This window comes from Ureaplasma ceti, assembly GCF_040369755.1.
Lineage (GTDB): Bacteria > Bacillota_I > Bacilli_A > Mycoplasmatales > Mycoplasmoidaceae > Ureaplasma > Ureaplasma ceti.
In genome coordinates this window covers 115343-173013 of the sequence record NZ_BAABQM010000001.1, presented here as the reverse complement: position 1 = coordinate 173013, position 57671 = coordinate 115343, and the positions used below count along the sequence as shown (strand labels likewise).

Here is a 57671-nt window from a genome sequence, read left to right as displayed (position 1 = left end):
TAATACTGGGTCTCAGTTAACTAATTTTTTGTGACGGTAAATTAACCCTTGTTTGTAGTAAGTGACAAACACGTGGTTTACTGCTTCGTTAATGTCTTCGTCCATTGTGAATTTTTCATGGTCGTAAGATAACGCGATACCCATTTTTCTTCATTGACTACGGATGAAGTTCGCTTGGTCTTCTTTTCAAGCTCATAATTTTTCTAAGAATTTTTCACGGCCTAATTCGTGACGACTTAGGTGTTCAGTTTCTTTTAAAATCTTTTCAAACTTAGTTTGAGTAGCAATCCCAGCGTGGTCTGTACCAGGTACTCATAAAGTATCGAAACCTTGTAATTTTTTATATCTGATTAATGTATCTTGTAAGCTTACGTCTCAGGCGTGACCTAAGTGTAATCTACCAGTAACGTTTGGCGGAGGTAAGATGATTGAGAATGGTTCGCCCTTGCCTGTTGGAGCAAACAACTTATGTTCTAACCAGAAATCGTATCTGTTTTTTTCTAGTTCTTGAGGATTAAATTTTTTGTCTAATTCTTTCATATCCAAATTCCTTATGAAGAAATGAGCCCTTAATCTTTATGTCTTAAATTAATTGCTTTACTAATTGCTTTGAGTTTATCGATGTTATGTTTGTTTTTTGTAGATACCGGTAAAATGTTGTCTACTGGAACACCTAAATATTGAGCAATTTTTACTTTGTTATTGTCAAAAAAACTTTTATTGACTCTGTCAGACTTCGTTAAGATGACAAAGTGTTCAATGTTATGTTTTTTAAATTGTTTTAAATATTGCGCCATTTTTTTATCATCTTCAGTGATGACGTCAATATTACATAGTTGGAAGACTCCAACTAGTTTTGTAGATCAAGAGAGATATTCGCCAATCATCGCTTGGATTGTGTCTTTCTTGTCACGACTGGTTTTTGCAAAACCATATCCTGGTAAGTCCACTAACACGTAGTCTTCAAAGTCAAAGAAGTTCACGAGTTGAGTGTGACCTGGAGTTGAAGAAGTTTTCGCAATTTTTGAATTATTTGCTAAGGCATTAATTAAGCTTGATTTACCAACATTTGAACGGCCAACAAAACAAATTTGGTTTCTTTTGTCAGTAAAGTACTGATCAACCAAATTTGCTGATTTTATAAATTTAACCAATTATTTAACCTTAGTTGCTCTACGGTAAATATCGTTTACTTGTTGTTCAGTTGGTTTTCTACCAACTTGTGAGTAAATCATTCTAATTGTGTCTTTAGTAATAGGTGGGTTCTTCTTTAATTGTGATTGGAATACTTTTCTTGAAATGAAGTATCCTGCGATTAAGCCGATGATAAGTCCTAAGATACAGACACCGACTGCTAAACCAGCGATTGCTCCTGCTGACATATAATATTCTCCTTGATTTTAAATATTCAATAATGATTTAAAAGTGATTTGTAATTAAAAGCACATATTTTTTAATTATATACAATTAATTAACCTTATTTTGATTGATTAAGTCTTCTTCGTAAATATAGACTCTTTTAATATCGGTTACGACGTTATTTTCAGTATCTAAATCTAGAATAACGGCGCAGAATTGGAAGTAACCGCCTTGTTCTTCTAAAATGATTCTTTCGTTTATACCTTTAAAACGGTTCACCATTAATTCAGCTTTACCACCGATGATGCCATCGGCAGGTCCAGTAGAACCGACGTCAGTAATAAATGCGGTGTGTTTACGAATCCGGTTATCAGCGGTTTGGATGTGGGTGTGAGTACCTAAAATGGCATCCACTTTTCCTTTAAATTCATAAAATAAAGCAGATTTTTCTGCAGTAGTTTCAGCATGGAAATCGACGATATGGAAGTCTGTTTTCTTTTCGTTTCTAACTAAACTTTGTAAAACGAAGAATGGGTTCGTTTGGATTTCGTTGAAGTGGACTGAACTGCCTAATAAGTTGGTAATCCGAATGGTTTTACCTTGTACTTCCACCACTCTACTACCAATACCGTGTTTGCCAAAATCGTGTAATGTGTTTACGTTAAATGGCCGGATGATATTAGGTTGAGTGTCCAAAATTTCATAAATTTCTTTTCTTGATCACGTATGGTTGCCCATTGTGAAGAAATCGACGCCATAAGACATTAAATCTTTATAGTGTTCAATAGATAGCCCTTTACAGTTGGTTGTGTTTTCTGCGTTCGCAATAACAAAATCAATGTGTTCTGATTTTTTTAAGTTTGGTAAAATTTCTTGCACTGCTCTACGGCCTGTGCTAGCAAAAATGTCACCAATAAATAATATTTTCATATAATACTTTCTTCTTAAACTAGACTAACAGTAGATAGTCAGGTTTAATGGTGTTGGTTAAGTTAGTGATCGTGCCCAATTCACAAAGTGCTTCTTGAAAACCAATACCAATAATAATGGTATTAGAGGTTTCTTTAAGAAATCTAGCGTGTAATAATTTGTGAACTACGATGTTAGTTCCATCAGTTAACTGGATGGGCACAATAAGGATGTCAAAATGTGGAGGTTTACTAACTGTGTCTTCACGATAAATCCGGTGTCCCGATTGGTAAGTGAAATTGTAATGAATATCGTTAACTTTTGACCAATTTAATTCTTTGGTGAGATAAGACAAATAAACCGCTTTAGTTTTAGTTAAATCATCTAAGTTAGCGTAGTAATCGATATCATCAGCTTCTTTATTGAAAAAAGCAATGGTTTCAAAATCTAAGCTTTGTAATAAATTTGTGAGTTTGAGATAGATTTCATAATAGCGTTGATATTTTTCAGGCAAACTAAATTGGTTAATTTTCTGAGCATATTTGGTTAATAATTGAAAAATATGAAAATTCATAACAATTACATAATTTGTCTTTTAATCGCTTTGTGGTTGTAAATAATTTCTTTCACATTGTACGGTGGTTTAAAACCAATGGTTAAGATATCGTTGTTAATCCCGATAACTGTGCCTAAACCAAAGACAGTGTGAACCACTTGATCGCCAATTTTATAGTCATTAACACTCTTCACTTCATAAACATCTTCTTTTTTTAGTTTAGGTTTTGCTTGTGAATCGTACCATTCTAAATCTCATGAACTCTTTTTCACAATCTTTTTATTTAAACGGTTTAAACTATCATACTTCACTTCGTGTAAGAAACGCGATTCCACTTTATTCATTTTCTTTTGGAACATGTATGAAGTGTTAGCAGAGATATATAAGTGTTTTTTAGCTCTAGTAATGGCTACGTAAGCTAACCGTCTTTCTTCTTCGATACCGTGTCTAGATTCTACAGAGTGTACAGAAGGGAAGGAACCATCTACAAAGTTCACTAAGAACACGTATTCAAACTCTAACCCTTTCGCAGCGTGTACCGTCATTAAAGAGACGCTGTTTTCGTGTTTTTTCTTGTCATCTGCCGAAGTAAACAACGCAATTTCTTGTAAGTAGTGTTCTAACGACCAAGCAGCTTTATTTTTTTCTTGGTACACTAACATCCCGTTCTTTAATTCTTGCAAGTTGTCTAACACAGTTTTTTCTTTTTGACTATCTTTATTTGAAACATAGTCAGTGTATTGGGTTTTGTTAACAACATCATCAAATAAAGCGCCAATAGAAGTGTATTCAGTTTGTTTGAATGAGTACATTAAATCGACAAAATTAGCGATAGATTTTTGCTGAATGTTACTTAAACCAGTAATGTGTTCAGCTTGGTTTAAAGCATCTCAGAAACTTAAATTATTAACACCAGCATAATCCATTACGGTTTTTACGGTAGTATCACTAATTTTTCTACGTGGTACGTTAATAATTCTTCTTAAAGAAAGTTCATCGTTATTTTGAATAGCGGTTAAATAAGCGATGATATCTTTAATTTCAGTTCTTTGGTAGAACTTGAAACCACCGTATAAAGTATAACGAATACCTTCAGAAATTAAAGCTTGTTCAAACGGACGTGAAACATAGTTACTTCTATAAAGAACAGCAATATCTTTTAAAGCGACATGGTATTCATCAGTTAGTTCACTGATCTTTCTAGCCACTCAGTTTGCTTCTTCATCATCATTTTCTGCTACATAAAGATTTGGCTTACTACCGTTTACTTTACTACTAAACAAGTTCTTTCTAATTCTTTCAACGTTATGGCCAATCAATTCGTTAGCCACATCGAGAATTTGTTGGGTAGAACGGTAGTTTTCTTCCAATTTAATTACTGGAATTTCTTTGTGGTCATGATGAATGAAATCATGAATAATTCTAGGGTTAGCGCCTCTAAAAGTATAGATGGTTTGGTCTTCATCCCCTACAGCAAACACATTGAAGCGTTCTCCACCTAAGAATTTAATTAAACGGTATTGGATGTCGTTAGTATCTTGGAACTCATCTACTAGAATGTAGCTAAAACGGTTTGATCAGTATTCACGTGCATCAGCAAAGTGAGTTAAGATAGCATCGGTATAAATTAAAATATCATTGAAATCTAAATAGTTATACGCTTCAAACTTGTTTAAGTATTGTTGGTAAACATTGATAACCATAGGGGCTTGGAAACTCATTAAGTTTCACTTTAATAAGATTTCTGGCTTTCTAATATCTTCAATGTCGTACATGTTAGTTTTGATTTGGTCAATGATGTGTAACATGTTTTTATAACTGATATCTGCGTTTTTATAACCATACTGTTCGTAGATATCTTTTAAGATAGTAGTTTGTTCTTCATCATCTACGACTTTGAAGTTATTGTTTCTGTTTAAATGATAAATTTCACGACGTAAAATCCGAATACAAATAGCGTGGAAAGTACCGATCCATTCAATCGGATAACCAATGATTTTTGCAATCCGTTCGTTCATTTCGTTGGCGGCTTTATTGGTAAATGTAATGGCTAAAACTCTACGTGGATCAATATTGTAGTGGTTTACTAGGTATGCGACTCTATTTGTTAAAACTGTGGTTTTACCAGTACCAGCTCCCGCCATTACCATTAACGGTTCGACTGGATAAGTGACCGCTTGTCTTTGGGTTTCGTTCAGTCTATCTAAATTCATTAGAAAATAGCCTTTTCTGACTTCAAGAAGTATTTCATGGTTTTTGTCGCGTACTTCTTGAAGTATTTATTAGTTTTAAAGTCAGGAACGTATTTATCGATAACTTGGGTTACGTGTTTCATGGCTAATTTAATGACTCTGATGTTCTTTTCAATTGACTTTTTGTTAGTCAAGTGGATTGAATAGTTGGCATAAATTTTTGACAAGAATTCGTAGATACAAACGATTGTAATTCAGTAGTCGAATTCTTCTTTGTAAGTTTCATAAATGTTTGATTTAATGGCTAAATCAAACAAATCTTCGACTTGGTATAAGAAGTCATACAAGTTAGAACCGGCAATACATTCTTTTCTAATATCCACTAATGGTTCACCTAAAATGTTTCATCATTTATTGAAGGTTAATAACACTTTTAACATGAAAACATCAGGGTATCACTTGTCTTCTTCAAAGTCTAATTTAGATTCTAATAAATAAGCAGTTCTAAAGATTTTGTCTCTTAAGTTTGATACACCGCAGTTTAAGATTAATTCTTTAGATAAACCACAGTATTCGTTAGATTCTAGTGGGTATCAGCTTTCTCTTAGTGAAGGAATGGAAATGATGTCATAGCCTTGTGTAATTGGGAAATTTAAAGTATCTAATAATTTTAAATCAAAGACATCGTTGTAGTACATGAACATAGTGTAGGGTGCATGCACAATTTTTAAACCTTCATTAAAACAAAAAGATTGGCCTAAAAAGTGTTGGTTCTTAATGTAAGTGATGTTGTGGTTCGGGCAATCTTGAAAGAAGTTGTCTAAAATTTGGTCCACCTCAGATGAACCAGGATCTTGGTGGATAATAATTTCCACGTCTCTTTCGTTAAATTTAGTTAAAGCAGCTAAAGAGTCTGCTAAATTTTCTGTATTTTTATAAACGTATAAAATAAAAGAAATTTTGGGTGTATAGCTCATAGTTAGTACCTCTTGAAATAACTATTCATATTTTACCAATAATATTGGTATCTACAGGGAGTTCATATTATTAGTACAAACGAAAATAACCACCGAAGTGGTTATTTGTTGTTGATAGTTTATAGATTTAATTATATACTTCAATTCTTAGTTTTATAAAGTTGCTTTATATAAACTGAATCATTTAGTTAATAAAAAGTAAATGATTATTAGGAAAAAAAGAAGAAAACAAGCGTGATGTCCGATACGCTTATTTTCTTACAATAAATTTGTACTTTGGAGGTGGAATATGTATTTTTATTGATGTCCACCTTAGTGTTATTGATAATAGTATTAGTATTATTATATTTAATTTTAAGTAAATAAAATTACTTAAATTCGTTAAATTATTAATTTCTAGATTATTACAATTCCACTAAAAAGGTGCACAAAACCAGACATGGCCGTGTCTGGTTTTATTTTGTACTTTGTTAAAGTGTTATATGTATTTTTATCTGCTTTTATTATAAACAAAAATTATCTTTTTTATGTGTATTTTTATAAATTTCGAGTTTATAAAAATACTGAATATAAATAAATTTAATTAATTAGCAATAAAACCAATATGCTTATACTTGATATATTAAAAACTAATAAAATAATGTAAGAAAATGTAATTAAAAAATGTTAATTCCAAGTAGGAAGTAAAGTGTTATGAAATCATTAGAGATTAGTTTTAAAAAGTGTTTTGGAATAAACAAATTAAATTATAATTTTAATTTTTCTAAAAACGTTAATGATAAGGATGACGGCAGCATTAATAATTCCGTAATTATTTACGCTAAAAACGGAATTATGAAAACATCTTTTACAAAAACATTTAAATTGTTATCTGAAAATATACAAAAATTTAATCGATTTCTTACAACAATAAGTAATCTAAATAATGAAAGAGCATTAAAAAACGTTAAAAAATATATAAATATAGGAATTAAAGATAACATATTTTATTTAAATGGTGAGTGTGATTTAAAAGTAGATAATTTAGATTTACAACAATCAGTTCAAAAACTTAATTCTATTTGCGTTATAAAGAGTTTTGATACTGAATATAAAACTAATAGTTTAATTTATTTATTAGTTAATGAAGGTATAAAGGGCAAAATTAATTCATTAGTAAAAAACAAAACAATGGTTTTACAACGATTGTTATATCTTTACGAATATGAACGATTATCTCGGTTTCTTAAATATAAAATAGACAAACATATAGATGAATTGGAAACTAAAATAATTGAAGATTTTAATTTAAATAATTCAAAAGAAATTTTTGCATATTTAGATGTGATTGATAATTACCTAAAATCTGATTTTTTTATTAAAAATAAATTAGATTTTTATGATGCTAAATATAAGGATATTTTTAATTTAAGAGTTATTAAATTTATCGAGGATCCAATATTTAAAGATAATATTTCAGAATTTATTAATGATGTAGATAATATATACAATAAATATCCTTTTTTATGTAAAGGCAAACTTACTTTAAATGCTTTAAAAAAAATTAAAGACAACTTAAAATCAAATTATTTTTTTGAAAAAAATAATAGAATTTGTTTAAATAATTACGTTAAAAAATACAATCTAAATAAATTAGATAACAAAAAATTTAGAAGTAAATATGATGAATTATTTAGTATTAATGAGCTAGAAAATATTATTTCTGAAATTGAAGATGAAATTAAAAAAACAAAATTTATGAGCAAAATAGAAAAGATATCTAGTAGAATTGGCGAAGATATTTTAGAAAAATTTAAAAATATTATTATTCAAAATACAAAAATAATAGATTTTTTAAATAATAATTCTACATCAGAACTTAAAAAAATGTTTTGAGCCTCGCATTTATATGAAAATGACGAATTTAAAAACTTTTTAAGTGAATATAAAAAATTATCTAAAATAATTAAAAATACTAATCATAATATCACGATTTGAGAAGAAGCATTGGATGTATTTAAACAAAGGTTTTCTGTTCCTTTTAATATGGAAATTTCCAATAAGCAAGATATTGTTATAGGAACATCCTCTTTACCTAAAGTTACTTTTAAATTTGAAGAAAAAATTGGTGGTAAATTTCAAAATTTAAGTCATGAAGAAGTTGTTAAAGCCGATACCTTAAGTCAGGGAGAAAAAAAGAGCTTTATATTTACTTCAAATAATTTTTGATATCGAAAAATTAAAAAAAGAAAAAATTAGCAAATGTAAAGAAATCGCAAAAAGAGAAGGAAAAAAACTTGAAGAAGTAATTAAAAATATCGACGCATATGATGAAATAGAAGACACTCTTTTTATCATCGACGATATTGCTGACTCTTTTGATTACAAAAATAAATATGCAATAGTTCAATATCTTTATGATATATCTTATGAACTTCGTTCAAAATTTAAAATGATATTACTAACACATAATTATGATTTTTTTAGAATAGTGTCTAGTAGATTAAATATTTGTAATAATAATAAATTAATTGCTATTAGAACGCATGAAAAAACTGAAAATGAAATAATAGAAATATTTAAAATATCTAAAATAAATGAAAATTACCTTTATAAATCTAACAATTTATTGTTTACAGAAATCTTTTTATTTAAGGAAGAGTGTTCTGTTTTCGTAGAAGAAAATAAGTTAAATATTTTGAATCCTAAATTGTTTAATGATTATGAAAATAAAATAGAAGAAATAAATTCAAGAGCTAATTCGATAGAAGAAAAGTATCGTTCATTCTGCAAAGAAATACATAATTCATATTTATTGGCAAAATATATAAAATTAAATTTTTTAAACAACAATATTGATAAAGAAAATAATATGTTTTTAATTGATAAAGATATTAATAATGCTATTAAAAATTCTATTAATTGTTTTGAAGAAAATAGATGTTGTGAAGGTTACAAACATTTATATTATGCTAAAAGGTTATTAAAACAAAACAATACTGAATATTTGTTGAATGAAGATTATATTTATAATTTGGATAATTTTAATTCAATACAATGATTACAAGATGAACAAAAAATAACAAATCATTGATATTTAAACGAATTAAAAGGTAAAATTGCGTATATTAAAAAAGAAGTTCAAGAATCTCTTCCTTTAGATAAATTTGAAAAAGATATATTTAGAGATGAAGCGGTGGGAATCATTAACAAACTGAATGATTTTACTGAGAATTCATCTAAAGTATTAGCTTTAGATGATAACGAAAAAAATGATTTAAATAGTGATGTTGAAATTCAGATAGAAAAAATTATAAATATTTTTGAGAAAGAACAATCTAACGATTCTTGAAAATTAATTTTTAAAAAAATATTAAATGTTATTGGCATTTATAAAGCGTCTGAAAAATGATTAAAACATAGCAAATCTGATAATTCAAATAATAATGCAAATAATCTATATGATGATCAAAAAGGAATATTCATGTTTTGAAAACAAAACATGAATTATAAAAATATGATTTCAATGGTTCCATTTGTAAGAAATATTATAGAATATACTACTTGAAAAAAAGAAAATACTGATTTAGACGCTTTAACAAATCTGTTACACGAAAATTTGGACAATATTATTAACAATAATGACAACTACGTTAATAAAAACTTTAACGATTTAGAAGAAATTTATAAAAAATACATAAAAGGATTAAAACTTCCCAATAATTTATATAAAAGTTTAAATGTGTTAGATGAACTATATGAACAATCAGAATATATAGTTAACAACTATGAACAATCAGAATATATTTTTGTGGATGATTTACAAAATAAACTTATATTAGCAATGGCTATAAGACATAAAGCTGAAATTTATATGATTAACAAAATAAAAGAACAAAATAAACCAGACAAGTGAACAGAAATATTAAATAAAATAAAAAAAGAGGCTAATAATCAAACTAGAAAATTATATGAAAAAGTAAAGATGTTAGTCGACAAAGATACTCTTAAAACGTTAGATGCTGTTAATATAATGACGGCTGAAAATATACACTTTAATTCCTTTATGTATGAACCTTTAATTGATATGGATATATGCAACTTAGTTAGTTTATATAAAAGAATAGATAATTTATTGAAATAAAAATATCAATTTCTAAATAAATGTTTAAGAAAATATATAAAAGGATTTTATTTTTAGTAAACATTATTATTAATTAAAATAACAACTGCAACACTTACAATAAGGGCGTTGTGTTGTTATTTTTATTTCTGATGCAAAGGTTATGTACCATCAATTATTCAAAGAAGAACGATACACTATTTATAGGTTATTTAAGATAGTAGTCAAAAATTTCTATAAAATGATCTTCTCATGTAAAATGACAAAACCTATTTTAGGTTTCTTCTCATTTTTGTTAATTGAATTATAAAATATTAATGGAAATACATTAATACAATTTGTGACGGTTTCATTTCCTTGTGATGCGTAGACCAGCTACATTAATAGTCGCATTGAAAGTTCATTCGTTCGGGAATGAGCTTTCTTTTTTACGTATTTTCTTAAAGCACTGTTAAAGTTTTCTGAAATATTATTTGTATAAATGAATCTTCTAACTTCCATCGGAAGTGTTAAGAACAATAATATTTCTTCAAGCGATCTTTCAATAATCCTTACAGCAGATGGCAGTTGTTTACCAAACACTTCTTTTAAAGAATTAAAAGCAAAATCGGCCTCTGCTCTAGTGTCTGAACAATAGATTTTTCTTAGTTGTCTTAAGAAAATTTTACGGTATTTGGCTGGCACACTAGTCATGGCATTTCTGACTTTATGAATTACGCATTTTTGGATTTTAGCATCTTCATATACGGCGTGAATTACATTGTTAATTCCAGAGAAATCATCACAAATAATTACTGATGGATTAGACAATCCTCTATCTTTTAAACTTGTTAAAAAATGTGTTCAAGTGTTAGCATCTTCACACCCTAATGTTTCTAATCCTAAAAGTTTTTTGTAACCATTTTTATCAATACCAATAGCAGTAAACACTGCTTTATCAAAGGATTTCTTTTTAAATAGAGTTCCATTTTCTCCTTCAGGTTTGTAACTTAAAACCTCTCCAGTTTCATCATTATATCATTGTTTAACTTTGTAATAACATGCGTCTACAAAAACGTATTGGTATTCATCGGTAATTGGAAATTGGAATTTATCTAAATACTCAGATTTAACTTTCTTGTTAATTCTATCGATTGTAGAATGACCGATAGAAATTCCTGTATGTTGATGAACAATTTCGATGATACTATCTCATGAAATAAAATTCAAAATTAATAACGCAATGAACTGTTCAAAATCGTCGCAGTATTTTTGTCACTTATCTAACATGTAGTTGATTTGTTTAACTCCACGAATTTGTGGAACTTTCAACTTTAGCATTCCGTTTAATGTATAAAGAATTCTTTCTTTGTAACTATTCTTTGAGTAAGTTGCTCCTTTAAGTTTTTGTATGTTCAAAAACTCTTCTTGTACATAAACTAGATGTTGATTTAAGAATCGTTCCAAGTCTTCAATAGGGTTTGTAATTTCATTTAACATTTTGTTAGTTTCCCTTTCTAAAAGTTGAGATTCTAATAATAATGTGTTCATTAATTTAATCATAAAATAAAAGGACCTTTCTCAAATGAGAAGATCCTTTTACAGACATTTGGGACTACTACCGTCTAATGAATGTGAAAAATCAAGAAAGTAAGATTTAGCAATCAATGACAAAATAAAAGTTGAATTCTATTATTAGAATTCAACTCAATAAAAACAAATATGATTTTATTATTTAAAATCAATTATTTTCTTTAACTGTTCATATAGTCTTACAATTCTATTTATATCTAAATCTATAATAGGTTCATACATAAATGAATTTAAATGTATAACTTCTGGAGTTACTAAATTTATAGAATTTAAAATTTTAACAATTTTTTCTTTAGTTTGAATTAAATTATATTCATTCATAGTATTTTCGTTTTTGAAAGAATTAGAATCAATTTTATTTATTAATCTTAATAAGACTTTAAATTGATTTGATTCTTTTTCTAAAAAATTTATTAATGCACATTCCTTATCTTTTATTTGATTCATATCTGAATAAATTTTATTTTTTTCAAAAAAAGATTCATCTTGTTCTAATATTTTATAAAAAATATATTTTTCTGACATTATTCTTAATCATATAGAAACTATAATTTTATTTTTTAAATCTTCTAAAAAATAATTATCTAAATTAAATTCGTTAAATAAAATATCTCAATTGTATTTTTCAACAATAAGTTTAGTTTGTAATTCTAATTCATCTATATATAACAAACTATTGTCTAATTCATCTTTTGATGGATTGGTGTCATGGTTATCTGATGAATTTTTAAAAAAATTAGGTAATTCTTTTTTATAAATTTCTTTTAAATCTAATAATTTAATTTGATTTAAATTATTAGAATAATGCAGCGCTTTGGTTAGTGATAAATAATTATTGTCATTTCCATAATTAGATGTTTTATACTCGATAATATTTCTTAAAAAAGGTATTAAAGAAACAATACATCTACTATCACATTCATTATTTAATGATGAAAAAAAATTGAATTTATTTACATTAGTATCTTTTGGAATCTGTTTAAGATATGCTTTGTCTTTGGATAAAATATTTCCTTTGTTAGATAGGATAGTATATCATTTGTTATTTATTGAAATATTAAATATTTTTTTAAATAATTTAAGTTTTTCTTCAGAATAATATAAATATTTTTTTGCTTTTGATAAACTATTAACTTCTCTTAAAAAATTATGACTTTTAAGAATAAAATCTTCTTCACATTTTCTTACTTCTTCTTCAATTACGTTTAGTTTTTGTTTTTCGACATCAAACTCATTTAAATTAATGTTTAAAAGATGTGTCCACAAATTACTAATTATATTAGAAATAGATTTTATTTTATCTTTTAAATCAATGTTTATATTTTCTAATTGTTTTTGTTCATTTAAATTTTTTATTTCATTTTTTATATCTTTTACGTTTAAATCAATGAAATGACAAAAATTATAATTTTTTATTGTGTTAATTTTTGTTTTCATAAAATCAAAATCAATTATTTTTGAAACAATCTCTTTAAAACAAAGTATTTCTTTTTCTAAGGTGTTTTTTCAACAATTATTTAATTTAATTAAATAATCGTCTAAATATTCAAAATTATAATCTTCATAAAATTGAATTATTTTTTTATAAAATTTGTTCTTACTAGTTATTTTTGAAATATTTTTAATTATTTTATTTTCCACTATTTTGTTACATACACATTTATCGTATATGTATTTTGTTTCTTCAGAAAATATAATTTTGTTATTTTTTTGAATATTTTCTAATTTATTTTTAATAAACTTAATTTTATTTATTTTGTTAATTAAAGATAATTTTTTATTTAATAATTCATAATCTTCTAAAGTGTGTAAATATTTATTTAAATAAAATTTAATTTTTTCTTTTAAATATAACATTGAATTTATAAGTTTTTTATTTTCGTATACACTATTAAAATCTCATGTTTTAAAGTCTGTTATTTTTATAAATTTTATTTTTTTAGTGTTATTTCAATATTGTTTTAAACATTTTTTTATAATAAATATTTCGTCATTTTCAACGTGATTAAAAGGCTTAATTGTATGTATAAGTTGTATTAATCAATTTATAGATTTTATTTCTAAATCGATATTTTCTTTTAAATTTATTATAGTTTTAATTTCTTCTATTAATTTTTGATAGTAATCAATTATAGAATCTTTAATTAATTTAAAGCTTTTATCCATAAAATTGATAACATAATTGCTTAAATCGTTTATTTCTTTATCTATTTCACATATTGTTTTAGTTTTAGATGTTATCTGATTATCTTTAGTTTTAGATGTTATCTGATTATCTGAAGTTATATTTTTATTTAATGTTGGTTTAATATAATCTTTTATTTGTATTAAGTTGTTAGTTATTTTTTTTCTATTTTCACCAAAATTATTAAAAAGAACTAAATTATTTAATTTATTTTTATTAAACCTTTCGTTTAAATTACAGTCATCATATGCTATTAATTTATGAAACATATCGTCTTTATTTTTGTGTATTATGTATCTGTTTTCTTCTTGTATCCCAGTTCTAGAACAAATTAATCTATAAAAATCATAATTATGTGTAAGAATTATGATTTTCATTTTTTCAGAAATTTCTAAAATGTATTCTAAAAAAGCGTGTTTATTTTTATAATCAAAAGAATCAACAGGATCATCCATAATTAAAAGACAATCTTTAATATCTTTGTTTTCGATATCATTTTTTATTTTTTCTATAGTAAAAAGTTCATTGAAAAATCACAGACTTCTTACTTCTCCTTTACTTAATATGTCGCCATCAATTAAATTACCAAAATCATAAGAATTATTTTTTTTATCAAAATTAAAATGATACTTAGTATTTGCGTAAGTTGTATTTCCTATAATTAAATCTTTAATATTTGTTATTTCCATTTTAATAGGTAAATCAAATCTATCTTGAAACACTTTTGTAAATTCATTAAATTTAAATAATTTATCCTCAATATTTATTTTTTCTAGTTTAGGAAAAACATTTTTATAATCATCAAAACATCTATTAAATAATTCTTCAATTTCAGGATTCTCTTTTATGTATTTAATTAAAATTAATTTTTCTAATTCTTTTAATCCGTGTTTAAATATAAAATCAACAATATTTGTATTATTTACAATAAAGTTTTTACAAATTTCCCATTTCATTAAATGTTTTTTGAATGTCATCAATTCGTTTATACTTTTTAATGAATTTATATTATTAATAGAATTTTCTATTTCATTTATAACTTTATTTAATTCTTCTATATTTTGAATTTTCGTTTCTGAAATTGAGTTTTCTTCATAAGCGTTTACATGTGTACCTAAAAATAAAAAATTATTATTTACAAAAAAATTATTATCTTCTAATGAATTTTTTATTTTTTTTAACGAAAATAGTGTAAAAGAATTTTCCTTCGATAAAAACTTAAATTTTTGAAATATTTTATCAACATCATTTAAAAAAAATTTTATTTGATCTACAGTAAATATTAATTCTCCATCTTTAGTTAATTTTTTTTTCATATCATCATTGAATAAATCGATGTAATTGATTTTTTCAAATTTAATAATTTCACTATCACTTCAAAGCAATAATTTACTTTTTATTTCATCCAAATAAGATAGAAAATTCTCTGATTTATTTTGACCAAAAATATTTTTTATTTTTTCTTCTAATTCATAAATAACAATGTCATAATTTTTAGGTAATTTGTTGTATTGCTTAAAATCTGCTCCAGTTAAACATATACATAATTTTTCTATTAATTGTTTTTTATTGGAGATAAATTGTTCTAAGTCCTTCTGTATATCTTTATCTGTAAAAAGGGAATTTATATATACAGATTCGTTATTGTCTATAAAATTTTCTATGACATGTATTGTGTTTTTTAGAGATTTAATATCGTCTGTTTTATTTATTTCTTTATCATCTATTCTTAATTTTATTTGTTTTGAATCGTCTTGAGAATAAATGTTTTGTTTTATATAATAAGCACCAATACTACGATTATTTTTATTATTCATATTCTTTTCTATTGCTTTAAAAACGTTAGAAAAAGATGTTTTCATTACGCCGTTTTTAGCGTATATTGCAACAATATTTCCAAAATCTTTAAAGTTAAGTGTTAAATTAAGATTATTTATACCAAAGCAGTTTTTTATACTAATATCTATTTTTTCCATATAAATCCTTTTAATTTAAATATTTTATTTACTAATTTATTAAAAAATAACTATTACAATTATTTTGTTTTTTTTGTGTAAATAATAATTAAATTTATGTATATCTAGTTCTAAACTAATGTTAATATATTTTTTAAATATATTTTTAATACACACGAGAAATTATGTGTAATTTGAAAATAATTGTAAATAAAAAAACAAAATGATACTCTTAAATTTCATATTTAAAAAGAGTTGATAATTGATTGGTATAATATGGAATTTAAAAGCGTCACGCTGCCTCTTTATTTATAAATGATTATAAAATTAACAATATAATTTAAACGTTATTATAGTTTTGCTATATTTAAGTTCATAGATAGCATAACTATTTTTTTACTTTAAGGAGATTTTAAAATGAACAAGCAACAATTAGCGAGCAAAATTTGAGAATCAGCCAATAAAATGCGTTCTAAAATCGAAGCTAATGATTACAAAGACTATATCTTAGGTTTTATTTTCTATAAATTTTTATCTGAAAACTTTACTAAAAAAGTTGTTGAAGAACTTGGTATTTCTGAAAAAGAATTTGAAGAACAATTAAATGAAGAAAATGTAGATTTAAAAGAATATGCCATTGATCAAATTGGCTATTTTATTGGATATAACAATCTTTTTTCTACTTGAATTAATAAGGGCAATGATTTTGAAATTAATGATGTGAGGGTTTCAATTTCCGCCTTTAACCGTAACTATAATCAAAATTTAAAAAGACTTTACGAAAATATCTTTAATGTTTTAGATACCGGTTTAAGTAAGTTAGGCGAAAATGCAACTAAACAAACTAAAGCAGCAAGAGATTTAATCTATTTAATTAAAGATATTCCAATGAACGATAAACAAGACTATGATGTGCTTGGTTTTATTTATGAATACTTAATTTCTCAATTTGCAGCAAATGCTGGTAAAAAAGCTGGTGAATTTTATACGCCACACGAAGTATCAAAATTAATGAGTGAAATTGTTGCTCAACATTTACAAAATAATAAAGAAATTAAAATTTACGACCCCACATCCGGTTCTGGAAGTTTACTAATTAATATTGGTGAAGCTGTAGAAAAACATGCACTAGATACAACTAACATTCAATACTATGCTCAAGAATTAAAACAAAATACATACAACTTGACTAGAATGAACTTGATCATGAGAGGAATTAATGCTCAAGATATTAAAGTAAGAAATGGTGATACTTTAGAATCTGATTGACCATTCTTTGATAATGATATTAATGATGGTAGTTATGAATTGGTTAGAGTAGATGCGGTCGTATCTAACCCCCCATATTCTCAAACCTGAGATCCAGAAAACAAAAATACAGATGAAAGATTTGCAAACTATGGTTTAGCGCCGCAATCTAAAGCTGATTATGCTTTCTTGTTACATGACTTATACCACATTAAACCTGACGGGATTGTTACTATCGTTTTACCTCATGGAGTTTTATTTAGGGGTGGTGAAGAAGGTAAAATTCGTAAGAATTTAATCGAAAATAATAATATTGATGCAATTATTGGTTTACCTGCTAACATTTTCTTTGGAACGGGTATTCCAACTATTGTTATGGTACTGAAGAAAAATCGTGATAACAAAGATGTGTTAATTATCGATGCTTCTAAAGGATTTATTAAAGACGGTAAACAAAATCGTTTACAAGAATCAGATATTAAGAGAATTGTCGATACTGTAGTCTACCGTAAAGAAGTAGAAAAGTTTAGTCGTAAAGTTTCTCAAGATGAAATTAGAGAAAATGATTACAACTTAAATATTCCAAGATACGTAGATTCATCAGAAGCCCCAGAAAGTTATGACATTTATTCTTCAATGTTCGGTGGTTCACCAAACGTTGAAATCAACGAATTAAAAGAATATTGATTAGAAATGCCTAACTTAAAAAATGATTTATTTACTCCAATTAGTGAAACTCATTCAGTGATTGTACCAGATGATATTAAGTCATTCATTACACAACACAACGACGTTAAGAAATTTATCAATGTTTTTGAAACTAAATTTAATGATTTTGATAAAGTAATGAAGAAATATTTAATTAATTCATTGAATAATTTAGATGAACCATCAAATATTGAACAAGTTTTATCAAACGAAATTTTTAATAGATTAGAAGATTGTGGTTTAATTGATCCGTATAACGTTTACCAACTTTTTAATAATCAATGATTGAAAATTGCTCAAGATTTAGAAGTTATCAAAACCGAAGGTCGAGAAGTGATTACTAAAGTAGTGCCAAACATGGTCTTCAAAAAGAATAAAAAAGACGGTTTAGAATACGAATCACAAGAAGGATGAGTGGGTAAAATTATTCCGTTTGAATTGGCCCAATCAATTATCTTAAAAGAAAAATGAAATTTAATTAATGGACTAGATAACAGATTAGAAGAAATTTCTAGTGAAAAGAATGAAATTTTTGAATCCTTTACTGAAGAAGATAAAGAAGAATTATCTGATGTGTTAAATGAAGAAAACACTGACTTCGTTTCAAAGAAATTCTCAGAGTTGGTGAAAAAATTAGTAAAACTTCAAAAAGAACAAACATTTGAAGAAGATTCTGTAGAATACAGAATTCTTCAATTAGATAAATTAGACAATGAAACTAAAACAATAAACAAGGATTTAAAATCTTTAAAAGAAACTTTAATCTCTGACACTAAAGATATCATTGAACAATTAACGGAAGAACAAATTCATGAATTGTTATACAAAAAATGAATTTCGCCAATTATTGAAGCGTTCATGAAAATTCCGCACGAAATTATTGATAATTTTATCGCTCAAGTAAAAGCTTTACAAGATAAATATGCTGAAACTTTCTCAGATATCGAAAAACAAATCGAAGATACTGAACAAGAATTAATTGGTTGTTTAGATCAATTAACCGGATCAGAAGCTGATATGCAAGGCTTAGCCGAATTTAAGAAATTACTTCAAGGTAAATAGTTTTTAAGTAAAGGATAAAAATATGAGTGAGTTAATACAAAATTCAGTAACTTTTAGTAATGAACGAGAATTTGAAGATGCTTTAATCTCTGTTTTAAGAAAAAACGGTTGAGAAGAAGTGATTGACTATCCTACTGAAGAAGATTTGATTGCTAATTGAGCTAAGATTTTGTTCAATAATAATCAAGGCATCGACCAATTAAATGGTGTTCCTTTAACAAGAACTGAGATGCAACAAATTATTGAACAAATCAATTCTTTAAATTGCCCGAAAGATTTAAATAATTTTATTAACGGTAGCACAGTATCTATTAAACGTGATAACGAAGACGATAAACTTCACTTTGGTAAAGAAGTAAGTTTAAAAATTTACAATCGTAAAGAAATTGCTGCTGGTAAAAGCCGCTACCAAATTGTACGTCAACCAAGATTTATTAACACAAATCCTATTAAACAAGATCGTCGTGGAGATTTAATGTTATTAATCAACGGAATGCCAGTGTTTCATTTAGAATTGAAAAAAACTGGGATTCCAGTAAATGAAGCAACGAACCAAATTGAAAAATATTTAAAAGAATCATTGTTTCGCGGGCTTTACTCGTTAGTTCAAATTTTTGTCTCAATGACTCCGAATGAAACCTATTATTTTACTAATCCTGGTAATAATAAAAACATTGACAGACGTTTTTGTTTTCACTGAGAAGACGATAATAATGTAGTTATGAGTGATTGGAGTAAAATTGCTTCTAGCTTGTTATCTATTCCAATGGCACACAAAATGATTGGTTTTTATACAATTCCTGATGATAGTGATGGAAAATTAAAGGTCTTAAGATCTTACCAATATTATGCTGCTCATAAAATTGCTGATAAAGTAGCTAAACATAATTGGGATGAAAAAGATCCTCGTGGTGGGTATATTTGACATACCACTGGTTCAGGTAAAACCATGACCAGCTTTAAAGCTGCAGAATTAATATCAAGATCTAATGACGCTGATAAAGTGGTGTTTTTGACTGACAGAATTGAATTGGGGACTCAGTCTTTATACGAATATCGTAACTTTGCTGACGATAAGGATTCTGTTCAATCAACAGAAGACACTTATACATTAATTAATAAATTGGTAAGTAAAGACCCCAAAAATTCTTTAATTGTGACATCAATTCAAAAAATGTCAAATATTACTGAAGATAACGCTATTCTACAAGAAAATGAAATTATTAAGATTAACAGCAAAAGATTAGTGTTTATTGTTGATGAAGCCCATCGTTCAACTTTTGGTCAAATGTTATGAAACATTAAACACACATTCCCTAAGGCCTTATTCTTTGGCTTTACTGGAACACCAATTTATGATGAAAACGCTAAACAAGATTTAACTACTGCCAATATTTTTGGTGATGAATTAGATAGATATACTATTGCTGATGGCATTAAAGATAAAAATGTTTTAGGATTTGACACTTATAAAGTAGAAACGTTTGCTAAGCAAGATTTAAGAGATGCTTTAGCTAAACAAAAATTACATATTGGCAATATAAGCGAAATTTATGCTGATGATAAAAAACTAGACATTTACGAAAAACAGTATAAAAATATGGATATTTTAGAGGTAGAAAAAGAACTACCTTCAGTCCAATATAACATTGATGAACACAGAATTGCTGTTGTAGACAATATTAATAAAAATTGACAAAATATCAGTGAGAATAGTGTTTTTCATGCAATTTTAGCTACATCTAGTATTCCTGAAGCCATTAAGTATTATCGTTTATTTAAAGAACGGACTGAATTAAAAGTAACTGCTTTATTTGACAAAAACATTGATAATAAAGGCAATGATGGTGAACAAGGTGCAATCTTTAAAGAAGATGGTTTAGTTGAAATTATTGAAGATTACAACGCTCAGTTCCAACAACAATTCACAATTTCGACTCACGATAAATTTAAAAAAGATGTAGCGGCTAGATTAGCTCACAAAAAGCCATATGAACAAACTAATTTTACGGTGAACAAACAATTAAATCTTTTGATTGTAGTAGACCAAATGTTAACTGGGTTTGACTCTAAGTGAGTAAACGCTTTATATTTAGATAAAGTTCTAGAATATGAAGGATTAATTCAAGCTTTTTCTAGAACTAACAGAATTTTTTCTGGAGCGAAAAATAAACCATTTGGAGTTATTAAGTATTATCGTAGACCAAATACAATGGAAGAAAATGTTAAAGAAGCAATTTCGTTCTATTCTGGAGATAGACCAATTGATTTATTGGTAGATAAACTGCCGATTAATATTGATAAAATCAATGACACTTTTAAAGAAATCGAAACTTTATTTAGATCATCAGGTGTAGATAACTTTGAAAAATTACCAGAAGATGAACCAGATAAAGGTAAGTTTGCCTCTCTGTTTAAAAAATTAAAAGAATACATAGATTCTGCCAAAATTCAAGGATTTGAATGAGATAGTGATAACACCATAGAATTAGAAGATGGTACTATAGAACTTAAATCTTGTAATTTAAATGAAGACACATATTTTGCGTTAATTCAAAGATACCAAGAGATTGCGTGTGACATCAGTAATAATGAAAAATCTGATGAAGAAAAAGAACAACTATTACCATATGACATTGATATTCATTTAGTAGAATATGAACTTGGTCAAATTGATAATAAATACATGGAAAGTCGTTTCCAAAAATATTTAAAAGATTTACGTTCTGAAAAAGATTTTAGTGAAACCAAAGAACTATTGCATAAAACTTTTTCTACATTATCTCAAGAAGACCAAAAAATTGCAGAAATCTTCATTCATGATATTGAAACTGGAGAAGCTAAAATCGTGGAAAATTGAACGTTTATAGATTATATTAACGACTATAAAGTAAAAAAACAAAACACTTATCTTAATCAATTGTTCGATGCGTTTGGTTGTGATATTAAACAAGTGGATCATTTAATTAAATTAGGAGTTAATGAATCTAACATCAATGAATTCCAATGATTCGACAAAATTAAAGAAACTATTGATATTGAAAAAGCTTGTATTTATTTTGAAAAAAGTAAATACGAAAAAATATCAAACTGAAAAGCTAAAATTGAAGCAGTAAAAACAATCAAAGAATTTATTTTAAGAAGAGGATTTAAACTTTATTAATTATTAATAAATGTAAAATATTGCAAAAGCTTATAAAATTCCTTGCTTTAGTCAAGTTCTTTATTCAATTTAAATAATAATTGCAACACTTAATATATAAAACTGCCTTCATAATTGCATAGTCAATTATGAAGGCTTTTTACCTGTAAAAACACATTAACTTATTAATAAAAATTAAAATTATTGATAGTAGTTCAAAATGTTTGTAAAACAGCAAAACCTGTTTTAGGTTTCTTCTCATTTTTGTTAATTGAATTATAAAATATTAATGGAAATATATTAATACAATTTGCGATGGTTTCATTTCCTTGTGATGCGTAGACCCGCCACATTAATAGTCGCATTGAAAGTTCATTCGTTCGGGAATGAGCTTTCTTTTTTACGTATTTTCTTAGAGCACTGTTAAAGTTTTTTGAAATATTGTTGATATAAATGAATCTTCTAAATTCTATTGGAATTGTTAATAATAATATTTCTTCAAGCGATCTTTCAATAGTCATGGCAGCAGATGGCAGTTGTTTGCCAAACATTTCTTTTAAAGAATTAAAAGCAAAATCGGCCTCAGCTATAGTATCTGAGCAACAGATTTTTCTTAGTTGTTTTAAGAAAATTTTGCGGTATTTGGCTAGCACGCTAGTCATAGCATTTCTAACTTTATGAATTACACATTTTTGAATTTTAGCATCTTCATAAACAGTGTGAATTATATTGTTAATTCCAGAGAAATCATCACAGATAATTACTGATGGATTAGACAATCCTCTATCTTTTAAACTGGTTAAAAATGTGTTCAAGCGTTAGTATCTTCACACCCTAACGCTTTTAATCCTAAAAGTTTTTGTAGCCATTGTTATCGACACCAATATCAGTAAATACCGCTTTATCAAAGGATTTCTTCTTAAATAGACGTACACTTTCTCCTTCAGGTCTGCAACTTAAAACCCCTCTTGTTTCATCGCTATATCATTGTTTGACTTGTAATAACAGGCATCTACAAAAACATATTGGTATTCATCGGTAATTGGAAATCTGAACTTATATAAATATTCAGATTTAACTTTCTTGTTAATTCTATCAATCGTAGAATGACCGATAGAAATTCTTGTATGTTGATGGACAATTTCTATGATACCATCTCATGAAATAAAATTCAAAATTAATAACGCAACTAACTGCTCAAAATCATCGCAGTATGTTTGTCATTTATCTAACATGTAATTGATTTGTTTAACTCCACGAATTTGTGGAATTTTCAATTTTAACATTCCATTCAATGTATAAAGAATTCTTTCTTTGTAACCATTGTTTGAGTAAGTTACTTCTTTAAGTTTTGTATATTCAAAAACTCTTCTTGCACATCAATTAGATGTTGATTTAAGAATTGTCCCAAATCTGTAATGGGATTTGTAATTTTTTTAACATTTTGTTAGTTTCCCTTTATAAAAATTGAGATTCTAATAATGTGTTCGTTAATTTAATCATAAAATAAAAGAACCTTTCTCAAATGAGAAGATCTCTTTACAGACATTTTGGACTACTACCAAAGTTTTAGACTACATAAAAATGATACTAGAGCAAAATTCAATTGTCTTTTTAAATAATGATGGCATTGTTTTAGACTACATAAAAATGATACTAGAGCAAAATATAAGTAAAGTATTTTTATATATTTTATTTGTTTTAGACTACATAAAAATGATACTAGAGCAAAATGCTCTCTAATAATGTTATGATAAGCCCCAGGTTTTAGACTACATAAAAATGATACTAGAGCAAAATACTTTTCTTAACAGAAAAGAGAAATAATATGTTTTAGACTACATAAAAATGATACTAGAGCAAAATTAGCGAGTGGAGATGGTTTTTTCAATAAGTGTTTTAGACTACATAAAAATGATACTAGAGCAAAATAGATACCTTGGGAATTAAATGTACCGTCATGTTTTAGACTACATAAAAATGATACTAGAGCAAAATGTCAAATGAAGAAAAAAATCGTTATTTTTTAGAAAAATCGGCAATTTTCTTCATTTCACTAATAAATTTTAATGATTCTAATGATCATAAATCCTTTTTATATTCATAAATTTTATTATTAGTTAAAACTATTGAAGACTTTAATTCTCAATAATCAATTAATGAATCTTTATCAGAAAATTCGAAACATTCTTGTTCATTAATTATAGTAATTAACTCTAGTTCATCAATTGATTTAATAATTTTTAAAAAGTTATCAGTTATAAAAATAAAATTATTTTTATTGAGATTATTTATAACATCTTGTACTTCTAAATCTAAAAAATTATCAATGATAAATAATTTTTTAGTTATATAAAAGTCGTGCTCTAGAATGAACAAAAAATCATATTTATTAATAAATCCGGTATTTTTAGTTTCAAACAATAATGACACTATTTTATAAACATCACCTTCGTTAGTTTCTAATATCTCTTTTTGATATTTGTTGTTAATAACATTGCATATCAATTCTTGATTATTCGTGTCGATTAATGGATATTCATCTAATAATTGGATAATATCATTCATTAATTTTGAATTTTTAGAAAAAACTAAAAGTTCTGATCAAGTTGTTAAGTTATTAATATAAATTATGTCTTGTTTCTTTCATTCATGGTTATCTATAATGAAACTAGTTTCATTGTTTAATAACTCTCTTGTTAATTCTGGATAAGCATTAAAGAACACCTTAATACCATCGAATTCCATTTCATAAATTTTATGCTGGGTTTTAATTTTTAACATTATATTTTTACGTACCTTCTTTGATCATTATAGATTTCATCATTTGTTTTAGAACCTAATAGAAATTTCATATTATCGTATTGTTTTTCTGTAATTGCAAACATTCTTACATTACCAGTAGTTGGCAAAAACTTTTTTATTTTATTTACTTCTTGTTCGTATTTTGATTGAGAATTAATACATTTTACGTAAACAGAAAATTGCATCATGGTGTAACCATTTTTCATAATATTTTTTCTGAATTTGTCGTACTCACGTTTTTCTTCATTAGTTTCCATTGATAAATCAAAGCACAAAATAATTCTCATATGTTTATACACACTCATATAATTGATCAAAATTTAATTCAGGAAATTCGGTTTGATTAATTAATGCATCAATAAATTTGTCAATCGCATTATTGATGTAATGCTCTAATCCGTTTAATTTAATTTTAGAATTAAAAAATTCAATAATTTCTTGTTTATCTAAATAGAAATTTTCTGTATTTTTTAAAAATAGTTTGTAAACAATAATATCAACAATAATTCTAAACGGTTCCATTAGATCGCTAGCTAACGCAAAGAAATTATCAAACGATTTATGAAATAACGAAATACGCGGATCTAAACCTTTTTTAATAATAGAACGTGTAAAGTAACCACGTAATACTGTATATCCATAATTTAGTAAAGAGTTTACATAATCTTCTTCATGTCTTTTGAAATTAATTCCATAAACATTATGTCAATATATTTTGGCAGCATGTCCTTCACGGTTGGTTACATCGAATTCTGTGACATTATTCATTAAATTAACTAATTCTCAAAATGCTTCTTCTTTATTCAAAACGTTTCTAAGAAAATTGGCTTGATTATTAATTTTTGCTTTAATTATTTGTTTTCATCAATATCCTTTATAATTAGAACGCCAATTTAATTGTTCTTGAAAAATTTTCAATGAATTATAATTTCCCGAAATAGGAAGACAAATACTGGCGGGCTCATAAGAATTATTACAAAAGATGATTAAAATATTATTTTCAGTAAGTTTATTAATTAATTGTGACGTAATTGTACATTTGTAATTATTGACTAATAAAACATCAATATCACTAATTGGAATTCTGATTTTATTAGTTTCTGTTTTAATTAAAAGATTGTTTAAAAAAAAGATGCAAACTTTCACCATTTTCTATTTCAACAATTTTTCAACCCATATTTACCTCGTTTATTTAATGGCGTAAAAAATCCTCATCGCTATGCAATGAGGCATTTTAGGCATAAAGCCTTTTTTTGACCTAGTATCATTTTTATGTAGTCTAGATATGAAGGTCAAAGTTCATATCCACATATATTATACAATAATATTTTTCAATATTATTAGTTATCATTTAAAAAATCTATTAACTTAGTTTCTTTATAAATATTTCCCAATGTATCCATTTCTACTAGTGCATAATTTTTTATAATTGTAGAAATAGATATTTGGATTTGATCTCTGTATCCGTAAGATTTATTAGATTTATCCAAACATTTTAATTCTAATGATTGTTTAGTACCGCCAGAAACGTAAAATAAAATATTATTTTCTAAATTTCTTAGTTTAAAACCTTTATTTAAAACAATGAATTTATTTTTATTTATAACTTTAAATTTATCTAATAACTCGTTTAGTTTGGAAATATCAATAGATAATTTACCTTTATCATTTTTTAATAAGTAAATGTTGATTGGTACTAAAACAATCTTTGAATTGTTATCTTGATAAACGCGATAGTTCAATGCAGTTAATGATGCTCTGCAAGACTTTTGGTTCCCATTATTTAGGAACAAAATTTCATGTTTAGGTTTCTTTTTAGTGTCTATATTTTTTAATTTAGAAATTCTTGTTCCACTAGGAAGAATAATAAATTTTGGATTATATTTTTTTTCTGAATCTAACTTAAATTTTTCGCTAAAATGTTCTCTCATGTATTGAATGAAACAATTAGTTGTTTTATCTAAATCATAATAAAAATTAAAAATTTCTCTTAATTCATTAAATGTATTATTGTTTCCGTTTTGATAAATTGATAATTTTTCTAATTTTTTTATATCTTTATCTGATGAAGGTCTAAAGAACGGCAGCAACTGATTATTTTTGGCTTGCAGTAAGTTAATTCGTTTTGCATAAACCGTATAGTATTCATCGTCTGTATTTTTGCTCACTGAATAAATTGTTTCATCAGAAAATGTCATATTATCTTTTAATGTTATAGGTCTAGAAAATTTTATCTCTTTTGATGTAATTTTATTTGTTAGACTATCCTTAAATTGTTTTAAGTTTTCAAACTTAGAAAAGTTTACTAGCATTTCTAATATATTATCTTTTTCAGAAATATCATTTTCTTCTGAATTTATATTTGTGTATTTTGTTTTATTGATTTTTTCTGAGAATAATTTTTTAGATAGAATTCTTTGAATATTATGATTAGAACCCAAAAAAGCGATTATAGCAGCGTCGATAGCGTGATGTTGATATTCATCACGATCTTTGATAAAATTATTCGATTTATCAATTTTATTTAAAATATTACATCTTGTATAATTGGTCAATTGCCCCTTAATAACATTTACAACGACATTAGGATAAAACTCTTTATGTTCTTTCACATTAAAGAATTCTTGTAAAGTATTTAACACTAAGGTTGTAGCATATCTAGTATCAGATAAATTTCTACCAATAAATCCTAACGTATTTATAGGCTCTGTATTTAATAAACGTTTTTTCTTTTCTTCAGAAATTGTAGATTTTTTTTCTTTGTTTTTACGGTTTGATAAATCTTCAACTCTAGATTTAAATTCTAATCATTGTTCTCCTGTTAATCAGTCATAAGGCATTCGATCACCTTTTATTGAGTTATTTTCTTTACTAGTTAGAGCTTTATTATTAAATGAATCATCCCCCGATTTAGATAAGGGTAATATATGATCTACATCATATGCTGCTCTGTCTCCTACGAGGACATCATAATCAATATATTCACCTGTATAAATGTCACGTCTGTCTTGATCGTATCACAATTTAATTTTTAATTTATCTTTACTATTTAAACGATTAAATTCTTCTTCAAGCTCATTGTTTGATATTTTTTTGTTATTTTTGATTATGTCTTCTAATTTACTTTTATTACTATTTGTAATTTGTGTTTCTTCGTAAGAGTTTCTTCCTCTAGCCATTTCTATAGTAATGTGTGATAAATTATATTCTTTTCCATATTTTTTTATAATTGTATTTAATACTTTTAATGATTGAATTAATGCTCTTTTAGCTGTTGGTGATATTATTTCATTACTAAATAAATTTTCTGGTAAATATTTAGAATTTTTATGTAATTCAGGGTTATTTGTTAAGTTTGTTTTATTTTTAGTATAAAAATATTCAGAAGAATTAATGTTATTACGAATACCGGAATTATCAATAAATTCATTCATAGCTTTAATTGATAATCCGTGTGTTTTATTTATTTCGTTTTTTAATTGTTTAATTAAAGTGTCTAAACTTTTTTCTGTTACTTCTGTTTTTATAAATTTTTTTATTTCTTTTTTACAATTTTCTTTATCAAAATATTCAAATCTTACAATTTCGTAAATATTAGAAACATGTTGTCTTAAAACAGGATTAAAATAATCAGAATTATCGATATCTTTATATAAATTATTATCTTTAATAAAGCTAAGGATAGCGTTGAAGTTATCTAATTTAGTAAATAAAAATTCATCATTATCAAAATTAACTCTACCACCTGAAATATCTTGTTCATTGACTTGTAATACATTAGCTATTTTTTTTAAGTCAATGTTTTTTTCATCATCTTTACCTTTGAAATTTTTAAAAGCTTCATTTAACAAATAACGTTTGTCTTTTTCTGATAATTTATTTTTTTCTGGATATTCAGAAGAGCGAATGGTTAAATTATTCAAATCATTAATTAAATTGAATAGTTCTGCAACTGGTGATTTTTGACCAGCTCTATATTCATTAGAATAAACAGAACATTTACCAATTGTTTTTTCTCAAACAGTTTTAGGAAATTCGCCTTGTTCGTTTTTGAACAAAGGATCAAATCTCCCTCACTTAGTAGGCGTTTGTTCATTTCCTGGACCATCTTTAAACGATCTTATTCTATTAAATAGCATTAGATATTCTTTTTTAAAATTATCGTTCAAATGGTTTTTTTCTAAAAAGTGTTCAACTTCTTTTAATCACTGCTTATGCGAAAAACTTTTAGTTTTTTCTGAATTTTTATAAAATTCATATTTATTATTAAATTCTTGTAATTGGATAGATGGAAATCTTTCGTCTGTATTTGGTTTTATTTTTTTATTAGGTTCGATATTTTCATAGAAATAACCTCTATTGTGTAAATAGTGGTATAAACATCTTGCAATTTCCATATTGCTTAGATTGCCTTCAATTAAGCCTCTAATTTTTACATCCAAAATGTGTTCTTGTTCGCGACCAATATAAGCGGTGTTAATTAGTTGAATAAAATCCTCTTTTTTATCCGATGCTAAAATTCTGTATTTTTTCATCAGTTTTAGAGTGTCAGCTTTTCTTAATTGCTGTCTTCAAATAAGTCTTCTGTGCGCCCTGTGTTCTCTTCTGTTACCAGAAGCTAATTTACCATCGCTAGGATTGGCAATATCATCAAATAATCTTGAGCCTAAGTCTAATGTGTAACCATCTTCGTCTACGATGGCTCAACCAACAGAAGTGGTTCCAATATCTAAACCAATATTAATGTTAGGTTTCATCATATTTACTCCTTTTTTAAAATTGACACCTATATTTTAATTCCATTTTAATAAAATCCTGTAATTACTAATTTTAAAAATTAGTTAACTAAATTTATCTAATCTGTTACGTAATATTAGCTATTTAAAGATAAAAAATTAGATATTTCTTAAAAAATGTTTATTAGAAAGTATGAACAGTTTTAGAATAATATATGATTATTTTTATTTCTTCTCATTAGGACATTTTCGCGATGAAACAATTAAGCAAAAATTTAAAAATTAGTTTTGCTGCGCTTGGTGTAGCGTTAACAGCTACAGCGATTGTAGTACCATCTGTAGTTTGTACACAAACTAACCACGTACAAGCTAAAGTACAACAAGACAGTAACTGATTAAGAATGGCTCAACCAGCTGATTTCTTCTCATTTGGCGGTTTCTTTAATCATGTAAAGAGTGAATGACACCACTTTACTAGTGAAGTGCACCATGATTTTGATAAAACTGCAACAACAATGAAACAACACTTCCATAAATTACAACAAGAAATTGCTATTAAAAGTGTTGCTTTAAAAAACTCATTTAATCATGTAGAACATGAATTCCAACAATGATTCAAACAAGCACCGACTGAATTTGAACACGCTAAAACAAGTATGGCCCATGAATTAAATAGAATGAGTCAACAAACAGCTGAATTATTAAAATCTGCTGAAGCTGCAACTGTAAACTTTGCACAACACGCTCCAGCTGATGCACACAAAACAATTGAACAATTAAGAACTTCAGTAAACAGTATTTTAACGAATTTAGGTTTAAACAGTGTTGCTGGTTTAAAACACGATGGTCACGTTATTGCTCGAGCAACAAAAGCTGAAGCACAACATCTTGTAAACCAATTAAAGAGTTTAGTAACTTTCTTTAAAGATTTACAAAAATCAGTTCAAAACGCTTCATACGATCGAACAAGTCAAGTATGAACTTTACCATGACAAGTAAACCACGACAACAAAACCATTATTATTCCGTTAAAATTCTTTAGCTTAACTAATCACGTGTTAAGTCAACAACAAAAGAACCAATATTTATTAAATGATTTTGCTAGTGTAATTAATAGATTAGACTTACTAAATGTTTCTCATACAAAATTAGCAGATTTAGGTACTGTATTAACTTTAATTAAAGAATTTGATAACAAAGAAGTTGTGAAGAACAACTACTTTGTTGAAGACATGGGTAAAGTATTAGAATACTACGATTACATGACTGGACCCAAATCTCCGTTAAATAATACATTTGTAAAAACCGCTGTTAAAGCGTTATTAACAGCTTATCCTGAAGCAGGCGCAATGTTAAGTTTCATGAATTTAGCGATGAATGGTATTAGTCACGGTTTACACTACTATTCTGAAGCAAGCAACGAATTTAATACAATTATGCAAGCTTTAAACCATGATGCAGTGATTAATACTAAAACTGGAACAGTAACTTTCCCAATTAGTTTAGGTTCAGGTGAAACTGCTGCACACGCAACCATTACAATGGATGGTTTCAACAAAGTTAGTGTAAAAGAAGCTAACCAACAATTAGCAAACTGCATTACAGCTATGTTTGATGTATTGCATTTAAGCGTTAAGGGTACTAAATACGTAAACATTCCTCACGAAATTCAAGCTAAAGAAGCTTGAGTACAAAGTTTTAGCACTTACTTAAACCAAAAATTAGTGCAATACGAAAACGGTAATATGTTTGAAGCTTGAATGGCCAATAAAGAATTAAAACCAGTTGTGACACAAATCACTAAAATGGTAAACCAAACAATTAGCGCCATCGACAACGAAATTAATTTTGATCCACAACAAGGCAAAATTGGCTTAACGTTCCAAGTGGGTGAAGGAGTAAACGTTGCTTACGCTCACTTAGACATTTACGGTTTTAATAAATAATTCGTTTAACCTTTTTTAAATAAACAAAAACCTTTGCAGTCTAGATGTGATTGCGAAGGTTTTTATACAGTCTAATGAAAATAACCAGAAACTACTGGTTAATAATAGATGAGAGTTTATGGTTACCAATCGACTTTGTCATACACATAGTTTCACCTGGTATAACTTTAGAAAAATATTTATTACTCTCTTCTACTTTCTTCAAGAAATTTTGTAAAAAATTCAATAAAATAACAATACTGATTACGCTGAGAGTCTTGTTTTTTCTAACCCTCATACGAAAGCACAAGGAGATATCACGGTTAGTGATCAGGTTGGTTATTTCATAACCAACAAATATATGAAAAATTAAAGGAACCGCATGAAGAAAAAACTAAAATGAACGCTAGTATCAGTTTTTGGACTGTTAGGTTTAGCGACTGTAGTGACGCCAATTTTAACGTCATGTAGCAGTGCTACTCAGAGTGATAGTAAAAAAACTCACACTCCAACTGACACTCACCAACCCTCAACAGTAACTCCTGAAACGCACCCAGGCGACAATTCACCTAAAGCACACCCGTCTGAGAAGCAAATTCCAGTAGTTACTAATGGTCATTTATTGAGTGGTTTACAATTAACTGACGGTATTGCAGAATTACCATCAGAATTACCACATACAACCACTTTCTATAATTTAGACCACGACAACCCTGTTTCCATTAATCCTCAAACGCATACTACAACTTGAACTACTGCAGAAGCTCTAAATTATTGAACACAACAAGTAAAAAAATACACGTTGAACGATTATAAACAAGATTTAGAAGCTAACATTCACTACCAGTACCAATTAGAAAACCAATACGGGATTACTTCACAGTGAACTCATTGAAACATTGATACTGATCCTCACCAATTATCTCAAGATTACTTCAGACAGTTTGTAGTTTCTAATATCAGCAATGTTCAAGAAACTCAAGGTAAATTGAGTTATGACTGAGATACTAGTTTAGTGTTCCAAATTGCTGATGCTAATAAAAAAGTGATTGCTCAACAAGTGTTAAACAACCACTACCACATTTATGATTTAGTGTTCACTCCTAGTTTATTGGTCTCTAATAATGAAGTTCATCCGTTCTTAACTCCTAATGCTTTTAAAGCGACTAACGAATTGACTTATTCTAATTTAATAAATGAGCAATTATTAGTACAAAAATCTAACCACATTAATAACTCGTACAAGATTAAATTAATGCCAAGCTTCTTGCAAAATAAAACCAATGATAGCTTCCTTAATTTAGAAAAAACTTTTCCTAAAACTCACGTTATTCAAAGTGATCAAAATATCACTTATTCTACCGCTTTAACTCAACAAATTCAGGTTACTAAACCGGGTTCAGACAAAAAAACTGAACTACAATTACCAAATAATGTTTGGGGTCAACTAACGGTAGCTAACCATAATTTACACGCAGTACCATTACACGTTTATGGTGCATCTGTACAAAACTGAGGTAATCGCAACGACCAAAGTAACATTACTAGTTTCTTAACTAATAACTTTAGCATTTTATATGGTGCTGATATCGCCTTAAATAGTGCTGGTAGCACTTTATTAGATGCTAACGCTTTAGCTGGTATACCAATCCAACCTACGGGTAAAAATAGTTATAATTTTGGTAACATTACACAACTAACTAGTTTAATGACTCCTCAAAAATAATTCAATAAAACATAAAAATCCTGCTAGATTGAATCTAGTAGGATTTTTCCTGCTAATCTTTAAAATAATTTTTTAGATTATTATCTAGTTGTGTTTTGATTACATCATATTCGTATCATTCATCGTCGTTATCGTAATATTTAGATTGGCTTATTAACTCCGCTCATTTTTGTTCTGCTTTAGGAATATTAATTTTTACTAAATAATTAATCATTAACGGATAATCACTGTAATTATGTGCTCAATAATTTTTATTTTCAAAGTCTAATAACTCGTAGCTCAATACACCTGAACCATAATCATGTTTAAAATCTTGAACAGTAAAAAGAATTTGAAAAGATTCTAAATCTTTTCAACCATCTTGTAAATTACTTAAATATGTGTTCAAAACGACCAAGTTTTCTAAAATATCAGAAATTTTATCTTTAGTATCTAAATTATTTCACGATAATAAATGAATTATTTTAGAATTTTCTTCATCAACAAACATGGTTTGTTGGTCTGAAGTATTTAATAAATCTTCGAAATATTTTGGATACAAAAAATCTTCTTTGTTGTTTTTTAAAGAATACGTAATTCTGCACGCTCCACACCATCTGTTTTTATTGTTACTTTTATCAGTATTGTAGATACTTAGCATTTTTTTAATAGATTTTGTGGGTTGAAAATAGTTTCATTCTTCTCAATTAATTTCAGAAGAGTTTTGTTTAATTATTTTGTATTGTCCATTACTATTTACGATTTGTCAGTTAGAATCATTGGCCACAAAATTTGGATAACTATCACCCTTTTCTGCATTAGTTTCAATGTGGCAAATGATTAGGTTGCCTTTTTTATTAGTGCCGCCATGAGCTTTAGGTAAGATGTGGTCAATATTTCAACCATATTTTGATCCTGTTTGTCCGTATGAACCTTTAAGAATAGTTCGACCACTAAAGTCCTTAATTTCTTTTTTATCGCCATATCTTTCTTTTCAAAGATCCATGGCTTTTTCACGATTAATTTCCATATTATGTTTTTCCTTTTCTTTTTGTCAATAATTATATGGCAAAAAGAAAAAGATTATTATGAGTTAAATATAGGTTAGAAGTTTGAATGTAAATTTTAATGAAAAAGAAAAATGACATTATATATAGTTTGACTAAGTTGATTTAATGTGTGACACACTGTTTTCGGAGTTATGTTATGATGACTTTATTTCTTGATAAAATATAAGTAGAAGTTTGAAGTAACTCCAAACACTGTCAATTTATGACTTAAAAAAACTTCTAGAAATATTTCTTATTTACATCCACTAAGAACTTAAAATGGATTTTCTTAGCTTTTCTGATTTTAGAGGTCTAAGATTGAATTTTAAGTTCTATTTTATTAGAATAAATTACTATGTCAAAAGAACAAACAAACAAAAAACAGTCTATTTTGAAATGAATAATGTTAGGGTTAGGAGTATCTATTCTAACTACTTTAGTTGTGGCTCCGATTGCTGCCAAATTTGCAATCCAAAACCGTAACCGAATTTTACATGTACCAAATGTTGCGACTGACAAAATTACTAATCCGGTTCAAGAGTATGCCAACGCTAACTCTGTTTCATTGTTATTAAGCGCAAAATTAAATGCTCAATACTACCAAAATTTTTGTTTACACATGGATAACAATTTAAGAGATTATTTAAATTCGATGAATTTAAGTCTTACACCGCCCCATTACTATATTTCTGAATATCCATCAGATAATATTCAACTATATGAAGCGGATACCGGCACTGCTTGATTGGTAGATTATCAAACTCATACAGATAGTTTAAGAAACTTAGTCACTTATTATTTGGCCACAAATATTCACGTTGTTAATTTAACTGTGACAGTCAAATACCCATTATTCGAAAATTACATTTCGCACGGTGTAATTGGTGAACGCCCATCTGGAAAAACATTAAGTCTACAACTGCCAGTTAACAAAGATACTGTTAAAAGTTTTACAGCCTACATTTCTAATCCATTAGGAGAAAGAACTAGTACTAATACAAAACTACCAATTTCTACTACGCAAATTTTAAGTAGTTATGCAAATGATTTGATGTTACCATCAGAATATTGATTTGAACTACCAAATGTAAATGTAACTAATAAGGCTGATAAAATTGTACCCCTAGGTATTTATAACTATAATGGCACTCCGCCACAATTTAATAAAGCACCCTTTAAATACGCTAACTTTTCAATTACTAGTGGTGCAGAAGTTATTAGACAAGGGTATATTAATCAAAATTACCAATTAGAAACGCAAACACATGCTGAGTATAATGCTGATACTCGTGGTGAAGATTTTGCAATTTTAAAATCTACTTTTAATCCAATAAAATTATTAAAATGAGTGGAATTTAATAAAAGCCGTTTAAATGCTAATATTTCTAATCCTGCATTATCATTAATTGCAGCAGACGACAATTTAAAAAATAGTTTATATTACTCTTGAATTCACTTACTAGAAATGTTTTGAGTCACACCGTTAGATTCAAAACAAGTTCAAGACCGCCCTAAAACTTATATTCAAAGGGTGCAGGCATTAATTGCATATTTAGAAAACATTAAAACGAAACGGTTATCTTTACAAGAAGAACACTACTTCTGAAACCATTTTATTTTTTCTGACCAAATTAACAGTAAAGAACAATTATATGTATCCGGCTATCCTGGGGTTTCTATCGGTATGATGAACTATGTTACTTTTAAAACAGCTAAATTTAGTGATGCACAACCTTCGTACGGGAACATTCAAAGACATACAATTGATTACACTTGACACGGACAAATGTTTACAAACCCTTATAATGATGAAGAAAACTACTTAGCACCAGGATCCAACTTAGGTTCCGGTTCATCTGGATCTATGGTCTTGAATGACCGTGGCCAAATTGTCGGTATTTACTGAGGTGCTTATGTTTCTGGTAACGTGGGAATTTTCACACCTATTTTTACAAGAGCATCTAGCGATAATTTAATTGCTCGGTTATTGAAATATGAACAAAATAATTTTCAACCTAACCAAGATAATGTTAGTGGACTAACTCAGCTCTTTTTATTAATGAAACAATTTGATTTAATTCGTTAAGAAGTCTCACCAAAAAGGTGAGATTTTTTTATATATCAAATTACACAAAAATTAGTCTATTTTTATGAAATCGAACCAAGAAATATCAGTCTTTTAAAATTTAAAATGACATCTTTTGGTTAGTCATTAATTCATTCACATTATAAATTTATTTTATATATATTAATATATATAAAATAGTTTTTAAATTGGTTTAAATTAATATGGACATTTTCCTATTTTATTCTGTTTCTGCTTTTTGACTCAGTTTTTAAATAAAGCTATAATGAAAGATATAGGGTGATTTTTTTTACTCCAAAATTACACAAAAATTCACCCAAATATTGATGAAAAATTAAGAAAGTGAATTTGCAAAATTATGAAAAAAACAACCCAAAAAGTTTTATCTGTAGCTGCAGCTACAGTAATTACTACTGGTGTTGTGGCACCAATTGTTTATTATTCCGTCAGAGGAAAAGATACCCAAAAAATCCAAACCATCACTGACTCTAAAAATGACATTATTAAAGAATTAAAAAGTGCCATAGGTGATAAAAATGGTCAAATTGTCATTTTACATAATAAACTAACCGACAAAATTAACGAAATTAATCATTTATTAAAAATCATTGAAGAACAAAAGAACGAAATCAATGGTTTAAACCACGACCAAAACGTTTTAAAAATTATTATTCAAAAAAACGACAACCAAATCAAACAATTAGAAGATAAAGTTAGGCAATTAAAACAAGAGCTATCTGACTCACAAAGTCAAATTCCTGGTTTAAAAGCCCAAATTAAAAAATTACAAGAAGAATTAACAAATAAGATTAATCAATTAAAGCAACAGGCCGCTAAGATTGAATCTTTAAACAACGACTTAAAAGACTTAAAAAGAACTCGGGCAACAGCAGATAAAGCGACTGCTGATGTTAACGCGAATACTGCGTTAAGTGACGCTGCACAAACTCAAGCTTTAAGTCAAACAGCTAATATTCAGGCTTCAGCAGCTCGTGTGTTAGCTGACAGCACTCAAACGATTCAAGAAGCAGCACAAACATTACAGCATCAAATGGAAACTGCTGCAGAACACGCAACTGATCAAACGACACAAACGCAAAATCAGTTAATTGCTCAAAATGCTCAAAACGTTGCAACTGCTGCACAAAAATTACATGCAGCTTATAAAAATAAAGAAGATGCATTGACTAATTTAAAAGAGAAAGCTCACAATTTAAGCGAGGCTCAAAAAACTTTAGCTCAAGCGTACCAAACTAAAGCTAGCGCCGAACAACAGATGTTAAATGCAACTTCTGCTGATGCTCAAACCCAAGCTCAATCTGCAATCGATACAGCAAATCAAGCTATTCAACAAGATGTTGATGCGGTTAATTCTGCTAACGAACAAGTAATTGCGGCTCAACAGAAAGTAAATACCGTAACACAAATTATTCAAGGTTTATCAGATAACTTAAACCAAGCTCAAACAGAATTGAAAAATAACCAAAACAAGGTTCAAAATCAAAAAAATGCTGAGCAACAAAGTGGGTTTAACTCTAGTTTAGCTCAAACTGCTACAGCTAATTCTGTTGCCAGTCAAGCTAACGCTGATGAAAATACAGCACAACAAACACAAGCTCAAGCTAACGTTCAAAGTTTAGAAAACACAATTAGTAATAACCAAGGATTAGTTGACCAATTAATTAATCCTTCAAATGTTTCTAAAAATACAGCTGTAGCTAGTGCACAAAATAGTGTTAAAGACAAAGCTCAAGCAGTCATTAACCAAGCTCAAGCTGTGAAAGCTTTAGAAAACACTAAAGCACAACAATTAGGTGAGTTAAGTGAAGCCAATAAACAATTAAGCGACGCTCAAAAAGCATTAGGTAAAGCTTATGAAGCTAAAGCTGAAGCTCAAAAAGTCTTAGCAAATCCGGCTTCAAGTCAAGAAGCAATCTCGAAAGCACAAGAAACAATTAAGACTGCTGATAGTAATATCGCAAAACAACAAGCTGCTGTTTCTCAAGCTGCTCACAATGTTAAAGAAAAACAAGCTGCTGTTGATCAAACAAATGAACAATTAAAAACTGCACAAAATAGTTTAAATGATTCTCAAACTCAATTACAAAACGCTCAAAAAGCGTTAAACAAAGTTATTACAGCTCAAACTCAAGCTTCAAGTGACCAAATTAAACACTTAGAACAACAAACAGCACAAAACAACAAAGCTCAAGCCGAAAGTAATGCCAACTCAGCTTTAAGTGATAAAGCTCAAGCTGAAGCTTTAAGTCAATCGGCTCAAGCTCAAGCTAACGCTGCACAAAATTCAAGTGCTAGTATGAGTCAAATTAAACAAGCTGCTGATGCATTAAATAAAACAATGACTCAAGCATCAAGCAGTGAAACAAATAAACAAATTAAAACTCAAGAACAAGCTGTTGCCACAAAAGCGCAAGATGTTTCTCATACAGCTCAAAAATTACAAGAAGCTTATACTAATAAACAACAAGCTTTAAACACTTTAAAATCTGATGCAGATACATTAAGTTCAGCTCAACAAACTTTAGCTGATGCTTATAAAGCAAAAGCTCAAGCTGAACAACAAATGTTAGATGCAAACAGTCCTGAAACAAAACAAGCTGCTCAACAAGCTCTTGATAAAGCAAACCAAGACATTAATAGTGCTGTAACAGCGGTAGATAATGCAAACAAAGCAGTAGTACAAGCTCAAAATCAAGTAAAAGCAACTACTGATGCCATTGCTCCATTAGTTCAAAGTTTACAATCGGCTCAAAGTGGTTTAACTGATGCGCAAAATACTTTAAAACAAGTCCAAGCTAATGCTCAAGGCCAAGATAATAATAAAGCCCAAGCTGAAGTAAACTCTGGTTTAGCAAATACTGCTAAAGCTAACTCACAAGCAAGTCAAGCCAATGCTGATGAAAATAAAGCACAACAAGCTCAAGCTCAAGCCGAAGTTCAAAGCTTAGAAAACACAATTAGTAACAATCAAGGATTGGTTGCTCAATTAAGTAATCCTGCAAACGTTTCTAAAAATGCTGATGTAGCTAGTGCACAAAATACTGTTAAAGAAAAAGCTCAAACAGTCATTAACCAAGCTCAAGCCGTTAAAGATTTAGAAAATACTAAAGAACAACAATTGGGTAGTTTAAGTGAAGCTAATAAACAATTAAGCTATGCTCAAAATGCATTAGGAGAAGCTTATGAAGCTAAAGCTGAAGCTCAAAAAGTCTTAGCAAATCCTGCTTCAAGTCAAGACGAAATTAGTAAAGCACAGCAAACTATTAAAACTGCTGATAGTAATATCGAAAAACAACAAGCTGCTGTTAAAACAGCTGCTCAAAATGTTAAAGAAAAACAAGCTGCTGTTGATCAAACAAATAAACAATTACAAACTGAACAAAATAGCTTAAATGATTCTCAAACTCAATTACAAGACTCTCAAAAAGAGCTAAACAAAGTTATTACAGCTCAAACACAAGCTTCAAGTGACCAAATTAAACACTTAGAACAACAAACAGCACAAAACAATAAAGCCCAAGCTGAAAGTAATGCAAACTCAGCTTTAAGTGATAAATCTCAAGCTGAAGCCTTAAGTCAAGCGGCTCAAGCTCAAGCTAACGCTGCACAAAATTCAAGTGCTAGTATGGGTCAAGTTAAACAAGCTGCTGATACATTAAATCAAACAATGACTCAATCAGCAAGTGGCGAAACAAATAAACAAATTAAAACTCAAGAACAAGTTGTTGCCACAAAAGCTCAAGATGTTTCTACTGCTGCTCAAAAATTACAAGAAGCTTATACTAATAAACAACAGGCTTTAAACACGTTAAAAACTGATGCAGACACATTAAGTTCGGCACAACAAACTTTAGCTGATGCTTATAAAGCGAAAGCTCAAGCTGAACAACAAATGTTAGACGCAAACAGTACTGAAACAAAACAAGCTGCTCAACAAGCTCTTGATAAAACAAACCAAGACATTAATAGTGCTGTAACAGCGGTAGATAATGCAAACAAAGCAGTAGTACAAGCTCAAAATCAAGTAAAAGCAACTACTGATGCCATCGCACCATTAGTTCAAAGTTTACAATCAGCTCAAACTGGTTTAACTGATGCACAAAATACTTTAAAACAAGTCCAAGATAATGCTCAAGGACAAGATAATAATAAAGCTCAAGCCGAAGTGAACTCTGGTTTAGCAAATACTTCTAAAGCTAACGCGCAAGCAAGTCAAGCCAATGCTGATGAAAATAAAGCTCAACAAACACAAGCCCAAGCTGACGCTCAAAGTTTAGAAAACACAATTAGTAACAACCAAGGATTAGTTGACCAATTAAGTAATCCTGCAAACGTTTCTAAAAATGCTGATGTAGCTAGTGCACAAAACACTGTTAAAGAAAAAGCTCAAGCAGTCATTAACCAAGCTCAAGCTGTTAAAGATTTAGAAAATACTAAAGCACAACAATTAGGCGAGTTGAGTGATGCTAATAAACAATTAAGTGCTGCTCAAAAAGCATTAGGAGAAGCTTATCAAGCTAAAGCTGACGCTCAAAAGGTCTTAGCAAATCCTGCTTCAAGTCAAGATGCAATCTCGAAAGCACAAGAAGCAATTAAAACTGCTGATAGTGATATTGCAAAACAACAAGCTGATGTTTCTCAAGCTGCTCACAATGTTAAAGAAAAACAAGCTGCTGTTGATCAAACTAATGAACAATTACAAACAGCAAAAGACGGTTTAAACAATTCTCAAACTCAATTACAAGACGCTCAAAAAGCGTTAAACAAAGTTATTACAGCTCAAACACAAGCTTCAAGCGACCAAATTAAGCACTTAGAACAACAAACCGCACAAAACAATAAAGCCCAAGCTGAAAGCAATGCAAACTCAGCTTTAAGTGATAAAGCTCAAGCTGATGCATTAAACTCATCAGCAACAGTTCAAGCAACTGCTGCACAAAATGCAAGCGACAGCATGGCTCAAGTACAACAAGCTGCTAATGCTTTAAAAGACAGCATGACTCAAGCCACAAGTACTGAACAAAACGCTAAAGTTCAAATTCAAGAACAAACTGTGGCTACAAAAGCTGGTGAAGTTGCAACTGCTGCTCAAAAATTACAAGCAGCTTACAATGATAAGAAGAATGCTTTAGATAACTTAGCTAATGCTGCACATACTTTAAGTTCGGCTCAACAAACGTTAGCTAACGCTTATACAGATAAAGCTAACGCTGAAAAACAATTATTAGATGCAACATCTACTGAACAAAAATCTAGTGCTGAACAAGCTATTGCTGGTGCTAATGAAAAGATTAAACAAGCTGTAAATGAAGTTAATAATGCTAATAATGATGTTGTTCAAGCTCAAGATAGAGTTAAACAAACAACTGCAGCCATTGCTCCATTAGTTCAAAGTTTACAATCGGCTCAAACTGGTTTAACTGATGCACAAAATACTTTAAAACAAGTCCAAGCTAATGCTCAAGGTCAAGATAATAATAAATCTCAAGCTGAAGTGAACTCTGGTTTAGCAAATACTGCTAAAGCTAACGCTCAAGCAAGTCAAGCTAACGCTGATGAAAATAAAGCACAACAAACACAAGCTCAAGCCGAAGTTCAAAGTTTAGAAAACACAATTAGTAATAACCAAGGATTAGTTACTCAATTAAGTAATCCTGACAATATTTCTAATGATTCAAAAGTAGCTAGTGCTCAAAACACTGTGAAAACAGCAGCTCAAACTGTAGTGAGTCAAGCTCAAACAGTTCAAGGTTTAGAAAACACTAAAGCTGAAAAATTAGGCAGTTTAAGTGATGCTAATAAACAATTAAGCGCCGCTCAAAAATCATTGGGTCAAGCTTATGAAGCTAAAGCTGAAGCTCAAAAAGTTTTAGCAAATCCTGATTCAAGTCAAGAATAAATTCAACAAGCTCAACAAGCAATTAAAACTGCTGATAGTAATATTGCAAAACAACAAGCTGCTGTTTCTCAAGCTGCTCAAAATGTTAAAGAAAAACAAGCAGCCGTTGATCAAACAAATGAACAATTAAAAACTGCACAAAATAGTTTAAATAATTCTCAAACGCAATTACAAAACGCTCAAAAAGAGTTAAACAAAGTTATTACAGCTCAAACACAAGCTTCAAGTGACCAAATTAAACACTTAGAGCAACAAACAGCACAAAACAATAAAGCCCAAGCTGAAGTAAACTCTGGTTTAGCAAATACTGCTAAAGCTAACGCGCAAGCAAGTCAAGCTAACGCTGATGAAAATAAAGCTCAACAAGATCAAACTCAAGCTAACGCTGCACAAAATTCAAGTGCTAGTATGGGTCAAGTTAAACAAACGGCTAACTCTTTAGTACAAAGTATGACAGAATCAACACAACATGAAAATGATTCTGGTATTAAGGCTCAAGAAAATGACATTATCCAAAAAGCTAAAAAGGTTTCTAATGTAGCTAATCAATTACAAGAGGCTTATAATAACAAACAACAAGCTTTAAACACTTTAAAAACTGATGCAGACACATTAAGTTCAGCTCAACAAACATTAGCTAATGCATATAAAGCAAAAGCTCAGGCTGAACAACAAATGTTAGACGCAAATAGTCCTGAAACAAAACAAGCTGCTCAACAAGCAATTGATAATGCTAATAAACAAATTACTAGTGCTGTTGCTACAGTAGATAAAGCGAACCAAGCAGTAGTACAAGCTCAAAATCAAGTAAAAGCAACTACTGACGCTATCGCACCATTAGTTCAACAATTACAAGCTGCACAAAACAATTTAAATCAAGCTCAAGTTAGACTACAAAATACCGAAGGTTCTGCAAATAATACTAACGCTTCTGTAACGAGTCAAGCGAATGCACAAGCAAGTCAAGCGAATGCGGCAGCAAATTCTTCTGAACAAAAAGTGACTCAACAAGTAGTACAAAATTTAACTAATGCAATTAACAATACTCAAGGTCTGGTAGATAAATTATCTAATCAAGACAATATTTCTCAAAATATAACAATTGCTAATGCTCAACGAGGTGTCAAATCAGCTGCCGAACAAGTTGTACAACAAACCCAGGTAGTAAAAAATTTAGTCAATACCAAAGCTCAACAATTAGGCGAGTTAAGTGAAGCTAATAAACAATTGAGTCAAGCTCAAAACGCATTAGGTCAAGCTTACCAAACTAAAGCTGAAGCTCAAAAAACATTGTCTAGTCCTGCTTCAAGCCCAGAGCAAATTCAACAAGCTAAAACTAAATTACAACAAGCTAATCAAGCTATTACTCAAGCTCAAGCACAAATCCAAAATGTTTCTCAAAAAATACATCAAGTTCAAACCGCTTTAAACAATACTGATAGCCAATTAGAGTCTGCACAAAACAACTTAAATAGTGCAAAACAAGCCTTAAGAGAAAAGCAAAAAACTTTAAACGATGATATCGATCAAGTGTATAACCAAAACACAAACACTTTAAAACATGAATTAAGTAGTGCTCAACAAACTATCGGTCAATTAACACAAGATAAAAATGACTTACAAAATCAAGTGGATTCATTAAAAAAACAGGCCGATAAAGTGCCTGAATTAAACAATCAAATCAACCAAAAACAACAGCAAATTGATTCATTAACTGATCAAAAGAAGAGTTTAGGTGATGTCATTAAAAACTTACAATCTAATGTAAGTGATAAAGAACAAACCATTCAAGGCTTAAACAAAAAAGTATCCGATTTACAAAACGAAAAAGATAAATTAAATAAAACGATTGAAGAACAAAACAAAGTTTTAGAAAAAGATAAGAAAGTCTTGGATAAAACTAACAATTATATTCAGTCTGAAATTAATATTATTAATGCCTTGAAAAAGATTAGTGATGATGGATATGCAGAGTTCCAAAATGCAACAGCAAATTCATCTACTAATACTCAAACTTTAACAATGTTTACTGGCTTTAACTTATTCTCTTATATGTTTGCAAGTTTAAACGGATACACTAATAATCAAGGAATGTTATCAGCTCCACTAGCTAATTTCTTAACCAATTATGGTGTACAAAGTTCATTATTACAATCAAGTTACTTATTGAATAACGTTTCTGAATTAATTTCTCGTTTTAATGCTTTCCCTGGATATACAACATGAAGTACTGGAACCAGTGAATTATCGTTATTCGTTAAATTATTTTACTTGTTAGCAAACATTAATTTATACAAAACCATTAATATTGCTGGACAAGAAGTTCAGATGTCTTGATTGACTTATGGACTATACTTGTACATGGAAAAAAATAAGAATAATTTAAATTTATCTGATGATGATATTATTTTCTTTGCTCAACATTCAACGTATAGGTTGTTAACATATAACAACATTCAAGGGGTAAATGGTAATTTTATTGGTATGAATACTTTAAAATACATCAACGGCACCAATTATTATATGGTTCCAACAATTCAAGATGCAATTTTAAACTTAACCTTTAATGCTACCGTTGAATGACAAGGCAAAAAATATGTTGTAAACCCTAAAATTTGTAAAATTACTAATTTCGTTAGTGATAACGAAAAATATAATTCTAATAACAGCAGTAACATAAATTACATCAACATCAATAAGTCATTTAATATTAATAACCAAATGATTAGAGATGACATTTTAGGTAAATCAAATAGTGATGAAGCTGGACAATATACAGGATTAATTTTTGACATAAACTTTAATGGTTTAGTTCCAGTAGCTTTAAACCCTAATAATCTTATTTATAATGGTTATGGCGATTATCCTAACTGTTATCAAATGTATAAATTTAACCAAAGTAGATATAACAATTTATTACAAACGTACGGACAATTTATTTATGGAAATAATTATAGTTTTAGTGGTTCTCCGCAATCATTAATTAATTTATCTGTTGGGTGATATTATTTAGCAAATAACCGTGGCTGATATAATAACTCAATCATCGGTAATGGTTATCCGGACGGAAATACAGAAATTTCAGAAATTTATAGCGGAGCTGTAAATAAATAGTTATTAAACTGCATATTTATAAAAAGTATTTATTTTAAAAAATACTTTTCTTGAATCGAAATAACAACTACAACACTTGTACAAAGTGTTGCGTTGTTATTTTTTTTAACTAAATTATGCATTATCAATTTAAAGATGTAATGATGCACTATTCATAATTTATTCGTGCAAAGTACTTTTCATAAAAACAAAGTTTGATTTAAAAAACAATTATTTTAAAATTTCATAAATAAAAACTATCAAGTTTATCGAACAAAAAACTTTCATAACATTATCCAGTTTGTTGTTATTTGTTTGTTTATAAAATTAGATTTTCAAATCTAATTATTTTGTTTCTTCTTGTGATAAGTCATATTGATTGATGCAAAACCTTTTTGTAATTTATTAAGATAAACAACAAAAAATCCACCTAAGTAATTAGGTGGATATGAAGTATAAGTTATAAGCCGCGTTCTGTACCTTTGCAGGCGTCAATTATTTATCTATGATGAAATCATCTCTGAAATAGCTTCGGTTCGCTTTTCATGAGTTCCCCTACCAAATTTGGGTTTCTAGCTTACAGGGTTTACCAACGTTTCACTTTTATTGTTACCAATAAACTTCGTCACTGTGGCACTTTTATAGAACTTTGTTAACGATTGAAACAATCGCCCGAAAAGTTCAGCCGTTAGTTTTCAACTACCTAATGTTCTTAGCATTAGTGCAAACACTACAACCATCACAGGTTGTGCTAGCGCGGACTTTCCTCTATTAAAAAATAGCAATTGACCACTTACTTTAACAATTTTAACAAATATTTTTAAGAATGCAAATGTTAAATACGTAGACCCAATAATTAGTCTTATTTTCGTGTAGTTCCTGTCGTTTTTTTGCCAAATTTGAAAATTTTTCTTTATATAATTTGTACATAGTTACAAGGTAGAAATTGGTTGAATCATTTAAATTTCACTTAACCATTTATTGAACATGGTACACCTGATCCTAAGGTGCTACCGACCTTAACCCATTCTCGTTGTGCTTAAAAAATATCTCGCAAGAAAGACATTATTTTAAACATGCAAAAAAGAAAAATTTGAACCATCAGTCTATCGCTATTAGGTTTAGCGACAGTGGCTACTGCTTTACCAGTTGCCCTAACTTCATGTAGTAGTTCAAATTCTCAGAACATAACAGCATCACAACCTGATGCTAATCAAGAAATGACACTTTTAAGTCAAATCAATATCTTAAAAAATTCAGTCAATAATTCAATTTTTGAATTAGACGAAATAATTAAAATTAAAGTTAGTCAAATTGCTCAGAGAGCGCAAGCTTTATTGGACCAAGCTCATAATTTAACTGAAGAATTAAATAAAATTACAGCAAATATTTCATCTAAACAATTGTTAACAGCGCAAGCTTCATTAAAGAAAGTAGAGTCTCAAGTTGCTACTTTAAAACAAAACATTCACACTTTATCTCAAGATCAAGTTGTTCTAAGTGAAAAAGCGAAAGAAGTACCACAAATCACCCAACAAATTCAAGATTTAAAGAAAAATGCAGAAGGCATTTTAACAAGTTTAGAACAGTTTAAAGGGGACGTGAACCCAATGATTACAGGCAGCGCTGCTGCAATTCACGCTAACGCTAAAAATGCCATTAAAAACGCTGATCAAGCATTAACAGAAATTAATGCTAAAAATTTTGTAGAATCTAAAACTTCATTATTAGCTGGTCAAAATTTATTATTTAACGCTCAAAGACAATTAGTTCATTTACAAGAACAAAAAGTAAAACTAGCTTTACAAGATAGTCAAACATTGACTAATAAAATTGCTAATATCAGTTTACGTTTAACTACAATAGCTGATACGAAAGATGATAAATTAATTACATTAACTAAAAAAATCAACGAACAATTAACTACATTAAAAACTAAAAATAAAACAGCTCAAGATGCTATCACTCAAGAAAAGTTTGCAGCCGCTACTCAGTTATTAAATGAAATTAATCAAGAATTATCAAGCATTAATCAAAGTTTAGATGCTATTGTAGTAAAAGCACCCGCTTTACTTAAAAATAATCCAGAATTTTATAATTTAAATTCTGAGAACAACGATGTAATGCAAAATCCAAGTTCCAAAAATCAAAGTTGAACTTATGATGCTGCTAAAAAAATGGTGGATGATAAATTACAAACTTATACATTAGCTGATTTTCAAACTGATTTAACGGCTAACATTAATTACCAAAACCAATTATTAACAAGACAATCTGATTTTTTAACTTGACATGAAATTACCCCTAGCGAACAAAAGGTGTTAGGAGATAATGCTAATTATTGAAGACAGTTTGCTCAATCAGAGATTAGCGATATTCATTTTTCTCAAACCAACACTAAATTATTAAACTTTACAATTATTACTCATACTGTAACTCAAATTGCAGATTATAGTAAAAATATTATTGCCCAAATGGACATCAAAGCAGTTTATAAATATCAAGATGTACATATGGTTTCAGCATTATTGTTTAATTCACACAGTGTGCAAGGTGCTTACGTTCCTGACACTTATAACATCAGTTTAGAATACAACTTAGAAAACACTTTTGGCGATGCGATGTTGAGTAAACTTTATACATTACATCCACACCAATGAGTTTCACCAATTTCTTCTATTTCAGCAGAACATAATTGAAAATATCAAGGTTTACAGTTCTTCCAAGAACACAAAGATTACAGCTTAGAAAGACTACATGTTTCAGTTGGAGACAACTCAATGTTATTGAATTATGGTGACCCTGAAAGATACTTTAAGCAAAATCCCGATGACCATAAGCAAACTAATATTTTTAATTCTTACGCTAAAGAATACGGAATGAGATTCCAGCCAGCTTACTCAGATATTTATGGCCAACAAGTGTTAGCTATTTACTCAGATAATTTAAGTCAATCTGATAAAGCGTTGCCCGAATTACTGCCAGTACAAATGACAGGCAAAAATACAGCTAATTTTGGTAACATTCACTCAATTACACAAGTCTTTAACAAATTAAAAGAATCTAATTCGCGTTATTAAAAGTTGCAGATTTTCTTTTGAATCACTATAATTAATTAAATTTAACAATTCGAAGAAAGTCTTAATTTAAGTGAATAATAATTTTGATGATATTGTCTTAAACAGACATTCAGTAAGATCATTTGATAAAAATGTCAAAATTTCTCGTGCAGAAATGACACAAATTTTACAAGAAGCAATGACAGCTCCTTCATCTATCAACATGCAACCTTGAAGATTAGTAGTCGTAGATTCAGAAGAAGGTAAAGAAAAACTACGTCCTTTAGTAAAATTCAATTCTAGACAAAACGATACATCCGCAGCGATGATTTTAGTCTTTGGTGATTTACAATGCTATAAAAAGGCTGATTTAATTTATAGTAAAGCAGTAGAAGAAGGTTTAATGAGCTTAGAAAATAAAGAACTTTTCATGCAAAGATACATGCCATTTTATGAAAGTTTACCTAGAGATAAAATGAACGACATCGTAAAAATTGATGCTTCATTAATGTCTATGCAACTTATGTTAGTAGCTAGAAAATACGGTTATGACACTAACCCGATTGGTGGGTTTGAACACGAAGGTTTAGCTGAAACCTTTGGGTTAGATAAAGAACGTCATGTTCCAGTTATGATTATTGCTATCGGCAAAGCTGATTACGAAACTCACAAAACCATTAGATTGGCTGTTGATGACGTAACTAAATTTATTTAATATAAGTAAACGAAGCACATAAATAGTGTTTCGTTTTTTTCTGTGAAAAGATATTTTTAGAAAAAAGGCGACTGTCTAATTTTCTAGAATAAACTTGGTAAAATAAAGGTATTAGGCAAATAAATTTGATATACAGCTTAATAATAACGACGATTAAAGTAGAGACTCTGAGTATGAAAATTTCTCAAATTTTATGAAAACCAATTTTTCATCCCGAAAAAAACATTTTGTTAGATGGCACTGCTACTTTTCAAAATGGTTTTCCGATGGTTATTGGTGGTTATAACAAACTAGTCTTTTTTGTAAACGTTTGACCTTATTTTACTCATCCGAAAAAACACGAAGTAAGTGAACCCTTACCTCATTTTTTCCACTATAAAAAAGTGGGTAAACAAAAGTTTAAAAACAAACAATACGCTAGTTTACTAGATCATGATTTAAAAATTGATATCACACATATTTATGTGATGCCAACCAACCAGTTTCAAGCTGCTTTTTTAACTAATCAAGAAGAAGTTTTAGCAGAAACTAGAAGCATTCATCAATTAAATCAGGTCAAAATTTTAGAACAAATTATTATGAATATCAAGCAAAGAAATTTTTGCTTGATGGACACTAATTATGAAAATGAAGTAAGTCATTTTCACACACATTATATTTCCCAAAAATTATGAACGTGACTGTATGAACGTAACAAAAAGCAATACGCTGACAGTCAAGTACAACTGGTAGCACGCATGAATGATTGTTGACGTGATTACAAACAATTTCGTAAACAACACAGCAAGAGCATTGACGCCTTTATTAAGTGGCTCATAGCAGTCTTAAGACAAACACAAAAAAGTATTTTAAAACTTAACCAAGAGTTTGAACAATACGTCTTTAAAAAATATTTAAAAACTTCTAAGGTAAATGTAAAACAGTTGCATGAAACCTTACCACCCGATGTTTTAACATCTATTACCCAATTGTTTGTAACAAACATTTTTCGTTTATCTTACTCAGAAAACGAACGTGCAATCTTTTTTGCTCAACAAAAATTAGAGCAAGCTAAAGCTAACAAAAATAGAAAGCAACACGTGAAAACATGAAAGAGTTAACACAACCCGATTCTAAACCAGTAGAAACCACTGAATCTTCTGTAAAGCAAGACGAACAAACAGAGCAAGAGCAAGAAGAATGAGAGTCAGATGATTCTGATTCTGAGTGAGAAGAAGCAGAAAACGAAGAACTATCTGAGATGTTCAAAAAACTATACCAGTATATAATGGAATAAGTAAAACAAAAACAACCCTGTCTACCTATTAAGGAGATGGGTTGTTTTTTGTTTATATCTTTTAGAAGAAGTCTTGCATGAAGAAACCTCTGTGCACATTGCCGATATCATTAATATCTAATTTACCGGTTTGAAGATCTTGTACATAGCTTTCTAATAATTGTTGCATTCTTTCGTAATCTTTTTTAGGGTTTAAGATAACGCCTAAAATTGTTAAGATTAACGCTGCAATAATACAAGCATAAATAACAAATTGTAAGTTTCTTCAAGTTTGCACTAAATGTAAAGCGTGTAACACGCTTGGTTTTAGTGGTTGACTAAGGTCATTATTAATGTGATTGTGAACATCAGCATTAATGATGTTTTCAAAATTTTTAAAGTCAAACATTAAGTTGTTTTGGGTACCAGAAGTTAAGAAAGTCACCATTAAAATCATTGCTATATAAAAGAGTGCTCAGGCTCATAAATAACGGTATTTGACATTGTCACTATGTTGTTTGCGAATCATTGCATATAATAGCAAGATGGCAATCGCCATGATTACTAAAGCCTGGAAAGGAAATGGTAACTTAATTAATAGTGGTTGGGACACTTCTTGACCTGAGTGTAAATGCTGTGTCGCCATAATTGAGATTTTATAGTTAGATAACATTACCACAATAAATGCTGCAATAGAAATCACTAACATGAACAAAGTGATAGCAACAGTACTTCATTTTAATACCGGGATAATTAGTGGTTTAGTTTTAAAAGCGTAAACTGAACCATTAGCTAACCGTCTATTTAAAATAATAACCGCTTGTTGTTGAATTAAACGCTCTGCAAATTCGTCAGACATCATCTGAGGAGAACGGTCAGAAAAAGTCGCTTCTAGATTATGAGGACTTTTTTCTACCGCAGGATGTTCGGACAATTTAAATTGAACAGGTCCTGATGTGTGTGGTTCTAGACTGTGATGTTGTAGTTTGGCGTTCATTTCTTGAACATTGGTATTTAAACGGTCGTTAAGGTACATTTCGTTTAAGTGATGTTGTTCTTGAATTTGTTCGTCAGTAAATTCGTAATTTTCTGATCAATTCAGATCTTGACGTTCCGTAATTACACTAAAGATTTGCGTTAATTGGGCAAGACGCAAGGTTTCTAGTTCGTAATGTTGTTCGTAGTAAGCGACAATTTTTAATTGTTGAAGAATTAAAGCTTGGAACTGCAAGTCAGTTTTTAATAAAGCAACAGTATCTTGGTATAAGAAGATAATGTCTAAGTAACGCACAGTTTGGTCGTATTGTGCTTTTTGGTTATAGTTTAATGGTTGCATATCATATTATGTTTTAACTTAAAATCTCAGAACAGTAGATTAATTTTTACTTAAATCACTAATTAGTTTTACTTTAGTAGATTGTAAGTAAGTTTGTAAAGAATCTAAATAATTTTTATTAGAACTGTTAACAATTACAGTTCCAGCAACAGGGTTATTTGGGTTGGTTGATTCAAAACTCTTGATGCCACCGATCAGATCATTTAAGCTTCCTTTATAAGTGTCTGGTAAGTATCAATAAACTCATCTTGATAAGAACGCACGAACGTATCATTTGTTCTTATAAGTTGGACTAATATTAATTTGTCCGTAAATTCAGTTATTAGGAATACAGTCTAACGGAGTAATGCTAGAACTATCTTTTGTAATTCCTTTACTTGATAATGGTAAAGCTAGAATATAAAACGGTACCGGAATGTTAGTTGTACCACCGGCGCCAATGTAGTAACGAGTGGTGTTAGGGTAGTATAATCCGTTGGCTGTAGTGAAGTTGGCAGAATTAATTAAGTAAGAGCCGTCTTTAGTTACCGCAAAGTTTTGGTCAATGTTAGCATAGCCAAAGTGACGGTAAGAAACCGCACAATATACATAAGTACCGTTATCAGTTGTGTATAACACGGCGTATTTACCAAAAGTTTCTACAGCTGATGGGTAATATTCGCCTTTGAATGGTCTCATGTTTGTTACTACTAACGGTTTTTGAGGTGAACCGTGGTGAGTAAATCTAGTTTTTACATCAATATCTAAATGATAGATTTGTTCTCTAGACGCATAAGTAATATTTACTGGTGCAAATAGGGTAGGTTGAGCTTGAGTGCCACTGGTGTCCACAAAGTGGTCTGGCATTTTAAAGTAAAAACCAGAGGCCTTTTCAATGGGGTGACCACCGAAAATTTCCACACTTAGTTGGTTGTTTTCACCATGAACTAATTTGTAGTAAGTGATTTCGTAAGCTTGTTGAGCATCATTGTAACTATACATGCATAATAAATTGTTTGGTGAATCATGGATCAACATTACTGTTTGGTGGCTGAATCCTTGAGTAATTTGCTCTGAAACAGTGTAGTTCGTTAATTGACCATAATAATCAGCTACTGCAACTTTAGGAAAACTATTCTTACTAATTGAAGTTAGTGAATCTGGTAAAGATAAGTATTTAATTTTGGTAGTAACTGGTTGGGCTAAATCAATAGCAGTAACTTTATGATTATTTAAATACTTAGGAATAATCAAGCTAGAACTAATTTTATTACCTAATGAAGTAATTGTGACAGAATTGTCCTTTACTGTAAATTTAAAATTAGTTTTCACGCTTTGTACTTCTTTGGTAGTTAAGAAACCTTGAATTGCTAAATCAGGCAAAGTCATAGTTTCTTTACTGTTAGTTTTTGAAGTGACAGTCACATTGACAATTAAGACACCGCTATCATCGTGTGGTCTTAAATTACTAAAAGTATAGTTGAAGTATTGGGTATATAAATCGGGTTTTAAGTTTAAATTTTGAATAACAGTGGTTGCAGTAACTTCAGAAGGTAACACAGTTTTATTACCGGCTCAAGCAACACTGTTAAGTTGGGGAATTAAAGCGTCGTATGCTGTTTTTAATTGAGGCTTATAAGATTCTTGGGTAATATCACCAGATTTTTCGTCACGGTTAGAACAAGCAGTACAAGAAACGGCAATGGTGCCTAACGTTGCAACAGAAAGGGCGGCAAATCCAATACCTAAACCTAATTTTTTCTTATTTAATTTTATTTTCATAATTATTTTTCAAATTTGTGATCATCAATTAATTTGTATTGGTGTTTTGTATATAAGGCTCTAAATTCAGCATAAGCTAATACGAACATGTTGACTAATTCCACACACGCTCCGGCAGCAATCGCAGTGAAAACCCACGGATAGTTGCCGTCGATACCTGGTCAACCCATACCCACAATTTGGCTATCACTCGTTGCTGAGAAGACCATAGCGAAGTAGTTCAAGTACCCAACGGAAATGGCAATAACGAATGACAACATGAAGTTTGAACGTTCTGTCCCCCTCTTGTGTAATTCATCTTCAAATTGAATGTCATCGTATAATTCGTTTCAAATCTTATTGAAGTTAGCAGTTTCACTTAGAGAGTTCACAATATTACTGATATTTGTAACCCCGTAGAAGTGGTTTTGGTCATCATAATAAATATCTTGCATGTCTCTTAAGATTTTTCTGTACATTACGTTCTTTCACAAGATTTTGGAATTAGTAATTTCGGTGTTGATTTCTCTAATTAACTTCATTTCAAAAATCCGTGATTGAATAAAGACTTCTGATCATAAGTAGTAAGGCACAGAACTCTTAATAGTTTTATTTTCTACTGCGGACGGACAGTTGAAAATCACAATCATATTTTCTTTAACGAAAGAATGTGTGTACAAGTCATTTTCACAACAGAATTTCATAATTTGATCAATGTAATATGTCTTGTCTAAATTTACTAATTTTAAATAATTCATTTTTACATCAAATAAGCTTACCATATTTTCCACGCTATCTAACATTGATTTATCTGGGAATAACATAGTGAATAACATGTAGAACAAGAAATCATTATCTTGTAAATAAGTTTTTAAAGCACTTGGGTTAATCCTGTGGTCGATATCTGTTTTATAAAGTACTACTGGATCACAGAAGTAATAGTAGTCATAGGTTTTTGAGAGCCTTGACAAGTGTTTTTCTTTAATTTTTTTCTTTTTAACAGACTTTTGGTTTTCGTCTTTAATGTTCATAACCAATTTTACAACCGCTAAGAAATCACCCGATAAATCTCTTTCAATACTACTATTTTTGTGTGTTTCAGTGGCTAAGATTGCTAATAATTCTTCAGGGTTTTCAGAAGTTAAGAAGTTTTTAATTTCTTCGATGCTGACGCACATAATTAACATCATCATCATAACTTCATAAAATAAATCTTTTTTGAAGTAGTTGACTTCGTTGTCACCTAAATCGGTTGCATGATTTAAGAAGTTTTTTTCAATTAGACATTCTCAACTTTGTTGTAAGTGGTTAATTGTGATTGCGCTAAAATCCACTACCTTTGCGGGCATAATGTGATCATTAACGTATTTTTTAGAATTTTTGGCCGTTTTGAACAAGTTTAAGAAAGACTCTAGTGATAATGGGAAGAATTGGTCTCTGATAAAAGTATAAATAAAGTTAACAAAGTAGTATCTTTCAATACTTTGAACAGAGTTTAATAATTCGTTGTTATCACTTTCTCAAATAATCGCACCATCAATTTTATTTAGAGTTTCATCAAAATAAAAGTTAAATTTCATAGCTTGGATAAAGTCTGCTAAATAAGATTTTTTATTTACTTGAACCTTATACGAAAATCTTTTATCTTCGTGAAAATCGCCTAAAATATCTGTTCTTAAATTATTACTATCGTCAGCAATAACAAAGAATGGTTTATCGTTTTCTGTTTGTAAAACGTCAAATAATTCTATTTCTTTAGTACCAGTGTCACCAACAATCTTAGAAAAGATTTGGTTTAACACGTATAAAATACCTTGTTCAGCAGAGTTTTTGTGAATGTCGTTTCAACGTGCTCTTAGATTTTTGTTAATTTTGTTATCTTTATGAAAGTTAAAGAAAGATGGTTTTGGTTCTGGTTTAAAAACACTGAAAAATTCGTGTTTAACGTTATTAATAAAGAACGGGAAAACGTAGAACTTTTCAAAATTTTTAAAACCATTAATTAGCTGCATATTAGTTTCAGCTGCAGGTTTTAAATCAAACATATTACAGTGTCACCCTTTCTTTTTTACCCATTTTCTTGAATTTTCTTCAAGCGTAAACTAAGTATGAACATGCCATGATCAAGATGACCCCATTGAAGGCCATTAACATAACTAATAAGCCAATACATGAGTTGGCTGCATCTGGATTGATAGCACTTTGTGCCCCACCAGGTAAGTTCATACCCAAGTCAGTTTGTGAACATGATAAAACGGTTCATGTTGTGTTCCCGAAGTCAACAAAGGCAATCAAGGTCGCAACAAAGATCCCAAAAATAATCACGTCTCTTTGGAATTCTCTCTTATAGAATTCATCACTGAATTTAATATCATCAGTTAAATCTAATAATTGGTGGTTTAAATCTAAGTTATCGTAGAATCTAGCTACAGTTTTTCTTGTTCATTCACTACTATACACTTCTTGCATATTAGTTAAAGAAATCACGTGTACATCATCTACAGCTTCTCTATAGAAGAAGAATTTCTTTTTGATGTATCTTTGTTTCAAGTAAGCGGTTTGTCTTTGTAAAACATTTTTTTGTAAATTAATTGAAGCCACAAAGCCTTGAACTCACTTAAATGAAGATAATGCTTCCACGTTTTGTTGTGTACTTTCATTAATGATTAACACGTTTAGTTTATTGATTAACGCTAAGTAATTAAAGTTAGTTTCAAAAATCAATTCGTTAAATTTCTTAGTCGTAAATTCGTTGTCAGAAGTTTGTGAATTTTTCACAAACGCTAAGAATGATTGTTTAACGTGATCTAGTGAGGCGAAGATACAAGAATCATCGTATAACCCAAATAACCCAGGGTTAATTAAGTACATTAAGAAGAAGAATTGTAAAGGGTTATTCTTTACAAAATATGGTTTTAAGATTTCTTTAACTTCTTGCGTATTAAAGTGTAAGTTATTCACTGGTGCAGCCAAGTAAACGTCTTTAAATCCTAAGTTAAAGAAGTATTTTTCTTCGTATTTTTGACTGTGATTACGTTTTTGAAATTCTTTCGTAAAGTCAAAGTACATTAAGTATGTCACTAAAGAAGATAATTCATGTAACTCTTTAAAGTTATTAAGCGTTTTCGTCTTCACGTTTTTGTTGTAGTCTTTAGTTTTGAAATAGTTACTTAAAGATTGCACTAAAGAACATTGGTACAAATATAAAGTCACTAATTCTTTAAACAAATCATTCACATCTAAATCATGTAAACTTGCTTCTAAGTTGTGTGCGCCAATTGAAGTAGTGAAATTTGTGATAAAGATGTTTTTGATATAGTTGTAATAATTTTGTTTGTCTTTATTGAACTTTGTTAATAAATGGAAGTAACTAAATGGTGATAAATAAGTTTCAATAAAGTTGTTGATGAAATAGTAAATGTATTGGCTATCAATGTAACCAAAGTAGCTTTTATTAGCTGTATAGTTTGTTCAAATGAATGAGCCATACAATTGTTTTACTTCATCGTTGTAATTTACTGTAATTTCTACAGTTTTAAATAATTTTTTTAAAGTATTGCTTTGAGACAGATCTAATTCCAAGTTGTATCTAGATTTATCAGCAGTGTTTGCTTTGTTATAAAGGTTGTTGTTAATATCAAGAACTTTGATATCAGGAGTAAAGAGAATATTATTATTTTGAAGGTTAGAAGAGTTATGAGCTTTAGAATTAAATTCAGTTAAAGCTTGTTGAACAACTTCTTGAATTTCTTCGTTGTTTCTGTCAAATGCAAAACGACGCATTTGAACTTTTTTAATATAAAAGCTGAAGTTACAGCTCGTCTTTAAAGATGTATCTTGTAAGACTTGATTACAAGCTTGCATTAAAGTTTGTAATTCTAAATTGTGGTTGGTTTGTAGTTCTAACATTATCAGAAGTTTTGGATACCTTTTTCTTTTTCAACTTTTCTTTGCTTCAATAATTTCGTCAATGTATAAATCAACAAGATGGTAATAATAAATAAAATTCCCGTTACAAAGGCAACGAACCCATACAAAGTACCTTCACTAACAACTCATGGGGCCGGACTGTTTCCAGAACCCATACTTTGATAAATCGCAAACGTTGTATCGGTAAATCACATTAAAGAAACGAATAAGGCAACGATGAACCCAGTAGCAATTGAGTTTCTTTCAGCAATTAATTTACCAACTTCGTCTTCTGTTCTTACTTTTTTGATTAAGGCGTTTAAAGAAGTTGTGTACTTTAATTCAGTATCAACTTGGGTCATGACCGCTTT

The 57671-nt window shown here is 28.9% G+C and carries 34 protein-coding genes, 1 other RNA gene and 1 CRISPR repeat array (2 of these 36 running past the window's edge); of the genes, 13 read left to right on the top strand and 22 right to left on the bottom strand.

All coding sequences use genetic code 4. The annotated features are described in order from the left end of the window. From ABWU82_RS00555 to ABWU82_RS00525, 7 genes are all read right to left on the bottom strand, one after another. A protein-coding gene (locus tag ABWU82_RS00555; protein ID WP_353289565.1) for a valine--tRNA ligase crosses the window boundary here: on the bottom strand, nt 1-540 show its start. 2067 nt of this gene lie to the left of the window's left edge; only the first 540 of its 2607 coding nucleotides appear in the window; its start codon is at nt 538-540; the stop codon falls past the left edge of the window. Between the two features lie 29 nt (nt 541-569). Beyond that, a complete protein-coding gene (yihA, locus tag ABWU82_RS00550; RefSeq protein WP_353289564.1) occupies nt 570-1154 on the bottom strand; it encodes a ribosome biogenesis GTP-binding protein YihA/YsxC in 585 nt (194 codons plus the stop codon). Then, complete coding sequence (locus ABWU82_RS00545) at nt 1155-1382, bottom strand: YneF family protein (protein WP_353289563.1); 228 nt, start codon at nt 1380-1382, stop codon at nt 1155-1157. Between the two features lie 85 nt (nt 1383-1467). Continuing rightward, nucleotides 1468-2289: a TIGR00282 family metallophosphoesterase gene (locus ABWU82_RS00540; protein ID WP_353289562.1), complete on the bottom strand. Its 822-nt coding sequence runs from the start codon at nt 2287-2289 to the stop codon at nt 1468-1470. Between the two features lie 19 nt (nt 2290-2308). Beyond that, a complete protein-coding gene (locus tag ABWU82_RS00535; protein WP_353289561.1) occupies nt 2309-2842 on the bottom strand; it encodes a hypothetical protein in 534 nt (177 codons plus the stop codon). 5 nt (nt 2843-2847) lie between these two features. Beyond that, nucleotides 2848-5037, bottom strand: coding sequence for an ATP-dependent helicase (locus tag ABWU82_RS00530; protein ID WP_353289560.1), 2190 nt, complete (start codon nt 5035-5037; stop codon nt 2848-2850). Further along, a complete protein-coding gene (locus ABWU82_RS00525) occupies nt 5037-5993 on the bottom strand; it encodes a glycosyltransferase (RefSeq protein WP_353289559.1) in 957 nt (318 codons plus the stop codon). Before ABWU82_RS00525 ends, ABWU82_RS00530 begins: the two co-directional genes overlap by 1 nt. A 693-nt stretch (nt 5994-6686) precedes the next feature. Here ABWU82_RS00525 and ABWU82_RS00520 point away from each other — a divergent pair. Both ABWU82_RS00520 and ABWU82_RS00515 read left to right on the top strand, forming a co-directional pair. Beyond that, a complete protein-coding gene (locus tag ABWU82_RS00520; protein ID WP_353289558.1) occupies nt 6687-8231 on the top strand; it encodes a hypothetical protein in 1545 nt (514 codons plus the stop codon). 232 nt (nt 8232-8463) lie between these two features. Then, complete coding sequence (locus tag ABWU82_RS00515) at nt 8464-10116, top strand: hypothetical protein (RefSeq protein ID WP_353289557.1); 1653 nt, start codon at nt 8464-8466, stop codon at nt 10114-10116. Between the two features lie 354 nt (nt 10117-10470). Here ABWU82_RS00515 and ABWU82_RS00510 read toward each other — a convergent pair whose 3' ends face one another. After that, complete coding sequence (locus tag ABWU82_RS00510) at nt 10471-11637, bottom strand: IS256 family transposase (RefSeq protein ID WP_353289556.1); 1167 nt, start codon at nt 11635-11637, stop codon at nt 10471-10473. A gap of 168 nt (nt 11638-11805) precedes the next feature. Next, nucleotides 11806-15828 (bottom strand): hypothetical protein, encoded by a 4023-nt coding sequence (locus ABWU82_RS00505; RefSeq protein WP_353289555.1) that lies wholly within the window; start codon nt 15826-15828, stop codon nt 11806-11808. A gap of 396 nt (nt 15829-16224) precedes the next feature. Between ABWU82_RS00505 and ABWU82_RS00500 the strand changes: the two genes are divergently transcribed. Beyond that, nucleotides 16225-18825, top strand: a complete 2601-nt coding sequence (locus ABWU82_RS00500) for a type I restriction-modification system subunit M (protein ID WP_353289554.1) — start codon at nt 16225-16227, stop codon at nt 18823-18825. Nucleotides 18826-18847: 22 nt separating this feature from the next. Next, the gene (locus tag ABWU82_RS00495; protein WP_353289553.1) at nt 18848-21988 is read left to right on the top strand and encodes a type I restriction endonuclease subunit R; all 3141 of its coding nucleotides are present in this window, start codon (nt 18848-18850) and stop codon (nt 21986-21988) included. Between the two features lie 164 nt (nt 21989-22152). On the opposite strand, the gene ABWU82_RS00490 is transcribed toward ABWU82_RS00495, so the two are convergent. From ABWU82_RS00490 to cas9, 6 genes are all read right to left on the bottom strand, one after another. Then, entirely contained in the window at nt 22153-22782 is a 630-nt protein-coding gene (locus ABWU82_RS00490; protein ID WP_353289552.1) for a transposase, read from the bottom strand. A gap of 141 nt (nt 22783-22923) precedes the next feature. Further along, nucleotides 22924-23253, bottom strand: coding sequence for a transposase (locus tag ABWU82_RS00485; RefSeq protein ID WP_353289551.1), 330 nt, complete (start codon nt 23251-23253; stop codon nt 22924-22926). Nucleotides 23254-23533: 280 nt separating this feature from the next. Then, nucleotides 23534-23965: direct repeats of the CRISPR family, unit length 36 nt; unit sequence GTTTTAGACTACATAAAAATGATACTAGAGCAAAAT. Nucleotides 23966-23986: 21 nt separating this feature from the next. Continuing rightward, on the bottom strand, nt 23987-24751 hold the full coding sequence (locus ABWU82_RS00480) for a hypothetical protein (RefSeq protein WP_353289550.1): 765 nt from the start codon (nt 24749-24751) through the stop codon (nt 23987-23989). Continuing rightward, nucleotides 24751-25059 (bottom strand): CRISPR-associated endonuclease Cas2, encoded by a 309-nt coding sequence (gene cas2, locus ABWU82_RS00475; RefSeq protein WP_353289549.1) that lies wholly within the window; start codon nt 25057-25059, stop codon nt 24751-24753. The genes ABWU82_RS00480 and cas2 overlap by 1 nt, the downstream gene beginning before the upstream one ends. A 4-nt stretch (nt 25060-25063) precedes the next feature. Beyond that, nucleotides 25064-25921: a type II CRISPR-associated endonuclease Cas1 gene (gene cas1, locus ABWU82_RS00470; RefSeq protein WP_353289548.1), complete on the bottom strand. Its 858-nt coding sequence runs from the start codon at nt 25919-25921 to the stop codon at nt 25064-25066. A gap of 191 nt (nt 25922-26112) precedes the next feature. Beyond that, on the bottom strand, nt 26113-29307 hold the full coding sequence (gene cas9, locus ABWU82_RS00465) for a type II CRISPR RNA-guided endonuclease Cas9 (protein ID WP_353289547.1): 3195 nt from the start codon (nt 29305-29307) through the stop codon (nt 26113-26115). A 455-nt stretch (nt 29308-29762) separates the two neighbouring features. On the opposite strand from cas9, the gene ABWU82_RS00460 reads away from it, so the two are divergent. Together ABWU82_RS00460 and ABWU82_RS00455 are read left to right on the top strand one after the other, a co-directional pair. Continuing rightward, on the top strand, nt 29763-31454 hold the full coding sequence (locus ABWU82_RS00460) for a hypothetical protein (protein ID WP_353289546.1): 1692 nt from the start codon (nt 29763-29765) through the stop codon (nt 31452-31454). Between the two features lie 361 nt (nt 31455-31815). After that, nucleotides 31816-33159: a hypothetical protein gene (locus tag ABWU82_RS00455; protein WP_353289545.1), complete on the top strand. Its 1344-nt coding sequence runs from the start codon at nt 31816-31818 to the stop codon at nt 33157-33159. Between the two features lie 52 nt (nt 33160-33211). Here the strand turns inward: ABWU82_RS00455 and ABWU82_RS00450 are convergent, their stop codons facing one another. Beyond that, nucleotides 33212-34168, bottom strand: coding sequence for an HNH endonuclease domain-containing protein (locus ABWU82_RS00450; RefSeq protein ID WP_353289544.1), 957 nt, complete (start codon nt 34166-34168; stop codon nt 33212-33214). Between the two features lie 422 nt (nt 34169-34590). Between ABWU82_RS00450 and ABWU82_RS00445 the strand changes: the two genes are divergently transcribed. From ABWU82_RS00445 to ABWU82_RS00435, 3 genes are all read left to right on the top strand, one after another. Further along, complete coding sequence (locus tag ABWU82_RS00445; protein WP_353289543.1) at nt 34591-36273, top strand: DUF31 family putative serine protease; 1683 nt, start codon at nt 34591-34593, stop codon at nt 36271-36273. Nucleotides 36274-36631: 358 nt separating this feature from the next. Continuing rightward, entirely contained in the window at nt 36632-42193 is a 5562-nt protein-coding gene (locus ABWU82_RS00440) for a coiled-coil domain-containing protein (RefSeq protein ID WP_353289542.1), read from the top strand. 408 nt (nt 42194-42601) lie between these two features. After that, nucleotides 42602-45307 (top strand): hypothetical protein, encoded by a 2706-nt coding sequence (locus ABWU82_RS00435; RefSeq protein WP_353289541.1) that lies wholly within the window; start codon nt 42602-42604, stop codon nt 45305-45307. Between the two features lie 437 nt (nt 45308-45744). Here the strand turns inward: ABWU82_RS00435 and rnpB are convergent. Continuing rightward, nucleotides 45745-46083: RNase P RNA component class B (gene rnpB / locus ABWU82_RS00430), an RNA gene on the bottom strand. A 279-nt stretch (nt 46084-46362) separates the two neighbouring features. Between rnpB and ABWU82_RS00425 the strand changes: the two genes are divergently transcribed. From ABWU82_RS00425 to ABWU82_RS00410, 4 genes are all read left to right on the top strand, one after another. Then, entirely contained in the window at nt 46363-48366 is a 2004-nt protein-coding gene (locus ABWU82_RS00425) for a hypothetical protein (protein WP_353289540.1), read from the top strand. A 70-nt stretch (nt 48367-48436) separates the two neighbouring features. Beyond that, nucleotides 48437-49060 carry a nitroreductase family protein gene (locus ABWU82_RS00420; RefSeq protein WP_353289539.1) on the top strand — a complete coding sequence of 208 codons (624 nt, stop codon included), beginning with the start codon at nt 48437-48439 and terminating at the stop codon, nt 49058-49060. A gap of 173 nt (nt 49061-49233) precedes the next feature. Then, a complete protein-coding gene (locus tag ABWU82_RS00415) occupies nt 49234-50160 on the top strand; it encodes a hypothetical protein (RefSeq protein ID WP_353289538.1) in 927 nt (308 codons plus the stop codon). Beyond that, complete coding sequence (locus ABWU82_RS00410) at nt 50148-50336, top strand: hypothetical protein (RefSeq protein WP_353289537.1); 189 nt, start codon at nt 50148-50150, stop codon at nt 50334-50336. Before ABWU82_RS00415 ends, ABWU82_RS00410 begins: the two co-directional genes overlap by 13 nt. Nucleotides 50337-50397: 61 nt before the next feature. On the opposite strand, the gene ABWU82_RS00405 is transcribed toward ABWU82_RS00410, so the two are convergent. The 5 genes in view from ABWU82_RS00405 to ABWU82_RS00385 are tightly spaced (at most 39 nt apart) and all read right to left on the bottom strand, a layout consistent with a single transcriptional unit that may run on beyond the window. Beyond that, on the bottom strand, nt 50398-51651 hold the full coding sequence (locus ABWU82_RS00405; RefSeq protein ID WP_353289536.1) for a hypothetical protein: 1254 nt from the start codon (nt 51649-51651) through the stop codon (nt 50398-50400). Nucleotides 51652-51690: 39 nt separating this feature from the next. After that, nucleotides 51691-53412 (bottom strand): lipoprotein 17-related variable surface protein, encoded by a 1722-nt coding sequence (locus ABWU82_RS00400; protein ID WP_353289535.1) that lies wholly within the window; start codon nt 53410-53412, stop codon nt 51691-51693. Between the two features lie 2 nt (nt 53413-53414). After that, nucleotides 53415-55436, bottom strand: a complete 2022-nt coding sequence (locus ABWU82_RS00395) for a hypothetical protein (RefSeq protein ID WP_353289534.1) — start codon at nt 55434-55436, stop codon at nt 53415-53417. Nucleotide 55437: 1 nt separating this feature from the next. Then, complete coding sequence (locus ABWU82_RS00390) at nt 55438-57300, bottom strand: hypothetical protein (protein WP_353289533.1); 1863 nt, start codon at nt 57298-57300, stop codon at nt 55438-55440. Further along, nucleotides 57300-57671 carry the 3' portion of a hypothetical protein gene (locus ABWU82_RS00385; RefSeq protein ID WP_353289532.1) on the bottom strand. 1563 nt of this gene lie beyond the right edge of the window, so 372 of the gene's 1935 nt are visible here — the last part of the coding sequence; its start codon lies off the right edge, out of view; its stop codon occupies nt 57300-57302. The genes ABWU82_RS00390 and ABWU82_RS00385 overlap by 1 nt, the downstream gene beginning before the upstream one ends.